Here is a 57,671-nt window from a genome sequence, read left to right as displayed (position 1 = left end):
TGCTTAGCCGTCTCTGATATGATAAAAAGTGCAGATATTCCGAATGAGCAAATTTTATTTTCTTCTTTTGATACACAAGCTTTAATTGTGATGAAGCGATATTCTCCTTTTATTCGAAGAGGACAATTGTGGGATGAGATCCCCGATAATGCATTAGAAACATTAAAAGTTATTGATGGTTTTAGTGTGCATTGTAATTACAAATATCTTACACAAGAACAAGCGCAATTGTTCAAACAAGCAGGCTATGAAATCTATTGTTATACCCCGAATGATCCTGATGAAGTGAAAGATTTTGAACAATGGGGAGTTGATATGCTAATTACCGATATGCCTGATGTTTATCAATCTGATATTGTTCAAATAGCAAAATGAAAAAGCCCTAACTATCCCATTTATTTGTATTAAATAAGGCGTTATCGATCTGTTTGATGACGCCTCTTGTTTCCTTTCTACCTCATTCTATTTACTAAAATTAAATAAGAGAAATGTTGAGTAATAGATGTTTTATTTACATTCTCTGTTATTATCCTGCGCAATTAATGAATAGATATTGTTCAATACGATAATGTTTATCTCATTAAATGATAAAAATGGGGTAAGTGGTTAGCGATATGGCGACCCTATTAACCCAACCTCTGAGAGTAGAGGTGAGTTATTTCTACTTTAATTGCCAATAATATAATTGAGAGTGAAACATGAAAGAACTCGTTGTTGTTGCCATTGGAGGCAACAGTATTATTAAAGACAATGCTAGCCAGTCTATCGCTCATCAAGAACAAGCAGTACAAGAGGTTGCAGCCCATATTAGTGATATGGTGGCTGAAGGGTATAATATTGTTCTTACTCATGGTAATGGACCACAAGTAGGGCTTGATTTACGCCGTGCAGAAGTTGCACATGTACAAGAAGGTTTACCATTAACGCCATTAGCCAATTGTGTTGCAGACACACAAGGTGGGATTGGTTATTTAATACAACAAGCGTTAACCAATAAGCTTCGTGTTCAACAAAATAAACAAGCGATCACCCTTATCACTCAAGTTGAAGTAGATAAAAACGATCCTAATTTTGTTTCTCCAACAAAACCTATTGGTGCATTTTTCTCTGAACAAGAGATGATGCAATTACAACAAGAAAACCCTCAATGGCATTTTATTGAAGACTCTGGTCGTGGTTATCGTCGTGTTGTTGCCTCTCCTATTCCACAACATGTAATTGAATCCAATGCAATTAAATCATTGTCAGAATGTGGCTATGTTGTGATTGCTGTAGGGGGCGGTGGTATTCCAGTTATTAAAAATGAGCAAGGAAATTACCAAAGTGTTGATGCCGTGATTGACAAAGATCTGTCCTCAACGCTACTGGCAAAAGAATTGCATGCAGATATTCTGATTATTACAACCGGTGTTGAAAAAGTCTGTATTCATTTCGGTAAACCAGAACAAAAAGCGTTAGGTGAAACCTCTGTGGCAGAAATGACTCAATATATGCATGAGGGGCATTTTCCTCCGGGCAGTATGCTTCCTAAAATAGAAGCGAGTTTGTCATTTTTAGCCGCAGGCGGAAAACGAGTGATTATCACAACACCGGAAAAATTGGCTTCTGCTTTAAAAGGTGAAACAGGAACACATATTGTTGCTTAATTATCGCCATAAGTAATATTCAATTATATTTTTAACAAGCGCCTTATCTGTAAAAAGTAAGGCGCTTATTTTATCCGTGTATTTTTTATAGATGATTAAATAGAGTGATTGGCGGGATAGGCTTTTGCGTAATGACGTGGGTTTAATTGTGAAAATAATCCTATCGTAATAATCACTAAAATGGCATGAAATGCCCATGCATAAGTAAAGCTTCCATCAGATTGGCGTAATAGGACAGCAACCAATGGTCCAAATGCAGCAATAATAAAGCCACCACCTTGCATTAGTGCTGATAGTGCGCCAGCTTGCGCGGGGTCAGGAATGTGATCAAGTGCGACGATCATCATCATGGAAAAACATCCCCCTAAGCCACAACCTAAGAAAATACTCCAAAGATAAGGCGCACTCATGGGGATCGTCATTATTGCGCCAAATCCGATAAATTGGCTTATTAATGTTAACATCAGCCAAAAACGCCGATCGTGATTTTTAGCCGCCAAAAATGGAATGATCAATGCTGCTGATGCTTGAAAAAGGGAAAGGATAGCGACTAGCGAGCCACTTTGAGCGCTTGGCATTCCTAACGATTGATAGAAAGGAGCTAGCCATGTTACCACAGAAGCATATCCTGCATTAACACAACCAAATCCTAAGATAAGTAACCCTGTTCTAGGGCGCCAGATCAAGGTATTGAGTGATATTTTGTTGGCGGAGGTGGCGCTATTTTTAATAGAGAAAAGAATAGCAACAAATGCAAAGCCAGCAGGAAGTGCAAACCATGCCAAAGCACTTTGCCAATGACCATTGGGGGCGGTGAGAATAGGGGAAAGTTGAGCACCTAGTGCGCCTCCCCCCATTAACATGGCGGAATATAATCCCATCATGATAGGTGTTCTATTTCCAAACCATCCTTTAATAATGCCGGGAAATACCGCTTGAATATAGGCGACACTTAAACCACAAAAGAGTGCTGTCAGTAATAGTTGATGACCATCAGAAACATAAGCACGAGAAAATGAGCCTATAAGTAGCATCAACATCGCCACTAACAGCCCTTTACGCACTTGAATATAAGACTGTAAAAAGGGAACGATTAATGCGCCTATTCCCATTAACAGCATAGGTAATAGCGTGAGTAATGAGACTTGGCTATAACTCATTCCTGTTGAGGCAATAATATTGTCAATAACAGGGCCTGGGCCAGTTAAGAAAGGGCGTAAATTTATCCCAACTAAAATAATAGTGAGGACAATCTGCCATGTTTTTTTTCGTGGTAAGGCAGTCATTATAATTCCCTGATAAACAATAAATATTATCTACTTTATGGACAATATTGATATAAACAGATGAGGGGTTTTATATCAACATAAATATCATTAGGTATTTTAACTAATCATCACGCTATTTAAGCGATATATTTTAATTTCCACTGTTTAATCTGACTCTTGGGATTAATTAATACAAACTCATAATGTTCAAAATGAGAAAGTACCTTTTTAAATTCCAGTGCTGCTTTATCTAAATCCCACGATTTAGGGAAATAAAAGCCATCAAAAGGGATGTTTTCAAGTTGTGCACTAAATTGATGAATAAATTCATCAAACCCAGCATAAAAGAGTGCGATTTTTCCAGACCAATTAATGTGATAAGTATTATCTTGTTGGCGCTGGAAGTGAATTTGATGATTTTTACATGCATCATGACCTAATAAGTAAATACTGAAAGCAGGGACTTCTGCTCTTTCTTCATATTTATCTGTATCACTATCGATTTGAGGGGCAATATCAACATTAAATTGATGAGTAATAAAGTTATCAAAATCGAACGGCGTATTTCCTGTGCTGAGCAAAATACCTTGGTCGTCAGACCAATAAGTTGAGGAGAGCGTACAACAGTGATAATTATCCCAAACAATGGGAGCTTGCCAGTGAGCTAGGCTGGTATATTCTTCTTCGTCATCTGATTCATCTTCGTTGATATCATCCAGATAATCCTCCCCTTCACTTAAATAGTAATCGGCACTTCTAAGATGAAGATCAAACCAAAGTTGTCCATTTTTATCTAATCGCCCAGACCAGACAAATTCTTTAATTTTATGGGGCTTAGGATAAGCGCTATCAATAAATGTAATGGTACGTACTGGTGTGGTCATGGTCTGTTTTCTTTTAAATATAGGTTTGTTTACTAGGGTAATAGAGTGATAACTATCAGCATTATTATGATAAAAGTGATGCTCACTCTAAAATATCATACATTACACGGTGTAATAGAACTCAAATAAGTGAGATAGTGATGTTAACGGCATTAAATCAGCAACTACCTATTCCTTCTGCAATACATGAAAATGGAAAAGAAGAGAGATGGCCATTAATTGATAACAAATATGCCTTTCCCAAAGATTATATTGCGTTTATCACCCAATATGGATCAGGTCAGGTAGCTGATTTTATAACGTTATTTAATCCCTTTAGCCAAAATGAGTACATTAATTTTTTCCAGCAAAAAGAGCAGATCCTTGAAGATTTCAGCTCATTAATCAATGATGATCCTAATTACTATCGTTTTGTTCTATATCCAAAATGTAATGGGCTTTTACCCATTGGTGTCACGGATAATGGAGATACGCTTTTTTGGGTTGTTTTATCAGAAAATAGTGAGCTTTGGACAATAGCAATTATTCCATCTAGAGGATCAGAGGTAGAATTTATTGCAGAGAGTCTGACAGGGTTTTTAGAGGGAGTTTTATCAAAACGAATACGTTGCCAATCATTCCCTGAGGGATTTCCATCAGAAAAAATGATATTTAGCCCAGAAGTTTGATGAGTTATTTTCCTATGGGGAGTTGAGTCACAAAATAGGAAGTAGCAAGTCCAATAAAGATAGAAATGCTAAAGCTAATCAGTGTACCTAACATAACATATTCTGTTAGCTTTTTATCTTGATCATCTTGTAATTCACCAAATCTAAATATTGATTTAGCTGCTAATAAAAAGCCAATTGCTGCAAATTGATTTAAAAGAATAAAAGTTAAGATTAGTGTTCTTTCTAAATAACCAATAGATTGACCCGCAGAAACGAGTGTTGAGCCTTCTACTGCAACAGGTGTCCATTTCTTTAGTAACATATAAATAAGGCTCAAATAGGCTTTAAAATAATGATGTAGGCAAGAACAACAATAAGATATTTGTAGTTAATATTTTTAAAACTAAGATCATGGAATATTTGAGTATTTTGATCAACAAGCACTATCCATAAAAAGGTAATCACGAATAAATGAAGAGCTTGATCAGTGATAAACCATTTTAACGAGTTATCCGTATAGGATTTAGCAAGATCAAAAATAAAATGACTAATTAATATTACTAAGCTATAAGCTAAAATAGAAATAAGGCTTATCTCGGACATTACTACAAGAATAATAAAACTTATCCCACCTTGTAGTAGTGAGTGTAAATAAAGTGCTTTAGATTTGTAATGTAGAGCGTTTCGCGCTTCTATCCATGTTCTCGGTTGCAAATAAAAATCAAAAATAATATGTGCAACATAGAGGGATATAAGAAGCGTGAAGTTATACATATCAATAAACCTTGTTAATCAAATAATTAAAGTATTGAATATATTCATCTATGAGTTGATAGTGGCTAGCATTTAGTAATCGAGTAATATTACTTCTCGATTTATTTAACTCATTGGCAATAGCGTAGTGAGATTTATCTTTATTGACCATGTATTTAAGTAAAACTTGTGCTTGTGCTCGAGTAATTTCTTTGAGTTGTAAATCTAAATACTTAGTCACTAAAGTAATATTGTGTTGGAAGTCGGTATCAGAAGTTGATATTGCCAATATTTCACCTTTCATTTTATCCAGCCCTTCACCTGATAAAATAAAAGCCTCACCTATAGACGTCCTAACATCATTGCGTAATGAATCTACTTTTCCAACACCAATGCTTTGTCGAGCGCTGATTTCAAGACTTGATGTTTTGAGTGCGAGCTGGATGACAATGGCGACTTTAATGGCATCATTAGCTTTTGAACAAACAAGTTGGAAGGAGTCGCCACGATATCGGTCATATTTAAGCGGAAGTTGCTCTGAGAGCAGTTGAACGGTTTGCTCTAAGGTGTAAAGCATAACATCATAGTTTTCAGGTGTAATATCTCTAGAGCCTATGATGTCACCGGTGATCACACTAATGATGTTGTTATTCATTAATTTGTACCTATAGCTTTATGAGAGAATGGCAATCAATATAAACGCGCTATATTCGGTTATTGGACGTAGCCATGACGATGAAGGTTACCAAATTTGGTAACATGTAATAATGTTACCAAATTTGGTAACCTATACCATGGATGTTATAGAGTAAGTCCGATAAAGAAGCAACAAAAAAGCCTTTTCTGGAAAACCAGAAAAGGCTTTTTATAAAAATAGACCTAACTGACTAGGATCAGTTCATGCCGTATTTTTTCAGTTTCTTACGCAGTGTGCCGCGGTTAATGCCCATCATTTGCGCTGCACGCGTTTGGTTGCCACGGGTGTACTGCATTACCATGTCCAACAATGGCTGTTCAACTTCAGCCAATACTAGCTCATATAAGTCATTAACATCTTGACCATTTAATTGAGCAAAATAGTTCTTCAGTGCTTGTTTAACTGAGTCACGTAAAGGTTTTTGGGTCACCTGATCTTGTGAATTTACGGTGGCAACTGTTAGTACGTCTGAATTTACGCGTTGTTCGAACATAGTTCTGTCAGCTCTTTTATTTATTTACGCAAAAAATTTTCGAAATATGCTTCCAACGCCTCCAGCTGTTCGCTGGCATCCTCTATGGCGTTGAAGGAGCGCCGAAACTGGTCATCAGGGGCATGTTCCTTGAGATACCAAGAGACATGCTTGCGTGCAATGCGAGTTCCTTTGCCTTGACCGTAAAAGTCGTGCAACTCACGCACATGCTTTTGCATTATTTGTTGTACCTCTACAATCGGTAGAGGGGGCAACAGTTCACCTGTGTCCAGATAGTGCTGGATTTCCCGAAAGATCCAGGGTCTTCCCTGAGCAGCGCGACCGATCATCAAAGCATCGGCTCCAGTGTAGTCTAATACTGCTCTGGCTTTTAGCGGGTCTGTTATGTCTCCATTCGCAATAATGGGAATAGAAACATTCTGCTTAACTGTCCGAATGCTGTCGTATTCGGCTTCCCCTTTGAACAAACACTCGCGTGTACGCCCATGAATAGTGAGAGCCTGAATACCACAACGTTCAGCCAATTTGGCAATCTCTACACAGTTACGTTCATCAGGTGACCAGCCAGTACGGATCTTGAGAGTAACAGGTACATCTACCGCGTTAACCACAGCAGAGAGGATCTCTGCGACAAGGTCGGGATGACGAAGTAGTGCTGAACCTGCTAGCTTTTTATTCACCTTTTTTGCAGGGCAACCCATGTTAATGTCGATAATTTGAGCACCACTATCTGCGTTTATCTTCGCAGCAGCCGCCATATCAACGGGATCACTTCCTGCAATTTGTACGGAGCGGATCCCCAATTCATCACTATGTACCATTCGTAACCGAGACTTGTCTGTCTGCCAAACCTGAGGATTGGAAGAGAGCATCTCAGAAACTGTCATACCCGCACCCATATCATAGCAAAGCGACCGAAAAGGTCGGTCTGTAACGCCAGCCATGGGAGCCGCGATAAGGCAATTTTTTAACTGATACTGTCCGATTCGCATAGATGAAAAGAGGGCCAAACTGTGACTGCAAGGGCGCGTATATTACGCATTTTTTGCCAGATATGAAAGGACAAAGTTTAACCAAATTGCGAAAAAAAGTTACTTTTTTACACTTGATTTTTTATGAATTGATTATTTAATCAATAAAAACATAATGTTATGTGTTTTTAAAAAATTAAAATTTGATGGTATAGAATTGATAAACAAGTGGAACTAAGTAGAGTTTATCAGGCAAAAATGTGATTAATGCCTGATAAACAATAATTAAGTGAAATTTTAACGTAATAAGATTATCTCACTTTGGTTAATATTTGTTCTGTGTTATTTTTTCACACCGGTAATACGACACCACTCTTCTTTCTCAGCAACGGGATCTAAGTTAAATAATCCTTCATAGGCAGCTGCCACACCTTCTGCTTGTGTCGCTAATACGCCAGAAAGACCTAGATATCCACCCTGACGAGGCAGTGTACTAATAACGGGTGCAAGTTCACGTAATGGGCCAGCTAAAATATTTGCCACGACAACATCAGCACTGAGGTTATCAGGCTGGTCTTTTGCAAGATACAGTGTGAGTGCGTCAGATACACCATTACGTTGTGCATTATCACGGCTTGCTTGGATGGCTTGCGGGTCGATATCAATACCAATTGCTTTAGCTGCACCTAATTTTAAAGCCGCAATTGCTAAAATCCCAGAACCACAACCGAAGTCGATAACCGTTTTACCTTTTAAATCTAAACCATCAAGCCACTGAAGGCATAATGAGGTAGTAGGGTGGGTACCTGTACCAAATGCAAGACCTGGGTCTAGCATGACGTTGACGGCATTAGGATCAGGTACTTCACGCCAACTTGGGCAAATCCATAAACGCTCACCAAAGCGCATTGGGTGGAAGTTATCCATCCATTCACGTTCCCAATCTTTATCTTCGAGTTGTTCAATTTTGTGCAGGAAGCCTTGACCTAGTAGTGGCGTGTTTTCTAACATCGCTACAATAATTTTCATGTCAGTTTCTGCATCATATAAACCGATAACGTCAGTATCACCCCACAGGCGAGTTTCACCCGGTAAAGGTTCAAAGATAGGGGTATCGTGACTATCTTGGAAAGTCACTGAAACGGCACCGCTTTCAACTAGCTCATCACCAATAGCTTCGGCATTGGCAGCAGTTGCATTAAGTCTTAATTGTATCCAAGGCATAATTAATCTCTTTAAAAACGAATTCACTGTAATGATGCTGATTGTGGCAGAGTATGCTCTCCAAATCGATTAGCAACAAGAAATGCTACTAAGCTTAATAACAGTGAGGGAACAATAGGGTGGAATCCAGCTATTTGGATATTAAATGTCGCAAGAGTGGCATAGAGAGTGGCACCTGTGATCATACCTGCAATAGCGCCATAACGATTCGCTTTTTCCCAATAAAGGCCAAGAACTAAAGGCCATAAGAAAACAGCTTGCAGGCCACCAAAAGCGAGTAAATTAAGCCAAATAATCATTGATGGTGGGTTCCATGCAGCAAACAGCAGTAGTACACCTAAAATCAAGGTTGAAAGGCTCGATAAACGGGATATACGTTTCTCATTAGTAATAGCATGAGGGGCGATATTGAGATAAAGATCTTTGACTAACGTTGCTGAAGATTGTAACAGTTGCGCATTAATCGTAGACATAATGGCAGCCATAGGCGCCGCAAGGAAAATACCTGCTGCAATAGGCGGTAAGACTTCAACCATTAATGTTGGGATAACCTGATCGGGAACTGTCAGGTCAGGAATGATCGCCCGGCCTAATGCACCAGCAAAATGCATACCAAACATTAATAATGACATCACAATAGTGCCAATAATGATCCCTTTATGCATGGCTTTGCTGTCTTTGTAAGAGATGCAACGTACCGCAGTATGTGGCAAGCCTATTACACCAAAACAGACCAGTACCCAGAATGAAGCCATAAAAGGCCCCGTTAGAATGCCATCCGCACCTTGAGGTGAGGTTAATGCGGGATCGATAGCATTGAGTTTTTGTATCGCAATATCTAAACCACCCGCTTTATAGATAATAGCAACCAGTAGGATAAAGGTACCGAGTAGCATCACAAGACCTTGTAATGCATCGTTTAATACGCTAGCTCTAAATCCACCAATTGCAGTGTACAGCGCAATCGAGACCCCAAAAATAAGCAAGCCAAACTCATAAGGGATGCCGGCAGCGGTTTCTAATAAACGTGCGCCACCAATAAATTGCACTGTCATGGCACCGATAAAGGCGACTAATAGACTTAAACTGGCAAACCAAACGAGAAAACGACTTTTGTAACGCGCATATAGCATGTCGTTTAAAGTAACGGCATTATAACGACGCGCTAAAATGGCGAATTTTTTTCCTAATACCCCAAGGGATAGCCAAATTGCGGGTAGTTGGATCATCGAAAGCAATACCCAACCAATACCATATTTATAGGCAGCACCTGGCCCACCGATAAAGGAACTTGCGCTAACATAAGTGGCAGTGATTGTCATCGCTAACACGAAGCCCCCCATGGAACGATTACCCAGAAAATATTCGTTAAGAAACTCACCTTTTTCGCGCTTACGATAAGCATAAGCCGATAGCAGAAAAACCAACAGAAGGTAGCCAATCAGTGGCACTATGACCTCAGTTTGCATCGTCATGCTCATCTCCTAACGGCATATCTTTGAAAAAGTAGCGCACCATCAGATAGCACAACAAAAAAAACAAAACAGGTAAGAATAAGCATGAAAGCTCAAACCAAACAGGTAAACCAGTAATGCCTAGTGTGTTATCAGGTAAATAGGCGGTAATTAACCAACCCAACAAATAAATAAAAGTTAAAATTAGGGCCCAAAGGGCTTCTTTGTGGGCCTGAACAAAACGTTTGTCCATCTGTTCTCCCAATCTTAATAGGGTTAAAAATGAATGGAAGGATTGTACGGGAAAGTGAGTGTTGATTCAGTGAAAATTAATCATAAACTCACGAGGTAATATTAAAAATTGACTATGTTGCTGTTTTAAAAGGATTGTTATTAAGTTTCTATTTAATGAGGTAATAAAATAGAGATGGGCTTTTATATTAATTGAGAAATTAAGTGTTGAAATAATCACCGTAAATAGAGCGTTTAAGATAATTGAAATAGGAAAAAAGAAGAGCAGACACTGAAATAGATTGATCAAATGTGGTGCTCTTCTTTGTTTTACTCATCTCAAAAATTAAAGGGCATTTTTTATTCTTTCTAAGCCTTCTTTGATAATGGAACGAGGGCAAGCAAGATTTATACGAATATAGTTATCACCATTACTTACAAACATATTTCCACCTTCTAATAAAATGCCTGTTTTATTGGCAAAATAGAGTGAAAGTTGTTGGTTATCGACATCTTCAGGTAAATATTCAGTCAAATTAATCCATGCTAAATAGGTTGAATCAGGTATTTTAAAGTTTGCTTTTGGGAAATGAGTCTGAGCAAATTCTTGTACTAATTTAAAGTTATCATCGAGATAGTTTCTTAGTGCTTTTAACCATTCATCACATTGAGAATAAGCAGCTTTTGTTGCAACTAAACTTAATGGTGAAATAAAGTCATCATAAAGGCGAAGCCACTCTTTTTTTACTTCTTCATTCTTAATAAAAATATGAGACATTAGATTACCTGCAAGATTAAATGTCTTGCTTGGTGCCATACAGGTAACAATTTTCTCATAATAAGGGAAAAGTTTAGCAATAGGTGTGTGTGACACACCGTTACGCAATAAATCACAATGTATTTCATCTGATATCATCCAAATATCATTTTCAACACAGAGTTTTCCCATCTTAATTAGTTCTTCTTCCGTCCACACTTTACCCGTTGGATTTTGAGGATTACATAAAATAAAGAGCTTAATATTAAGTGATTTATCTTTAATTTTGCGTTCCATATCTACAAAATCAATAGAGTACTCACCATCTTTTTCTAATAAATCAGAGTAGATCACTTGGCGAGAATTATAGTCTCCCGCTTGTTTAAATGGTGTATAAGAAGGTGTTTGAATAAGGATGCTTTCATCTTCTTTTATTAATAAAGGGACTAAGCGGTTTAATGCAGGAATAATACCCGGTGATAATACAATTTCACGTGGATCGATTTCCCAATCGTAATGTCTTTGGCACCAATCTTTAAATATTTGGTAATACTCTTCATCATACACTTTGGTATAACCTAATATTTTTCTATCTAGGCGTGTTTTAATGGCTTCAAGAACTTCAGGCGGAGTAGAAAAGTCCATATCCGCAACCCACATTCTAATAAATTCATTATCAGTAAAGGCGAACTGTGCGTCTTTATCTGCTTTAAAAATATACTGGCGCCAACCATCATAATTTAAAGCATCGGTATCTTTTCTATCTATAATTTCATCAAAGTTATATTTCATGGTAAGCCTTTAATACGTCTAATTAAATAAATTTCAAGAAAGGGGAAATACAAAGCAGAATGCCCGTAAAGATAATCAAATACAGTGATCCACCTTTATAACGATGCAATGAAGGTACTTTGTAAACTAAATAAGCAGGAATAAGACAACCTACAATCCCGAAAATAGGACTACAGATTGAAGTGAACATTAATACTGGCAAATTAAGAACAATTGCACCCCATGCAATAACTACAGTAAAAATTACAATACATAATGTGAGGATTTTCTGATTAATTTTTTCTGCGGGAATAATACGAGTAAGAGCATTCATGACTAAGCCTTGTACTGCTTCTTTAAAGCCTAGATAAACGCCAAAGAATGCTGTCATTAAAGCAAAAATATTGAGTGCAACGCCGACAGGCGTGACATATTTAGCCGCATCGCCTTCAATAAATTGCGCTGCGATGGCTAAGGCCGAAATATTCTGCTCATAGGCCTTAACCGCTTCATCATGGCCGATAGCAAAGGTAAAAGAAACGGCATAAAAGAAGACAACACAAAATAGTGTACCGAAAGAAATATTCATGGCTCTTAAGGCTTTATAACGAGCGACTTCAATCGATTTGTTTTTAGCTCGATAAGAGATAACCATCGGACTAAGAGATTGAATAAAGAGAATAGAAGTCAGTGTAAAAGGTAGCGTAATAATGGCATTCTTAATTAATAAGCTAAAAGGCGGGAAGGCATCGATATTTTTCGATAGATCCCACATGCTTATCATCATGACACCTAGCGCAAATACAACGAGTAATTTAGATAACACCATAAAGCTTGAGATTTTAAATAATAACTCTTCACTTCGTGATGCAATTAAGACGAGAAACGAGATAAGAATTAATCCATAAAAAGGGTTTTCTGATAGTAATCCTTCAGTTACGCCAAAGGTATGTAGGTAAGATGCTGTATCATTAGTCAGCGCTGTTGGATAAGCAAAAATCCAAATCACTAACATTAAAAAGTAAAGTAACCCTAAAAACATTCCCCAGTTTTTACCAAGATAACCTTCGATAACACTTGGGTAGTCTTTACATTCTTTAGAATCGGCAAGAGTATTAATAAATAAGCGTTGAAAGAGGTACATGGCAGGGTAGCCAATAATAGAAGAGAGTAAAAACACCCATAATCCAATTAAGCCAACTTGCACAGGTAAGAACACAATACCTGCGCCAATTGCCATGCCGATACTGATAATAATCCATCCCATATCAGTATTATCGAATCGTGTTAGTTTTTTCCATTCTTCTTTTGAGAAAGAGGCCCTATCAACTTTTTGTTCTAATAAGGTCATACATGTGATCCCATGTGAAAGTAAAATTTATAGTATTTGTTTTGTTAAGTTTATTTATGGAACATGATTTTTAATCATTTTGTATTAGCTGAATAACGATACTTCGAGAATAATTTTAGCAATTAGTGTGATTAATTATTTCTCCATATTGGAAGCTAGACGGACTTATTTATTAATAAAATTCGCTAAAATTGAGTTATAAATTAATTATCTTTGATAAAAACGTTATTTTGATTAATGTCACAGAGGTGTGAATAGAATGGATCTTGACAAAACGGATATGGGGATCCTGAAACTGTTACAAGAAGAAGGACGACTGAATAATGCTGAAATAGCTAAACGTGTGTTTTTGTCTCCGCCCGCTTGTTGGAAACGATTAAAGGCATTAGAAAAAGGAGTGATCAAGAATTATCGCGCCATCATTGATCCTAAGCACTTAGGGTTTAATTTTTATGCCTTTATGAATATTACGTTAGATTTGCATTCTGAAGATAATATGGCGCACTTTGAACAAGAGATAATGAAGATTGATAATGTGATTTCTTGCCATAATATTTCAGGGCGATATGACTATATGTTGCAATTGGTCGTTAAAGATATGGAAGATTTTCATAACGTTTCCATGATGAAAGTACGAGCAATTGGTAATATCAAAGAAATGAACACCAGTTTTAGCATTCGAGAAATAAAACCTTTTAAAGGGTTTCCTATTAAATAGATTCTTATCAGAAAATTAGTAATAAAAAAGGCATAGTGATTAAACTATGCCTTTTCTTGTTAAGTGAAAAAGATTATTTCTCAGCTAAACCTAAACGTTTTTCAAGGTAGTGAATATTAGTACCACCTTTTTGGAATTGCCCATCATTCATAATGAACTGATGCAGTTCAATATTGGTTTTAATACCGTCAATGATAAGTTCTGCCAATGCATTTTTCATGCGAGAGATCGCGATTTCGCGTGTTTCACCGTAAGTGATCAATTTACCAATCATTGAATCATAGTGAGGTGGAACAGTATAACCTGCGTAAATATGCGATTCCCAACGTACGCCAAATCCACCTGGTGAGTGGAAACGAGTAATAGTCCCCGGGCTTGGCATGAACGTTTTTGGATCTTCTGCGTTAATACGGCATTCAATTGCATGACCATGAACATTAACTTGATCTTGTGTTACTGATAAAGGTAAGCCAGATGCAATGCGTAACTGCTCTTTAATTAAGTCGATGCCAGTGATCATTTCTGTTACTGGATGTTCCACCTGAATACGGGTGTTCATCTCAATAAAGTAGAATTCACCATTCTCATACAGGAATTCGAAGGTACCCGCACCACGATAACCGATTTCAATACATGCGTTCGCACAGCGTTCGCCGATATTTTTACGGATTTCAGGGGTAATACCCGGTGCTGGTGCTTCTTCAACTACTTTTTGGTGACGACGTTGCATTGAACAATCACGTTCAGCCAAATAGATAGCATTACCTTGACCATCAGCCATGACTTGAATTTCAATGTGGCGTGGGTTTTCAAGGTATTTTTCCATGTATACCATGTCATTGCTAAATGCCGCTTTTGCTTCCGCACGCGTCATGGTAATGGATTGTTCGAGATCTTTTTCAGAACGAACAACTCGCATACCGCGTCCACCACCGCCGCCAGAAGCTTTGATGATAACTGGGTAGCCAATACGTTTAGCAATTTCAATATTTTTTGCAGTGTCGTTACCTAAAGGACCGTCTGATCCTGGTACACACGGAACACCTGCTTTTTTCATCGCTTCAATGGCTGAAACCTTGTCACCCATTAGGCGGATGGTTTCAGCTTTTGGGCCGATAAAAATAAAGCCAGAGCGCTCAACTTGCTCTGCAAAATCAGCATTTTCAGATAGGAAACCGTATCCTGGATGAATGGCTTGTGCGCCACTGATCTCAGCCGCTGCAATGATTGCAGGGATATTTAGGTAACTTTTTGCTGAAGCAGCGGGACCAATACAGATAGTCTCGTCTGCCAGCAGAACGTGTTTTAAATCACGGTCTGCTGTGGAGTGAACGGCAACTGCTTTGATCCCAAGCTCTTTACATGCTCTTAAGATACGCAGTGCTATCTCACCACGGTTGGCAATGAGGATTTTTTCTAGCATGGACCTGCCTCGTTATTCGATAACAAAGAGTGGAGCGTCAAACTCAACATTGTCGCCGTCTTGGCAAAGGATAGTTTTAACAACACCCGCTTTATCAGATTCAATCTGATTCATCATTTTCATTGCTTCAACGATGCACAGAGTATCGCCGACATTGACTTGCTGACCGACTTCAACAAATTTCTTAGCTTCAGGGCTTGGTGAGCGATAGAACGTTCCGACCATTGGTGAACGAACAACGTGACCACTGATTTCTTGCGTTGGAGTTGCTGCTGGAGTTTCTGGTGCTACTGACGCAACAGCATTTGCTAACGCAGGTTGAGGAGCCGCTGGTGCCGCAAAATATTGCTGAGGAGCCATTTGACCCTGAAGACCAGTATTACGACTGATACGTACTGACTCTTCACCTTCAGAAATTTCTAGTTCAGAAATGCCAGACTCTTCGACTAGCTCGATCAGTTTTTTAATTTTACGAATATCCATGAGTTGATTCCGTACTCTTTTTTGATGTTTTTTATTAAGACAAACGGCTGACCGCTGCCTGTAAAGCAAATCGATAACCTTCTGCACCTAATCCACAGATTACGCCTGTTGCGATATCAGAGAGATATGAGTGGTGACGGAAAGGCTCCCGACTGTAGACATTGGATAGGTGAATTTCAATAAATGGAATATTCACCCCTAATAATGCATCACGCAGTGCAACACTGGTATGCGTGAAAGCCGCAGGGTTGATTAATATGTAATCGGTATTTCCCCGCGCTGCATGAATTTTATTTATCAGCTCAAATTCAGCATTAGACTGAAAATGGCTAAGTTTCACATTTAATGCCTGAGCATCTGCTGACAAACTTTGAACGATATCATCCAGAGTTAAGTGTCCGTAGGTTTCCGGCTCTCTTGTTCCAAGCAGGTTTAGATTCGGACCATTCAGGAGCAAAATATGAAAATTTTCCGACATTATGCTTCTATCTCCGTCAATTCGTCAACGAAATGACAAAATAACCTGTGCTTTTCGTTTTGTCATCTTTTATTGTATTCAATGTTACGATACATATCACAAAGTCCGACATTATAGACATTTCACAGAAGATAACAGCAAAATACTGGTCTAATCAGGGAAGGAATGGGTTATTTTGATGAAAAGTTAAATATTTTTACAAGATTGTAAACGTAAGAAAGCAAAATAAACAGGTGATGAAAAAATAATCATAACATCACGTTATTTATTGATGTCACTGGAAATCTGAACTTTTTTGAGATGAATCGTTAATATATGTTTAAAGTGTGATCTGCATCACAATTATTTCACTAGTTTATATAGAAAGATGCTTATTCTGGCACTAAAAGAAGTGAATTAATGCCAGAAATAAGCAGGTAAAACCTACAAATTAGAGTTTTACTAACGTTCTACCAGTCACTTGGTTATCCATAATCATTTGAGCATAACGTGGAACTTCATCAAGCGTAATTTCTGTCATTGCTTGTTGATAGAATGTTTCTGGCAGTAATTTTAGTAAACGTTGCCAAACTTGGGCGCGTTTTTCCGCTGGAAAATAAACAGAATCGACACCTTGTAAGCGAACATTTCGTAAAATAAAAGGCATTACGGTCGTTGGTAAAGAAAAACCACCCGCCAATCCACAAGCTGCGACTGTTCCGTTATAGTTTGTTTGCGACAAAATATTAGCGAGAATTTGTCCACCTACAGTATCAATTGCACCCGCCCAGCGTTGTTTATCTAACGCTCTGCCCGCAGGTTCAAATTCTTCGCGAGTGATAATATTTTTGGCACCAAGTTTGCGTAAATAGTCATGATTACTGGCTCTGCCACTTAATGCAGTAACTTGATAGCCAAGGGCGGTTAATAGACTAATGGCTGTACTTCCCACACCTCCACTGGCGCCTGTAACTAAAATATCACCACTTTGTGGCGTTACACCCCCTTGTTCTAATGCCATAACACAAAGCATTGCAGTAAAGCCTGCTGTACCAATTATCATGGCATTTTTTAAGGATAGCCCTTCAGGTACGGCAGTGAGCCAATCACCTTTTACACCTGCTTTTTGAGCAAGGCCACCCCAATGATTTTCTCCTACACCCCAACCTGTTAATAAAACATGTTGGCCAATATGAAAACGAGGGTCTTCACTGTGATGAACGACACCTGAAAAATCGATTCCTGGAACCATTGGAAGTTGGCGTAGTATTTTTCCTTTCCCAGTGATCGCTAACCCATCTTTATAATTCAGTGTAGAGTAATGAATGTCGACAATAACTTCATGAATAGGCAATGTTTTTTCATCGATATCTTGCACGTTGGCATTGAGTTTATCGTCGTGCTGTTCAACTAATAATGCTTTCATCTTGACCCCTTATCGATTTCTATTTGTTTCATGATAAGTGATTTTTTAGATCTCGTCGTGATTGTGCACAATATCTATTGTAATAATGAGACAAATAATCCTTTTTTAGTGTATAAACGGGGGTTCTATGTTTATTGGTACAGAGATTATTCTGAGTTTTATATCTTGGTTATTAGATAACACCGTTAATGTTTGATGATAGGATAAAATAAGCATTTCCCTTAGTGGTTCGAAATAAAGATAATGCATTGTTTATGAAGTATTCTAGATGGATATTTTTATTATTTTTTCAGTCAAATTTTGTCGGTGAAACACTATTTAATATCAATAGAGTAATTGTGCTTATTCAAATGAATAAATTTTATTTGAACTTGCAGTGATGCTTTTGAGTCACAGTTTGGCAACGAAGTCAGATTTTTCTTTATTGATAGAAGCGTTGTTTGTATTGTTACATAAGTTAAATATGAACAGCGTAGGATTGAAATTATGCGTTAATCGTTCTAATTAGCCCATTTTTATGCAGTTTTTTTCTGCTCCAATTGGGAAAAGTAACGTAGAATATTGTGCCTTTATGATTATTTACGTGTCCACTTTAATCTAAGTAGTGAATCGCGCCTTGTCGCTACTTATTGTGGTTGATAGAGTAGACGGATTTTTCCGTCCCGGCTTGCAGGATTATCCTTTCGTATGTTTAAAAAATTTCGTGGCATGTTTTCCAACGATTTGTCTATTGACTTGGGTACCGCCAATACCCTCATTTATGTCAAAGGACAGGGTATTGTTCTCGATGAACCCTCCGTTGTCGCTATTCGTCAAGATCGCGCTGGCACATCAAAAAGTGTTGCAGCTGTAGGGCATGAAGCCAAACAGATGTTAGGGCGTACACCTGGGAATATCGCTGCTATCCGTCCAATGAAAGACGGTGTGATTGCTGATTTTTATGTAACCGAAAAAATGCTTCAGCACTTCATAAAACAGGTTCATAACAATAGCTTTATGCGTCCAAGTCCTCGTGTTTTGGTGTGTGTGCCTGTTGGTGCAACTCAAGTAGAACGCAGAGCTATTCGTGAATCAGCATTAAGTGCAGGTGCACGAGAAGTCTTCTTAATTGAAGAACCAATGTCTGCGGCAATCGGTGCCGGCTTACCTGTTTCTGAAGCAACTGGCTCAATGGTAGTGGATATTGGTGGTGGTACAACAGAAGTCGCCGTTATTTCATTAAATGGTGTGGTTTATTCATCTTCTGTCCGTATCGGTGGTGACCGTTTTGATGAGGCTATCATTAATTATGTACGTCGTAACTACGGCTCATTAATTGGTGAAGCAACCGCAGAACGTATTAAACACGATATCGGATCAGCTTATCCTTCTGATGAAGTCAATGAAATCGAAGTTCGTGGTCGTAACCTTGCAGAAGGTGTACCTCGTAGCTTTACATTAAACTCTAATGAAATCCTTGAAGCATTACAGGAACCATTAACTGGTATCGTTAGTGCCGTTATGGTTGCGTTAGAGCAATGCCCACCAGAATTAGCGTCTGATATTTCAGAGCGTGGTATGGTGTTAACAGGCGGTGGTGCGTTATTACGTAACCTTGATCGTTTATTGATGGAAGAAACGGGTATTCCTGTAATTGTTGCTGAAGATCCACTGACCTGTGTTGCGCGTGGTGGTGGCAAAGCATTAGAAATGATCGATATGCACGGTGGCGATCTGTTTAGCGAAGATTGAGATTAATTCTAACAAGGGAGAATGGATTCCCCCTTGGTGAGAATGCTAACACCTGTTTTTTTAATTTCTCCGTGTGAGTGATCTTAGAGTTTATGAAGCCAATTTTTAGTCGGGGCCCTTCCCTGCAACTAAGATTAATAATCGCCGTGGTCGTCGCTATCTCCTTATTGATTGCTGATAACCGTATTGGTGCATTTTCTAAAGTCCGCCAGTATCTTGATACTGCTGTTAGTCCCTTCTATTTTCTTGCAAATGGTCCACGTCGTTTCCTCGATCAAATTTCTGAAACGTTTGCAACGCGTGAGCGTTTACAATTTGAAAACCAAGCTTTAAGAAAAGAGTTGTTAGTTCGCAGTGGAGAAAGCCAACTATTAGAGCAATTTAAGCAAGAGAATGCCCGTTTACGAGAATTACTTGGTTCACCTCTTCGCCAAAATGAACAAATGACAGTCACACAAGTTCTGTCTGGCAATAGTACGCCTTATCGAGATCAAGTGGTTATTGATAAAGGAACTAATGATGGCGTCTATGAAGGGCAGCCCGTCATTAGTGATAAAGGTGTTGTAGGTCAAGTCATTGCCGTAAGTGAGCTTACGAGCCGAGTACTCTTAATTTGTGATACTTCTCATGCGTTACCGGTACAAGTTTTACGTAATGATATTCGTGTGATTGCCTCAGGCGCAGGTTGTGCGGATGATTTATTGCTTGAAGCTTTACCCGCTAATATTGATATTCGTGTGGGGGATGTTTTAGTGACGTCAGGACTCGGCGGGCGTTTTCCTGAGGGTTACCCAGTGGGTGTTGTTGCTTCAGTTAAGGTTGATAATCAACGAGCTTATTCGGTGATTAATGTTCGTCCTTCTGCTGAATTACAGCGTTTACGTTATTTACTTTTATTATGGAATGCATCAGATAAAACAGGGGAGCCTCCGTTACCTTCAGAGGTGTATCACGCCGCGAATGAGCGTCTAATGCAATTGATGCCACAAGTTTTACCTAATTATGAGCAAGCAGGGCCTCCACTTCCTCGTTCTATGTCTCAAGAGCCATTAGACAATACGCCAGAGGCAGATAATGGAACAACTCCACCAGCCACAACACCTGCTACACCTAGCACAACAAGAAGTAGGTAACCTCGATGAATCCTTATCAAAGTCGTGGGCGTTGGATTGTTTGGCTCTCTTTTCTTATTGCACTTGTTTTGCAGATTATGCCGTGGCCAGAACAGTTGGAAGTGTATCGACCTATTTGGCCAATGTTGTTTCTGATTTATTGGATAACTGCGATCCCTCATCGTGTCAGTGTAGGAACTGCATTTGTATTGGGTATGGTTATGGACTTAGTCCAAGGAACAACCTTAGGTGTGAATGCTCTGGCTTATACGTTAGTGAGTTATGTTATTGCTTTTAAATACCAACTTTTTTGTAATTTAGCGTTATGGCAACAAGCCTTAGTGATAATGTTTAGTGTGGTTGTTGTCGATCTTACTGTATTTTGGGCAGAATTTTTACTTTCACCAGTGACTTTTCACCCTCAAGTATTCTGGAATAGCCCAGTCAGTGGTATTCTTTGGCCATGGCTTTATTTTTTACTTCGCAAAGTCCGTCACCAGTTTTCTGTTCACTAAGTTAATTGGCTCATGGCGGTCTCTTTTGCGTTACCGTCATGAGGACATTATCTGTGACCACGCTTTATCTTGCATCCAGCTCACCAAGAAGACGTGAACTTCTCGCGTTATTAGATGTTGAGTTTAGTATTATCACTCCGGCTATTGATGAAATTTGGCAACAAGGTGAAACACCAGAAGATTATGTCCTTCGTTTAGCAAAAGAAAAGTCACAAGAAGGTGTGCGACAAGCACCCTATGATTATCCTGTTTTAGGTTCTGATACCATTGTGGTTCATGATGGTCATATTCTTGAAAAACCGCGTGATAAAGCCCATGCAGCACAAATTTTACGTTCACTCTCAGGTGCAACTCATCAAGTAATGACGGCAATTGCTATCTCTAATAAAACTCGTACATTGAGTCAATTAGTTGTCACACAAGTCACTTTTCGAGAGATGACAGCGAGTGAGATTAGCGCGTATATTGAGTCAGGAGAGCCAATGGATAAAGCTGGCGCTTATGGTATTCAAGGAAAAGGAGGCCGTTTTGTTCAACGGATTGAGGGGAGTTATCATGCTGTTGTTGGATTACCTCTTGTTGAAACTGAAGCATTGATAGCTCAATTTTCGTCTCTAGCCAATGAGAAGGAGATTTCATGACAGCAGAGTTATTAGTGAATGTGACGCCATCTGAAACTCGGGTTGCTTATATTCGTGGAGGCATACTTCAAGAAATTCATGTCGAAAGAGAAGCGAAACGAGGTATCGTCGGAAACATCTACAAAGGTCGGGTAAGTCGCGTATTACCTGGGATGCAAGCTGCATTTATTGACATCGGGCTAGATAAAGCCGCTTTTCTACATGCTTCTGATATTATGCCTCACACTGAATGTATTGCAGGTGAAGAGCAGAAAAAGTTTAATGTTCGTGATATTGCGCAATTAGTCCACCAAGGCCAAGATTTAATTGTACAAGTGGTTAAAGATCCTTTAGGAACAAAAGGCGCCCGCCTGACTACGGATATTACATTGCCTTCCCGTTATTTAGTGTTTATGCCTGGTGCGTCTCATGTGGGTGTTTCTCAGCGAATTGATAGTGAAGAAGAGCGCGAGCGTTTAAAGCAACTCGTTGAAGAGTATTGCGATGAAAATGGAGGCTTTATTATTCGTACCGCCGCCGAAGGTGTTGGCGAGCATGAAATTAAGCAAGATGCCGCTTTTCTTAAGCGCTTGTGGAATAAAATTATTGAGCGTAAGAAAAGAAATAAAACCCGCATTCAAATTTATGGCGAATTAGCTTTAGCACAGCGCATTTTACGTGACTTTGCAGGCTCTGAATTAGATAGCATACGTGTTGATTCTAAATTAACTTATAATCAACTACAGGAATTTATTGGTGAATACATTCCTGAATTAACCGCTAAACTTGAATTGCACCAAGGAAATCAACCTATTTTCGATCTCTATGGTGTTGAAAATGAAATTCAACGGGCTTTAGAGCGTAAAGTTGAATTAAAGTCAGGTGGTTACCTCATTATCGATCAAACTGAAGCAATGACGACGATTGATATTAATACAGGGGCTTTTGTTGGTCATCGAAATTTAGAAGAAACCATTTTTAATACTAATATTGAGGCAAGCCAAGCCATTGCTCGTCAATTACGGTTACGTAACTTAGGCGGTATCATTATTATTGATTTTATTGATATGAATAATGATGAACATAAACGTAGAGTATTGGCATCACTTGAACAAGCTTTAAGTAAAGATAGAGTGAAAACGACCATTAATGGTTTTTCTCAACTCGGCTTAGTGGAAATGACACGTAAAAGAACACGAGAAAGTCTTGAGCATGTGCTTTGTGATGACTGCCCAACTTGCCAAGGGCGAGGTACGGTAAAATCAGTTGAAACAGTCTGCTATGAAATTTTACGTGAGATAGTGCGTGTACATAAAACGATTGATGCAGATCGCTTCTTAGTTTATGCCTCTACGGCGGTTGCTGATGCGTTAAAAGGTGATGAATCTCATGCATTAGCAGAGGTTGAAATTTTCGTGGGTAAGCAAGTAAAAGTGCAAACTGAGCTACTCTATAGTCAGGAGCAATTTGATGTGGTGATGATGTAATGGAGTCGCCTTCCTAATGAATATGATGGCAGAAAGGAGACAAAAATGAAGCGGCTACCTAAATACCTGTTAGTGATAACAGTTTTTTGCCTCATCGTTTTTGCCTTGGTGTTAAGCGGGTTTCGTTATTTTCTGCCTCGTTTAGATAATTATCGCCCTGAAATAGAAACGTATTTAACAAAACAACTTAATAGCCCTGTTTCAATAACGAAAATTAATGGGGAATGGCAGAATTTTGGCCCAGATATTCATATTAAAGGGCTTAATATTAAGAATAAAGATGTCAACATTAACGCAGAAAAAGTGACTTTTTCTTTTGATGTGTGGCGTTCATTATTGACTTTTCGTCCTCATTTTCGTGAACTGACCTTTGAGCAATTAGATGTCAATTACCAACGCCCTATTTTTACTGGGCAAAGTGGCGATATTACGCTAACTGCACCTGATGATATTTCTTCGCTTTTTCTTGAACAGTTCGATCGCTTTAAGCTAGTCAAAAGCCGTTTTATTTTTCTAACCCCTTCAGGTGATACCAGTACATTATATGTTCCTGAATTGATGTGGCTAAATCAAAAACAACGCCACCGTGCTCAAGGTGAAGTCACCCTTGACACACCAGTTAATCACTATGGTGGTTTAAAAGTTCGCCTCGACCTCTATACCACGAATGAAGGTTTAATTGATAATGGTAAGGTATTTCTTACTGCCGATGATATTGATATTTCTCCTTGGCTTAGCCAGTGGGTAAAAAATAATAGTGGTTTAGGTGAAGCTAAAGCAAGCTTATCAAATTGGATTGAAATCACTAAAGGCCGTATTACGGGAAGCCAATTACAAATTCATCAAGGTGAAATGGATTGGCGTAGTGAAGGCACTTCACATGTATTAAATGTTGAAGACTTAATTTTACGCATGAGAAGACAAGAAAATGGTTGGCTTGCTGATATTCCTTATACTCGAAAAATTACCATGGATGGTGAAGAGTGGCCTGATGGCTATTTAGCCGTTCTTTATCAACCGAAAGAAAAACAACATGATGAAGCATGGCGTATTAGAGCTAAAAATATCGAGTTAGATAGGCTGTATGCATTGTTGCCATTATTTTCGTTTTTAACGCCTGATTTTGTACGTCAGTGGCAGTATCGCCAATTTTCTGGTGTGGTTAATGATTTTGCCTTAGATCTTACACCTGAACACTTCGAGCAAAGTGCGATTAATCTCTCTTGGGAAAATGTAGGTTGGAAGCGCTGGCAAGAGATCCCATCAGTGCAACATTTCAGCGGGCAATTAAAAGGGAGTATGCAAAGTGGTGAGTTTAACTTTGCCCTAGCGGACAGTGAAATAGATACTGGCGAATTATTTAAAGCACCACTAAATATCGAAAAAGGAAAAGGAACACTTTATTGGCAACATTCTGGGGATAATTTGTCACTTTGGGGCCAAGGACTCGATATTCAAGCAACATCAGCATGGGTTGCGGGAGATTTTCGTTATGAAAAGCAAGGTGAAGATCAGCGACTTTCTATTTTATCAGGCGTAAGAGTGACCAATGCTGGCGATACATGGCGCTATCTGCCAGAAAAGTATGTTGGTAAAGAACTTACTCGATATCTTTCAGATGCGATTATTGCGGGTAATATCGACAATGGAACATTTATCTTCCATGGTGATCCGGCAGATTTTCCTTTTGATAACCACAAAGGGTGGTTTCAAGTTTATGCCCCTGTTAAACATGCTACGTTTAAATTTGATAGTGAATGGCCCGCATTATTCGATCTCGATATTAATCTAGATTTTAAAAATGATGGATTATGGATGTCATCGTCAGAAGCGAAAGTAGGTAACGCAACAGCGACAAATTTAAGTGCGGTGATTGAAAGCTATCGACAAGAAAAGATCTTAATTAATGCGAATATTCAAGCAACAGGGGATGAACTAAAAGAGTATTTCTTAGATTCTCAAATGGCGAGCATTGGTCATACGCTTGAAGAACTTAAAGTGGCAGGAAAAATTAATGGCACATTGAAGCTTGATATTCCTTTTGATGGTGATGATGTTGTTGCATCTGGCGAGATAAATTTAAAAAATAATGATGTCACATTGAATTTTATGGATACCACGTTAAAGGGTGTTAGCGGGCAATTTCGTTACCATAATGACAAACTTGAAAGTGATACCTTAACAGCCAATTGGTTTGGCCAGCCACTCGCATTTTCATTTACAAGCCATAATACTACGGATAATTATCAAGTAGATGTAGGCTTAAAAGGCCAATGGGATATTCAAAAAATTCAGGGATTGCCTAGCGATATTCAGCAGAAATTTAGTGGTGTATTCCCATGGAGTGGCAACGTTAATGTTAAGATCCCCGAAAAAGGTGATGTCGATTATCAAGTTGATTTAACAGGGAATATCAATACATTAAAAAGTAAATTAACAGTACCTGAAACTCAAGACTTAAAAAACTCTTCCCCTATTGTGATTTCAGCAAATGGTAATAGTGAAACCTTGACGGTGAATGCTAACGCTGAAAAACAGTGGAAACTTAATAGCCAATGGGGATTAGGCAAACAACTTCGTTTATTACAAGGCAACCTTGTTTCTTCTACTCTCAAATTACCTGAGTTAAGCTCACAACAGCGTTTAACCATTGCTCTTAAGGAACTAGAAGGAGATAAGTGGTTACCGACATTAATCGCGTTTTCATCATTAACACCTTCTGAAAATGCAGTGAGTTTCCCTGATAATGTGCATGTCAGTTTACCCGATTTAAATTTTGCTGGGCAAAAATGGAATAACCCACAAACTGAAATTATGCGAGTTAGTGATGGTGTAAAATTAGCATTTTCGGGAAGCGAATTACGAGGCGATGTATTTATTCCTGAAACATCGGCACCTTGGCAAGTAAATATTAATTATCTCTATTTTAATGGTGCTTCCACTTCTCAAGAAGAAAAACCATTAAAAATGGCAAACACTTCTGATGTGAATGCATTGAAGTTTTCAGTTAAAAACATTCCTTCTATTGATTTTGAGTGCCGAGAATGTTGGGTAAATGGCTTGCTTTTAGGGAGAATTGAAGGCTCGTTAAAACAAAATCAGGGTGCTTTATTTCTAACTGACGGTAAGTTGGAAAATAGCAGCGGTGAATTGTCTGTTAATGGTGTGTGGTCTGAAGATAATGCAGGTAATAATACGACGAAGTTAATAGGTAAATTAAAAGCGGAAGAAATTGATGAAATGGCCGCTTATTTCGGTTTTATTATTCCTATTATCCAGTCCCCACTTTCTGCTGATTTTTCATTACAATGGCGTGATACGCCGTGGAATTTTACTATTGCGAACTTAAATGGTGATATTAAATCTGTTTTAGGCAAAGGACGCATAGAGAAAGTCGATGTAGGACAAGCGGGTAAATTACTACGACTAGTAAGTTTTGACGCGCTTTTACGTAAATTGCAGTTTGATTTTAGAGATACTTTCAGTGAGCATTTTGAATATGATTCGATTAAAAGTGAAATTACGATTAATCAAGGTATTATGAATGCAGAAAGTGTTCGTGTTGATGGTGTTATTGCTGATATTGCGATAAGTGGGAAAGTGGATTTACTTGAACGTAAAATGGATCTACAAGTTGTAGTTACCCCTGAGATTTCAGCTACAGTCGGTGTTGCTACGGCTTTCGCAATAAACCCTATTGCAGGCGCCGCAGTTTTTGCGGCATCAAAAGTTCTGGGACCACTTTGGAGTAAGATTTCAGTTATCCGTTATCATGTGACCGGAACTATGGAACAACCCAAAATTGACGAAGTACTGCGTCAGCTTAAGGAGAATCAGGCGTTATGAAAAAAGTTAATGTCGCACTTTTGCAACTTTGTAGCGGAAAAAATACAAAAAATAATCTGGCGCAAATCGAGCAACAGATTAAGCAATTACCCGATTCAGTGAAGCTGGTATTAACACCTGAAAATGCGTTACTTTTTTCGAACTCTAAAGATTATCATAAACACGCTGAAATTCAGGGTGATGGGCCATTGCAAAATGCAATCGCTAAAATGGCTCAGCGTTACAAAGTGTGGATCTTAGTGGGTTCTATGCCTTTGATTAGTCGAGACTCTTCAGATCAAATTACCAGCAGTAGTTTGGTCTTTGATGATGAAGGCGTTATTCGTGCTCGTTATGATAAAATTCATATGTTTGATGTGAGTATTGACGATGAACAGGGCGAATATAATGAGTCTTCTATTTATCAACGTGGTGAACGCCTAACCGTAGTTGATACCCCTGTCGGAAAATTAGGTTTAACTATCTGTTATGACCTCCGTTTCCCAGGTATTTTCCAAGCATTAAGAGAGAAAGGTGCAGAGATTATTTCTGTACCAGCGGCCTTTACTCGTTTAACGGGAAAAGCACACTGGGAGCCTTTATTACGTGCTCGCGCGATTGAGAATCAGTGTATTATCTTAGCGCCTGCACAAGTGGGTACACATGATACGCGCCGGACTTGGGGTCATACCATGGCGATTGATGGTTGGGGTAAAGTCTTGAAAAAGAACCCTGATGCTGTCAGTGCGCTAACACTCAATGTTGGTGTCGAGAGTTTACACGGTATGCGTGAACAGATCCGGGTCGTGAAACATAACCGCTTTCGCCCGAAACTGACCCACTTAATCAAAAAAGTTAAGGACAAAGAATAATTATGAGTTTAGCTGTTGTCAGCGAAAGTCTGTTGGAAGCAAACAAACTTAGTTTAGATGATTTAGCATCAACACTAGAGCAGCTTGCACAGCGTCAAATTGATTATGGTGATCTTTATTTTCAATCAAGTTACCACGAAGCTTGGATACTTGATGATCAGATTATTAAAGATGGCTCTTATAATATTGATCAAGGGGTTGGTGTCAGAGCAATTTATGGTGAAAAAACCGGTTTTGCTTATGCTGACCAATTAACGCTTAACGCACTGAATCAAAGTGCGCACGCCGCGCGAAGCATTGTTCAGGCTAAGGGTAATGGTCGTATCCATACTTTAGGTGCTATTCAACATTCTCCGCTGTACAGCTTAAATGATCCGTTACAAAGCCTTTCTCGTGAAGAAAAAATTGCACTATTGCATGAAGTAGATAAAGTTGCGCGTGCTGAAGATAAGCGTGTTAAACAGGTTAATGCATCATTAACAGGTGTTTATGAACATGTGCTTGTTGCTGCAACCGATGGCACATTAGCAGCCGATGTGCGTCCTTTAGTTCGTCTTTCTGTCAGCGTGCTGGTGGAAGAAGATGGCAAACGTGAACGTGGTGCAAGTGGTGGTGGTGGTCGCTTTGGTTATGACTACTTTTTAATGAAAGTTGACGGTGAAAGCCACGCTGTGACTTATGCGCGTGAAGCGGTGCGGATGGCATTAGTGAATTTATCTGCAATTGCAGCACCAGCTGGAACAATGCCTGTAGTACTAGGTGCAGGATGGCCAGGCGTGTTATTACATGAAGCTGTTGGGCATGGTTTAGAAGGTGACTTCAACCGTCGTGAAACCTCTGTATTTTCAGGCCGCCTTGGTGAAAAAGTCACTTCTGAGCTTTGTACTATTGTCGATGATGGCACAATTGAAGGACGTCGTGGCTCTGTTGCTATTGATGATGAAGGTGTTCCGGGGCAATACAATGTGTTAATCGAAAACGGTATCTTAAAAGGTTATATGCAAGATAAGATGAACGCTCGTTTAATGGGGGTTGCACCGACAGGAAATGGTCGGCGTGAGTCTTATGCACATCTTCCTATGCCTCGTATGACTAATACTTACATGCTGGCGGGTAAATCGTCACCAGAAGAGATTATTGCAAGTGTTGATCGTGGTATTTATGCACCTAATTTTGGTGGTGGTCAGGTTGATATTACATCGGGTAAATTTGTTTTCTCAACATCTGAAGCTTATTTAATTGAAAACGGAAAGATAACAAAACCGATTAAAGGGGCAACGTTGATTGGTTCAGGTATTGAAGCCATGCAACAAGTCTCAATGGTGGGTAATGATCTTGCGTTAGACAAGGGGGTCGGAGTTTGTGGTAAAGAAGGACAAAGCCTACCTGTTGGCGTTGGTCAACCAACCTTGAAGCTGGATAAAATCACGGTAGGTGGTACGGCTTAATTATTGCTATCGTTATTTAGGCGTATTTATTAAACTCCATCAATTGATGGAGTTTTTTATCATGAAGGTGTTAATTTATGGGTAAACGTTTATTACCAGTTATTATTGTTATTGCTGTTTTATTTGGTGTTCTTTATAAGGGCTTGCTTCCCGAAAGTGAAACATCAGTATCTTCATCGTCAATTTCTATTCCACCATCATCTAGCAATAGCACCAATAAACCGGCACAAATTCCACTGTCTATCGATGAAAAAACGCAAGCTAGTGCAGTGGCTAATTATTTACAACGTCATCAACAACTACCTGATTTTTATCTCACTAAAAAACAAGCAAGAGAAAAGGGCTGGAATGCAAAAGCAGGTAATTTGTGTGAAGTATTACCAGGAAGGGCTATTGGTGGCGATCGCTTTATGAACCGTGAAAAACAGTTACCCGAAGAAGCGGGACGTCAGTGGTATGAAGCCGATGTAAATTATCAATGTGGTCATCGAGGTAGTGATAGATTGCTCTATTCGAATGACGGGCTAATTTATGTCACCACGGATCATTATCGTACAATGACAAAAGTGGCTCCTTAATGAAACAGGTTATTTTTGATTTTAAGATGCTGGCAGATAGAGATGCCTTTTATCGGGATTTTGCATTGCAATTTCAGTTAGATGAACATTTTGGTAATAACTTAGATGCATTATGGGATGTGTTAATGGGAGAAATTGAATTACCAGTAAAAATCATTTTTAAGCATTTACCTCATCATTCTAGTGATTTTCAGCCTTTAGTTGAGTTAATGCAAGATGCACAAAACGAACTAGGTAAAGCATTATTGAGCTTTAGTTGTGAGCATAAAAATCAAAAATAGCAAAGTATAGAAACAGACACCTGAAAATCGCAGTCGTAATATCGTTTTACACTGCGTTTTCAGGAGGATCAGGTTTTATGCTGATTCTGATAAATCTTTTAGATATTGAAATAATAAGCGAAATGATTTTGGTGGTTTATTTGCTTCTTTCTCTTTTTTAGCATTACGAATAAGTGTACGTAATTGCTGGCGATCAGCCATTGGGTAAAGAGCGACGACTTCTTCAATCACCTCATTGCCACCTTCGACAAGGCGAATTCGCAGATCTTCTAATTTATGGAGCACTAAGATCTGTTGGTTGTGGCGGTTTTTTAGTTTATCAAGCGCTTGGCGGATCGGATCTTCATCCACATTGCGCAGTAATTTTCCGATATATTGAATTTGGCGACGGCGCGCTTCACGCTGTACTTTTTGTGCTAATTGAATAGAGGCTAATAATTTCTCATCTAATGGCACACGCTCTAATTCTTGCGCACTTAATTCCACTAATTCAGTGCCTAGTTTTTTGAGCGCTTCAGCATCACGTTTAATTTCGCTTTTGCTGACCCAGATAATTTCTTCCTCCTCTTCCTCTTCTGACGAAGTATCGTCAAATTCAGGATTGAGGTAATGCCACTCTTCAGGCTGCTTTGCCATAATAAAAATTCCTGTTGCAGAGTAAGCCGGGAGTGTGATTTGGTGAATGACCAAAAGCCCGACGGGTGATAACATTCATATATCTTCTATTGTAACTGGGAAAATCGCTTGTTGACCACCTGTCAATTGATTTACTTTGCTAAAAATAAGTAAAAAGTGGAGTTCTCCTTAGGAAAAATGGTTCTCAATGAATAATTCAGATCAGGTAAAACAGCTTGAAGACGCCGTCTCGCTTGCATTGGAGCTGGCGGAAAAACTGTGTGACAGTGCAGAAGTTGCTATTAATAAATCCACAGGTATTAGTGTTAGTACACGTTATGGTGAAGTTGAAAATGTTGAATTTAACAGTGATGGCGCATTAGGCATTACTGTTTATCAACAACAACGCAAAGGCAGTGCTTCTTCTACCGATTTAAGTCCTGATGCGATTAAACGTGCAGTACAAGCTGCGGTGGATATTGCGCGCTATACTTCAGTTGATCCTTATGCAGGCCCAGCTGATAAAGAGTTATTAGCGTTTGATGCACCTTTCCTTGATCTATACCATCCAACTGATGTGACTGCAGATAAGGCAATAGAGCTGGCTTCAAGAGCAGAAAAAGCAGCATTAGACAGTGATAGCCGAATTATTAATACCGAAGGGGGCAGTTTTAATAGCCACAGTGGAACTCGTGTATTTGGAAATAGTCTTGGCTTATTAAAAAGCTATTCATCTTCGCGTTATTCGATGTCGAGTTGTGTGATTGCTCGTGATGGTGAAGATATGGAGCGCGATTACGCTTATACCATTAGCCGTCGTTTTGATGATCTAGCATCTCCTGAATGGGTAGGGCAGGAATGTGCCCGTCGTACTTTATCACGTCTCGCCCCTCGTAAACTCCCAACCATGAAAGCCCCTGTTATTTTTGCGGCTGATGTTGCGACAGGTATTTTTGGTCATTTAGTTGCGGCAATTAGCGGTAGTATGATTTACCGTGAATCTTCTTGCCTACTAGATAGTTTGGGCAAACAAATTTTCCCTCAATGGCTCAATATTCAAGAGCGTCCTCACTTAATGAGAGGTTTGGCATCAACACCATTTGATAGCGAAGGTGTGCGCACAACCGATGCCGACATTATTAAAGATGGTATTTTACAAGAGTGGCTATTAACTACTTATTCAGCAAGAAAGTTAGGTTTAAAAAGTAATGGCCATGCTGGTGGTATTCATAACTGGTATATACCAGGACAAGGTCTATCATTTGATGCACTGTTAAAAGAGATGGGAACAGGGTTAGTTGTTACGGAATTGATGGGGCAAGGTGTCAGTACCGTGACGGGTGATTATTCTCGTGGTGCAAGCGGTTTTTGGGTTGAGAATGGTGAAATTCAATATCCTGTTAGTGAGGTGACTATTGCCGGCAATTTAAAAGATATGTGGGCAAATATTGCTACTATAGGTGATGATATTGAGATGCGTAGTAATGTTCAGTGTGGATCGTTGTTATTACCAGAAATGAGTATTGCAGGTGAGTAAATTTTAGATACTCCTCACAACCTTTAATCTCAGCCCGCAATGGGCTGAGATACCGCGTTTATCTGTGTGCTTTTCAATTTGAGAAGATAAAAATAAGACGCGAACCATCAGCTCTGTTTAACGGTGTAATTCACCAGCAGCTTCAGGTTGGTATAAAATTTCTAATACTTTAACCTTAGTTTCAAGGCCATTAGGCAGCTTCCAACTGATCTCGTCACCAATTGCTAAACCCAGTAGCGCAGCACCCATTGGTGCCATGACTGAAAGTTCAGTGGTGCTGTCTTTTAATGAAGCGGGATACACTAAAGTACGAGTACGCTCTTCATTGTTTTTTAAGTCCATAAAGCGGACTTTGCTGTTCATTGTGACAATGTTAGCAGGGATATCAGCTGGTGTAACAATGTCAGCACGATCTAATTCTTCATTCAAGGCTTCAGCAATAGGGCTATCTGCAAAGGCAGGTTGCTCTAGCAATGAATCTAAACGTTCAGCATCAAGTTCGTTGATGATAATTGTTGGCTTTGTCATACCACACTCCAATTTATTCCAATGCAAAACAACACCCCCACGGGGAAGGTGGGGGTGTTGTTAAACTCATATAAGTGATAATAGGCGGTTCTGTATAAAAAAGAAAGAGACCATGATCACAGTCTCTTTCGGGTTATTTAGTTAAGAAATGCTAATCTATTGTTTTCTATTACGATTATTCTTCATCAAACCCAGATTCAAATAATGCAATAATAGCATCAATAGCTTCATTTTCGTCACAACCTGTCACTTCTATATCAATTTGACTGCCTTGCTCTGAATCTAACATCAGCATAGCAATCACACTATCAGCTTGCGCTTCAACCCCTTCGCTATTGCGTAAAATTACTGTTGATTGAAATGTTTTCACTAAATCAAACAACTTCATCGCCGGCCTTGCATGCATGCCGAGTCGATTTTTTATCGCAACTTGTCGGTATTGGGTCATTTACGTTTTTCTAGTGTTCTGTGTCGTGATTGTACGTTTTTCCCTCTGGAACGGAAATAGTCGGCAAGTTGTTCTGCAACATAAACAGAACGGTGTTTACCACCCGTACAACCAATCGCAACCGTCAAGTAGCTACGGTTATTGGTTTCTAACATCGGTAACCAGAGTTCAAGATAGCTTCTGGTTTGATAAATAAAATTATGAACTTCGGTGTGCCTATCTAAAAATGCCGCAACAGGGCGATCGAGGCCTGTCATCGGACGCAGCTTTGGATCCCAATGTGGGTTTGGTAAGAAACGCACATCAAAAACATAATCTGCATCAATAGGGATACCATGCTTAAATCCAAAGGATTCAAAGACCATAGTCAATTCACGCTCACGCTTACCTAGTAAGCGAGTACGTAACATTTCTGCTAGCTCATGAACTGACATTTCTGACGTATCAATGATGAGATCTGCGCGTGATCGTAATGGCTCAAGCAGATCACTTTCGGTATCAATTGCCACTTCTAATGAAAGGTTTTTGGTCGAAAGTGGGTGCAAGCGTCGTGTATCACTATAACGACGAATTAAAGTATTTCTATCTGCGTCTAAAAATAAGAGTTGTGGAGAATATTCAGCGGGTAAACTTTCCAGCGCTTTTTCGAAGATCTCCGGCGACTCTGGCATATTTCGGACATCAATACTGACTGCGGCAGCAGAAGCATCACGTTCAGCCAGTGTTTTTGCGAGCTCAGGTAAAAGATCAACAGGCAAGTTATCAACACAATAAAATCCCATGTCTTCAAGCGCACGCAAAGCGACTGACTTACCTGAACCAGAGCGTCCGCTGACTATCATCAGCACCATGAGGTAGCTCCCCTATAATTTCCCAGTGATGAATATCATTCCACTGTATGCTATTCGCGTCCCAACAAACCCGTAGGGGTTATTCTGTGATAATCTGATAAAGCTCTTCATCACTTTGTGCGGAGCGTAGTCGGCGGCATAAGTTTTTGTCTGCCAACTGTTTTGCAATCAAAGACAGTGTGTGTAAATGTTCCTTGCACTGTGTTGCAGGAACGAGTAATGCGAACAACAAATCGACAGGTTGATTATCAATAGCGTCGAAGGCAATAGGTTCGCTTAGGTGAAGAAACACACCAACTACTTTTTCTGTTTCATCACTTTCAATACGTCCATGAGGGATAGCTAAACCACCCCCAATCCCTGTTGTACCGACTTTTTCACGCGTCAGTAAGGCTTCAAATATCAGTGTTTCGGGTAAATTAAGTGCTTTTGCCGCATTTTCACTGATAATTTCTAACGCGCGCTTTTTACTCGTGCAATGTACATCATTATGTGTACATGCCAGAGAAAGTACGTCGCTAATATTCATCTTTGTATCGTTGTTCATTGTCTTATTCACTTAGACCAGCAAACCAGATGCCACAAAGTGACACCTGGTTTTTTGTTACTGATATTGATTAGGCGTTGGCTTGAACCGAGTCATAAACAACGCAGTAACTTCGCCGATTGTATCCCCATTTCGTAATGGGAAATGAATTAATGTTGTCTCAGTTTATCTTTGTGTTTGGTTAATTGACGAGCCAGTTTATCCATTAATCCATCAATTGCTGCGTACATATCTTCTGCTTCAGCAGAGGCATGTAATTCACCGCCATTAACTTGAATGGTCGCTTCAGCGATTTTATTCACTTTCTCGACTTTCAGGATAACCTGAACGTTATTAATTTTGTCAAAGAACTGAGGTAATTTCGCGCTTTTTGCTTTGACGGTATCACGCAGAGCATCAGTTAATTCAATGTTATGACCAGTGATTTGAAGTTCCATAGTGTCTTCCTTCTCAATTATGCTCAAACCAACTCTTTGCGTTGATTTGAAGGCGGGATGGATAATGACTCTCTATATTTCGCAACAGTGCGTCGAGCAACTTGTATACCAAGTTCTGCGAGCATATCAGCCAGTTTACTATCACTAAGTGGTTTCGCTGGATTTTCTGCTGCGATTAGTTTCTTCACTAAAGCCCTGATTGCTGTTGAAGAGGCCTCGCCTCCGCTATCAGTATTCACATGGCTAGAGAAAAAATACTTCAATTCGAAAATTCCTCTTGGGCAATGCAAAAATTTTTGCGTTGTCACTCGAGAAATGGTGGATTCGTGCATTTCAACCTGTTCAGCGATATCCGCTAACACAAGGGGTTTCATATGCTCTTCACCCAATTCGAAAAATGCCTGCTGTGTGTCAACAATGCAATGAGCGACTTTTAATAATGTCTCATTACGGCTTTCTAAACTTTTTATCAGCCATTTGGCTTCTTGTAAATTGTCACGAATAAATTTTCCGTCGCTCTCATTTTGAGTCGATTGACCCAATGCAGCATAGGTTTCATTTATGCGTAGGCGAGGAATGCTATCTGTATTTAACTCAACTTGCCAGCGTTCACCTGATTTTTTTACCAGTATATCTGGGATAACATACTCTGACTCGCCTGTATCAATACTTAATCCAGGTTTAGGGTCAAGTGATTGAATTATTTCAATAACCGATTTTAATGTCTCTTCACGTAATTTCGTTTGACGCATCAATTGGCGAAAGTCGCGATTACCTAATAATTCTAAATGTTGGCTAATGACCAACTGTGTTTCTTTTAGATAAGGGGTATCTGTTGAAAAAGCAGAAAGCTGAATCAAAAGACACTCTTTTAAATCACGCGCAGCAACGCCAATAGGATCAAAGCGTTGAATACGTTTTAATACGGCTTCAACTTCATCAAGCTCTATCTCATCATCGCCCATTCCAAGCAGGATGTCATCTGTTGTAACAGTTAAATATCCTGTTTCATCAACTGCATCTATAATACTTATGGCAATGGCTCTGTCTGTTTCTGTAAACGGAGTGAGTTCAGCTTGCCATGTCAGATAATCTTGTAATGAAGCTGTTGTTTCACCTTGATACAGTGGGAGTTCATCATCCATATAGTCATTACTGGTACCAGAAGGTGTGCCCGCGGTGTAGATCTCTTCCCATTGGGTATCTAATGGGAGATCGTCAGGCATCTCTTTTTGTTCTAAAGCATCCAGTGTATCGAGCTCTTCAACTTCGTTTTCAGTTGTTGTTTCTGTTGTAGAGTCAGATTGATTTTCTGTATGAGAGGCATCATCTGAAACGGGATCTTGTTGATCGTCGTCTTGTTCGAGAAGAGGGTTGGATTCAAGCGCTTGCTGAATTTCTTGTTGTAATTCAAGCGTCGAAAGTTGCAACAAACGAATAGCCTGTTGTAGCTGTGGCGTCATTGCCAATTGCTGACTGAGACGAAGTTGCAGACTTTGTTTCATAATGATGCGATGAGTCCTTGGCTGTTGTCATCCATGACAGAGTAAAAGTGAATCTAAGATTACAGGCGGAAGCCTTCACCTAAGTAAACACGTTTAACTTGCTCATTTTCAAGAATTTCTTCTGGTGAACCATGAGCAATAAGATGACCTTGGCTGACAATATAGGCTCGTTCGCACACATCTAATGTTTCACGAACATTATGGTCAGTAATCAGTACACCTAATCCATAATCACGTAGATGTTGGATGATCTTTTTAATGTCCAATACTGAGATTGGGTCAACACCAGCAAAAGGTTCATCTAATAAAATGAATTTAGGGTTTGCGGCTAACGCGCGTGCAATTTCAACTCGACGGCGTTCACCCCCTGATAATGATTGCCCTAAGCTGTTACGCAAATGGCTCACATTGAACTCTTCTAATAGCTCTTCTGCTCGATCTTTTCGTTGTTCTGGTGTTAAATCATGGCGAATTTCTAAAATTCCCATAATGTTGTCATAAACGCTTAACCGTCTAAAAATAGAGGCTTCTTGAGGTAGATAGCCTATTCCTTTACGCGCACGTTCATGTAACGGTAACAGAGTGATGTCTTCATCATCAATAGTAATACTACCTGCATCACGAGCGACAATGCCGACAACCATATAGAATGTTGTTGTTTTACCGGCACCATTAGGGCCAAGTAAGCCTACAATTTCACCTGAATTAACGTTCAGGCTAACATCACCGACAACGGTGCGTCCTTTGTATGCTTTTGCTAAATTTTCAGCTTTTAACAGCGCCATAAAGTGTTACTTACCTTTGTTGTTAGCACCAGTACCTTTCTCTTGCAACTGGGAAGGCAGTAAAACAGTGGTAACTTGTTTACCTTTACCGCTAAATGCTTCCATTTGCTGAGTTGGGACGAGATAAGTGATCTTATCACCAGTGATATTACTGTCTAATTGTTCAAGATAGGCTTTACCCGTTAAGGTCATTAATTCTTTATCCATTTCATAGGTCATTTTATCGCCACGACCTTTGATTGGTTTGCCATCATCTTGTAACTGATAAAAAGTTACGGGATTACCGAATGCTTCAATGATGATTTTTTTAGAGTCGCCACCTGGGCGTGTAACAACGACTTTATCAGCACGAATATCGATAGATCCTTGTTTAATCACAACATTTTGTGTAAATGTTGTGATGTTTTTCTCTAGATCAAGCGACTGTTTTTCTGAATTGACAACAATAGGCTGTTGCGTGTCATCTTTAAGCGCCATCGCAGGTACACTTATTGCTAATAATGTACCGATAATCAGTGTATTACGGATTTTTTGATTCATTAGGGATCTCATAATAGGTGTTTACCTTTTCAATCAGCTCTGCGTGTTTCTCGCGCAGATTGCCTCGCATTTTTAAGCCGACTGATTTCAGTCCGACGCCGATAATAGTCACTTCATCATCAGAGGAAACATCCTGTGTATCCAAATTTGCGATAGCATTATCTGTGCTTATTCTCTGTAATTGAGAATCATCATTTAAGCTATCAATCTGAACATCGCCATAAAGATAGAGCATTTTACTGTTGGTTAGCTTGGCTTTATTGGCGCGTACGGTCCATGTTGCATCCCCTGCCGGCGAATAAGTGGTTAAGACAGGGTTAGTAAACCATGTAAACTTTTGCTGAGCATAGTTTTTGACATCATCAGCAACGAGTTTATATCCAAGTATACCTGTTGGCTCATAAACAAAAGATATCGATGATTTAGATTGATAAGTTGGTTGACCATCATCAACAACTTCACCATCACCGAATTCAGTGTTGTTAGTATAGTTCCAGCCAATTAGCCCAAGGGCGATAATTGCAAGAATTAAGGTAAACCAGGATTTTAATTTATTCATTCTGTGTCGTTATACGTTAAATCGAAAGACCTTTAGCTTCATCAAGCCGGCCTTGAGCTAAAAGGATTAAATCACATAATTCTCGTACTGCACCACGTCCACCCATAATGCGAGTAACATAGTCCGCCCGAGGTGTGAGTAATGGATGCGCATCGGCAACCGCGACGGAGAGTCCGACTTTTTCCATTACAGGTAAATCTATTAGGTCGTCACCAATATAGGCCGTTTGTTCATGTTTAAGGTTTAGTGTATCTAACAGTTGTTGATACGCCAAAAGCTTATTATGCTGACCTTGGTAAAGATATGTAATGCCAAGGGTTTTAGCACGATCTTCTAACAGTTTAGATTGACGACCTGTAATGATAGCAACCTCAATACCTGATGTAAGCAAACAACGAATACCATATCCATCACGGACATTAAAAGCTTTTAACTCTTCGCCATTATTGCCCATGTAAATGAGTCCGTCCGACATCACACCATCAACGTCACAAATCAGCAATTGGATTTTTTCTGCTTTTTTGATGACTTGCTCGCTTACTTCACCATAACAAGTTTCTATCATTGTATTCATTTTTATCCTTCGAACGTTATGACTAGCTTATACAACACCGGCTTGTAGTAAATCATGCATATGTAAAACACCTAACAGAATATCACTATCTTGTTCTGTTACTAACAGCGAGGTGATATGTTTTGCTTGCATTAAATTTAGCGCTTCAACGGCTAAACAATCAGGGCGAATACGAATGCCTCCTCTTGTCATCACATCAGAGATTTTGGCATTGTTAAGATCAATTCCTAAATCAAATATGCGTCGTAAGTCACCGTCAGTAAAGATACCGTTAATTAACATACTATCATCGCAGATTACCGTCATACCTAATTTTTTACGGGTAATCTCAACAAGTGCTTCGCGTAACGTCGCGTCTTTAGTAACACGAGGGATATCAGCATCTTTATTCATTAAGTCACTCACATGAAGGAGTAATTTACGACCTAACGCACCACCTGGATGAGAAAGGGCAAAATCTTCAGCAGTAAAGCCTCGAGCACGTAAAAGTGCGATAGCCAGTGCATCGCCCATCACTAATGTTGCTGTTGTACTTGTTGTGGGAGCAAGCCCTAAAGGACAGGCTTCTTTAGGAACTTTGATACAAAGATGAATATCAGACGCTTTCCCCATTGTACTTTGAGGAGTGCGTGTCATACAAATCAGTGTTATTTGTTTGCGTTTCAGAACCGGAATAAGGGCAAGGATCTCACTGGCTTCACCAGAATTTGAAATCGCTAGAACAATATCTTTTTCTGTGACCATACCTAAATCGCCATGACTTGCTTCACCGGGATGAACAAAAAAAGAAGGTGTTCCTGTACTGGCAAATGTTGCAGCAATTTTATGCCCAATATGGCCAGATTTACCCATACCCATCACAATCACTCGACCTTGGCAGTGAAAAATTTTTTCACAGGCAAGCGTAAAATCATCGTTGATATATTGTTCTAGTTCAGCTAACCCATCACGTTCAATATGAAGGACTTTTTTGCCCGCTTGCTGAAAATCAAACTCGGTCATTTTTTTGTACCATTTATTTTAGGTTAAGAGAGAATGTGCAACGCACAACACCGTAATATAAACAATAAAGCAAACTAATAAGAATATCCCTTTTCCTCGATTTAGGCGTCGTTTTCGCCCTAAGGAAAAGATAGAAAACAATAAACTAGCCACCCCAAGTACAGCAAAACTAAAATAAAATGTGTTGATATTAAATGTACTTGGTGAAAGTAATGCTGGCATTCCTAACACAAATGTTAGGTTAAAAATATTAGCACCTATAATATTTCCTAAAGCTAATTCATTTTCACGTCTTAGCGCTGCAACAATGGTTGTTGCTAATTCAGGTAGGCTTGTTCCAATAGATAGCAAGGTTAAACCAACAAAAAAACCACTAAGATGATACTGTTGCATTAGAATAAAGACATTATCTAATATCATTTGAGTCGCAACTGGGATAATCAGTAAGGCAATAACGACCCAGAAAAGAGCAACTGAATTACGAGGATTTGTCTGTAATTCAAAACGGGTTAAGGTTTCTAATGGTAATACATGGCGCTCTTGTGTGAGTGTTTTATGCATCGTTTTTATCATGAGAAAGATAGATGCAAAGCCAATAAAAAAGAGCAAAGTACCTTCTCTAAGCCCTAGGTTCCCACTAGATAAAATAATCCCCACAAGCATGATGACGATAATCATCAATGGAAGCTCTTTTTTCAGTACCGCAGACTGTATGTTCATGGGGTAGATCATCGCCCCAATGCCCGCAATAAGAAGAAGATTAGTGAGTGTAGAACCAATCGCAGTACCAATAGCAATGTCAGGTAAATTATGAACCGAGGCATCGGTAGAAACAAAAAGCTCAGGTAATGATGTGCCAGTGCCTACAATCAAAATACCGATAACGGCGGGTGGAATTTTTAACGATTGCGCAAAAACGCTCGCACCATAGACTAATCGGTCTGATGCATAAACAAGTAGCATCAATCCAAAAATTAAAAGAGACAAAGTAATCAACATGCCATCAGTTTTCCGACAATGAGCAAGTAAAGAAAGAAAAAACCAATAAGACAGGGCTGATAAAAAAACATATTGTCAAAAGGTTTTGCTAATTCACCATATTTTGACTAGCCAAGCACGAAAAGTAAAATTAACCGTGCACTATTTTGCTAAATAGTGGTGATTTCTTTGTAACATAACGAATGACCTGCCAAAATAGCGTAAAAATTTGTTTATGCAGACAGGCTTGAGGATGTTTTATTCATGAACGCACAATCTGACAATCTAATTGAAGTGCGCAATATGAACTTCACTCGAGGTAGTAGGAAGATCTTTTCTGAGATTAACCTTGTTGTACCTAGAGGGAAAGTGACTGCAATTATGGGCCCTTCAGGGATTGGTAAAACAACTTTATTACGCCTTATGGGAGGGCAAATTCTTCCTGATAGCGGTGAAATTTGGTTTGATGGCGATAATATTCCGGCGCTATCACGTTCTGCGTTGTATCACGCAAGAAAGAAAATGAGTATGCTTTTTCAGTCTGGTGCCCTTTTTACCGACATGAATGTATTTGAAAATGTAGCCTTTCCGCTAAGAGAGCATACAAATTTACCTGAAGCGCTTATACGTACAACGGTGATGATGAAGCTTGAAGCTGTGGGTTTACGTGGAGCTGCAAGTTTAATGCCTTCTGAATTATCAGGCGGTATGGCTCGAAGAGCAGCATTAGCCAGAGCTATTGCGCTTGATCCTGAATTAATTATGTTTGATGAACCTTTTGTTGGGCAAGATCCTATCACTATGGGCGTACTTGTTAAGCTGATTGATGAGTTAAATCATGCACTCGGAGTGACGTGTGTTGTGGTTTCTCATGATGTGCCTGAAGTGTTGAGCATTGCCGATTACGCTTATATTGTAGCGGAGCAAAAAGTTATTGCTCAAGGTAGTGCAAAAGAATTACAAGACAACCCAGATAGGCAAGTCAGACAGTTTTTAGATGGAATTGCTGATGGCCCTGTACCTTTCCGTTTTCCTGCGGGAGATTATCAGGACGACCTATTAGGACGAGGAAATTAGTACGTGGTAAATTTATTAGCTCGTATTGGCGCTAGAGCGTTAGCGATTTTTGCAACATTCGGTAGAGCTGGCATTATGCTCTTTCGTGCATTAGTCGGTAAACCAGAATTCCGTAAACAGTGGCCTCTTTTAATGAAGCAACTGTATAACGTCGGCGTTCAATCCTTATTAATTATCATGGTGTCTGGTCTATTTATTGGCATGGTGCTGGGATTACAAGGTTATCTTGTACTGACAACATTTAGTGCTGAAGCCAGTCTTGGCATGATGGTGGCTCTCTCATTGTTACGAGAATTGGGTCCTGTGGTAACCGCATTATTATTTGCAGGCCGAGCAGGTTCCGCATTAACAGCGGAAATCGGTTTAATGAAAGCCACAGAACAAATTTCCAGTTTAGAAATGATGGCAGTCGATCCTTTACGGCGAGTCGTTGCTCCCCGTTTTTGGGCCGGTTTAATTAGCATGCCATTGCTTTCACTTATTTTTGTTGCCATCGGTATTTGGGGTGGTGCCATTGTTGGTGTGGATTGGAAAGGGATCGATGAAGGCTTTTTCTGGGCATCTATGCAAGGTGCCGTTGAATGGCGATTAGATTTAGTGAATTGCTTTATTAAGAGTGTCGTTTTTGCCATTACCGTCACTTGGATAGCGCTCTTTAACGGGTATGACGCAATCCCAACATCAGAAGGGATTAGCAGAGCAACAACACGTACTGTTGTTCATTCATCGTTAGCCGTATTGGGTTTAGATTTTGTGCTAACAGCACTGATGTTTGGGAACTAAGTCATGCAAAGTAAAAAAATTGAAGTTTGGGTTGGTCTATTTGTTCTGATTGCGCTAGCCGCTGTGATTTTCTTATGCCTAAAAGTGGCTGATATTAAAGAAATGGGTAATCAACCGACTTATCGTGTTTATGCCAGCTTCGGTAATATTGGCGGGCTAAAAGAACGTTCCCCAGTTAAGATTGGTGGTGTGGTGATTGGCCGTGTTTCTTCTATCACCTTAAAAGAAGAAGATGAAGGGAACTATCGCCCTGAAGTCGCGCTCGATATTTTGAGTCTTTATGACCACATTCCAGAAAGTAGCTCATTGTCTATTCGTACATCTGGTTTATTAGGTGAGCAGTTCCTTGCATTGAATTTAGGTTTTTATGATGAAGCATTAGATTCTACTCTGCTCAAAGACGGAGGACGGATCACCAATACCAATTCAGCAATGGTACTAGAGGATCTTATCGGTCAGTTCCTTTATAAAACAGGGGATGGTGATGGTTCAGCAAAATCTGAATCTGACTCGACGGAAGAACATCCAGCATTACCTTAATCATTAATTCTTATAGGATGTATTTATACATTTTATTAGGTAAAGCATCCTATTATTAAAACCTTTTTAGGAGAGCGAAAGTATGTTTAAACGCTTATTGATGGTCGCACTGTTAGTCATTACACCTTTTGCGATGGCTGTAGATAAAACCAATCCATACACATTGATGGAAGATGCCGCACAAAAGACGTTTACTAAATTAAAAAATGAACAGCCTGAAATTCGTAAAAACCCTGAAGTTTTACGCCAAATTGTTCAACAAGAATTATTGCCATATGTACAAATTAAATATGCAGGTGCATTAGTATTAGGGCCTCATTATCGTACTGCAACACCTGCTCAACGCGATGCATATTTTACTGCATTTGAAGCGTATCTTGCTCAAGTATATGGTCAAGCATTAGCGATGTATGAAGGACAAGAATACCGTATTGAGCCTGCAAAACCGTTCGCAGATAAAACAAACCTCACTATTCGCGTTACCATTATTGATAAAAATGGTCGCCCACCTGTTCGTCTTGATTTTCAATGGCGCAAAAATAGTAAAACAGGTGAATGGCAGGCTTATGACATGATTGCGGAAGGTGTCAGCATGATCACCACAAAACAGAATGAGTGGTCAGATATTTTAAATTCTAAAGGTGTCGATGGTTTAACAAAACAGTTAGAAATTAGTGCCAAAACGCCAATCACACTGGATGAGAAAAAATAAGATGTCATCCTCGTTAAATTGGGAAAAAAAGGGCGATATCCTTTTTTTTCAAGGAACGTTAGATCGCGAAACGTTATTACCTGCTTGGCAACAACGTAAAGCATTATTAGCAGATATCAATATTATTGATATTTCGGCATTGAGTCATATTGATTCAACAGGATTGGCGCTTTTTGTTCACCTAAAAGCAGAGATGGAAGCACAACATCGCCAATTTATTATTCAAGGTGTGAGTGAGCGTTTTCAGACTCTCATTACTCTCTATGATCTTGATGAAATTATGAATATTGCCTAATACGGGTTTTAAGTAAAAGCGATTAAAACGCCCCCTTCATGATACTTTTATCATTAAGGGGGTTTTTGATGGTTTAAGAGTAGGGCGGATTCCATTAGGATAGACGACTGATTATTATTTTAACGTTGAGATTGAGCAATTATGGATACAAATGAAATCAAACAAGTATTAATGGGCAGCCTGTCTTTAGATGAAGTCATCGTTAACGGTGATGGTAGTCATTTTCAAGTTGTCGTTGTTGGCGCTATGTTTGAGGGAATGAGCAGAGTAAAACAGCAACAAACCATTTATGCCCCTTTGATGGAATATATCGCAGATAACCGTATTCACGCTTTGTCTATTAAAGCCTACACACCTGAAGAGTGGAAGAGGGATCGTAAGCTTAACGGGCTTTGATTCAGTAGGTATACAGCGTACAGCAAAATAAAAAAGAGAGTTCTACAGATGGATAAATTTAGAGTACAAGGACCAACCTGTTTATCAGGTGAGGTCACTATTTCAGGCGCGAAAAACGCCGCATTGCCAATCCTGTTCGCTGCGATCCTTGCCGAAGAGCCAGTAGAATTAACCAATGTTCCTAAGTTAAAAGATATTGATACAACGATTAAATTACTTAATCGCTTAGGAACCAATGTTGAACGTAACGGCTCTGTTTTCGTTGATGCTCGTAACATTAATGAATTTTGCGCTCCTTACGAATTAGTAAAAACCATGCGTGCTTCTATTTGGGCTTTAGGTCCGCTGGTGGCGCGTTTTGGTCAAGGTCAGGTTTCTTTACCCGGTGGTTGTGCCATTGGTGCTCGTCCTGTTGATCTTCATATTACTGGTTTAGAGCAATTAGGCGCTGAAATCACTCTTGATGAAGGTTATGTAAAAGCTCGTGTTGATGGGCGTTTAAAAGGCGCACATATCGTCATGGATAAAGTGAGCGTGGGCGCCACTATCACTATTATGACTGCAGCAGTGTTAGCCGAAGGCAAAACCATCATTGAGAATGCGGCAAGAGAGCCTGAAATTGAAGATACTGCCAACTTCCTTAATACATTAGGCGCCAAAATCAGCGGTGCAGGTACAGACAGTATTACTATCGAAGGTGTAGAACGCCTTGGTGGTGGTACTTATCAAATTCTACCTGATCGTATTGAAACAGGTACTTTTTTAGTTGCTGCTGCTGTTTCTCGTGGTCGCGTTGTTTGTCGTAATGCAAAGCCAGATACATTAGATGCTGTGTTGGCAAAATTACGTGAAGCGGGTGCAGATATAGAAGTGGGTGAAGATTGGATAAGCCTTGATATGCATGGTAAACGCCCTAAAGCAGTAACCTTACGTACAGCGCCACATCCAGGTTTCCCAACTGATATGCAAGCACAATTTAGCCTTTTAAACTTAGTTGCTGAAGGCGCAGGAATGATCACAGAAACCATTTTTGAAAATCGCTTTATGCACATTCCTGAGTTAATTCGCATGGGGGCTCACGCTGAAATAGAAAGTAATACTGTGTTATGCCATGGTGTTGAAAAACTTTCAGGCGCACAAGTGATGGCTACGGATTTACGTGCTTCTGCAAGTTTAGTCCTTGCGGGCTGTATCGCTGAAGGCACCACTATTGTTGATCGTATTTATCATATCGATCGTGGGTATGAAAATATTGAAGCTAAATTACAAGGATTAGGGGCGAAAATAGAACGTTTACGCGCTAATGACTAATCTATTTTAGTTATCTTTCTTAACCATTTAAAACCATAGTGCATTGTTGTGCTATGGTTTTTTTTTGCGCATTATTTCAATAGAACTCTCAATAGAATAGGATAATTCATAAGGTATTTCTTTCGTGGCAAGATACAGTAAGAAAAATAGGCCCGTTTTAGAAAAAACGCTATGAGCTGAATGAAAGGAACAAATATGCAGGTAACAAGGAAACAAGAATATCTTATTCGCCAAGCGCTTGATAAATGGCGGCAATCTGGTGAGATTTCAGAGCAAGAACATCAGCAACTAGGAAGTACATTGCAACGCATCCCTTTTGATTGGAAAAGGTTGAGTCGTTACGCGTTTTGGATAGCGATTGTGTGCTTGATTATTGCTGTTGGCAGTATCTTTAGTGACAGCGCATTAGTTTATTATCTAATTGGAATTTTTAGTGTTTCTGAAATTATGCGCGTGATATCTCCAGCACTTATTGCCTGCATACTTTATCTTTGGGGATTTAAACGTCAGCGAAAAGAAACACAATGGCACTATAGTACCGAATTTATTCTTTTTTTAGGTGTAATGTTTACCGCTATTTTTCTTTGGCAACTCGGTGAGTTACTGGATACAGGAAGTGGCCATATTGCACCTCTCTTTTTAATTGGTTGTGTGATTTATGGTGTGATTGGTTTTATCAGTCGTTCATCATTGGTGTGGTTATTTTTCTTATTGATGTTAGGGAATTGGTTTGGCGCTGAGACAGGTTATATGTCAGGTTGGGGCGCTTATTGGTTAGGGATGAACTATCCTATCCGATTTGTTCTCTTTGGCGCAGTGTTATTAGCAGGCTGTTATTTCTTACAGAATGTGTTGTTACACCGTCGTTTATTTACTATGACAAAAATAATGGGACTTACTTATCTTTTTATTGTGTTATGGATAATGTCTATTTTCGGCAATTACGATCCTGATACTTGGTATCGTACTTCAAGTGCGAATTTGTTACCTTGGGCACTGTTATTTGGTGTTGTTTCCGTTATTTGTATCTATATCAGTCTTAAAACCGATGATGGCATGTTAAGAGGCTTTGGCCTGACATTCCTAGGTATTAATCTTTACACTCGTTTTTTTGAATATTTCTGGGATAGCTTACATAGTGCTATTTTCTTCTTTATTCTAGCTATTTCATTGATTCTAATTGGACGAAAAGCGGAAAAAATTTGGCATGCTGTTGAACATAATTCACTAGCGAGTAAACCGAATAAAAATGAATAAAATTTCACTTTATTCGTTATTGTAATAGGAGATTACTTTGATAGAGAAACGCAGTTGTCACCTTCCTCTTGAAGTGAGTTGTGTCGCTTGTCATTATTTTGTCTTTAAAGATAAAAATGAGGCATTTTTTGAGATCTGCCCAGTTTGTGGTTGGCAAAATGATGGCACTAAAGAAGGGGAATATAGCGGTTGTAATCACAGCACGTTAGAGAATTATCGTAATACAGAAAACTTTCAAGAAAATTGCTTACAAAGTGCGACGTTTTATATGAAATCTCCCTATTAGTTGGTAATAGGAAGATTTCATGTGAGTTACGATTCTGGTTGGTATTCAGAAATAGTCACATCAACATTGAGCTCATTACCCTCACGTAATAACGTAACGGGTAATACTGTGCCGGGGCGAGTCTCTGCAATATAGTCCATCATTTCCATGGCAGAAGTGGCAGGAGCATGGTTGATGCTAAGTATAATATCACCTGTTTTTATGCCTGCTTTATCTGCTGGACTGTTTGGTGAGATCCGGAAAATACGTAGCCCTTGGATTTGTTTAATATCAGTATTTGACGAGCGAATTCTTGGTAGTTCTTTGGCTGTGATACCGATAAAACCGCGAATGACACGACCATCACGAATAAGTTTATTCATGATTTTTACAGCCAGTTCAGTTGGAATAGCAAAGCCTAGACCTTCAGCACTTGGGCGATACCCATTGTAGGTTCCTGAGTCAAACGTCATGGTATTAATACCCACCAGTTCACCCTCTGTATTAATAAGTGCTCCACCTGAGTTGCCTTCATTAATTGAGGCATCTGTTTGTAGAAAGTTTTGGTAACGTGTTGGACTTAATCCCACGCGGCCTGTTGCACTAATTATCCCTTGAGTAATGGTTTGCCCAATATTAAAAGGGTTACCAATAGCAAGTACAACATCCCCTACATGTGAGATCCGTTTGCTATTAATGGGGATCGTCGGAAGCTTATCAGCATCAATTTTTAAAACGGCTAAATCAGTCAAAGGATCAGAACCAACAAGTAAGCCTTCATAAAGATCACCATTTTGTAATGCAACAATAATCTGATCAGCATTATTAATAACATGTTGATTTGTTAGAATATAACCTCGCCCATCCATAATAACGCCCGCACCTAAAGAGGTCAGCTCGCGACCTTCTTGAGAAAAGCTTCCCATGGTACTGCTATAAACATTGACGACAGCAGGTGCTGCACGTCGTACTGCCGTGTTGTAGCTAAAAGGAGCATTAAGAAAATCACCATTAATTAGGTGTTCAATAAAAATAGGACGGATCGAAGGGACTGCAATCAAAAGAATTGCTGCTGTTAAAAGGCCAATCAGTGTCGATCGCAGTAACTTAGTTAACATAAAAATCCCGTATTTATGTCTGACCGTGAGATTATTTGCGTAGAAGTGATGAGAATAGCATAGTTTAACTTATGAAAGCATAGATCAGTGCATAATATCCTCTTTTAAGCTAATGAGTCTTATCAAAAATTAACATAAAAAAAAGCCCTATAATCAATATTACAGGGCTAAGGAAATCAATAAATTAGATAGGTTAAAGCTTACTTCTTAGCGCGGTGTATTACGTAACAGTAGGTAAATTTCATCATTACCACGCTGTATGTTTAATGCAAGAACAGGTGGTTTAGCATCAATGGCTTTACGTAAATCGCCTAATGATGCTATTGGTGTATTATTGATACCGATAATCAGGTCGCCTTTCTGTAAACCAGATGCAGCGGCTGCTGAATCTTTCTCTACAGAATCCACAGCAACAGCTTTGACTTGTTTATTTAAGTAGTTGCTTAATGTGGCACCTTGTAGTGCAGGAGAGAAGTTATCTGCGCGTGTTGCATCTGCCGATTGTTTCTCTAATGTCACTTTAACATCCATTGGTTTACCTTGACGGATTAAGCCAATCAGAATTTCTTTACCTGGAGGTGTTGTACCGACCTTAGCTCGTAACTCTGCAAAACTATTGATACGTTTTCCATCAACAGAAATTAAAACGTCACCCGGTTTAATACCTGCTTTTGCTGCAGATGAATCAGGTAAAACTTCGCTGACAAAAGCACCACGTTGTGCATCAATATTAAAGGATTTCGCCAGATCAGAATTCATTTCTGTACCACGAATACCTAAGATGCCTCGTTTAACTTCGCCATGAGAAATCAGTTGTTGGCTAAGATCTCGTGCCATATTACTTGGGATAGCAAAGCCGATACCGATATTGCCGCCCCCCGGTGCTAAAATAGCGGTGTTAATTCCGATTAACTCACCATTTAAGTTAACTAATGCGCCACCAGAGTTACCACGATTAATAGAAGCATCTGTTTGAATAAAGTTCTCTAAACCTTCAAGGTTTAAGCCACTACGGCCTAATGCAGAAATAATACCGGATGTTGCGGTTTGACCTAAACCAAATGGGTTACCCACTGCAACAGCAAAGTCACCAACGCGTAGTTGGTCTGAGTCTGCCATTTTTATTGCTGTTAAATTTGTTGGTTTTTCAATTTGCAGTAAGGCAATATCTGTTTGTGGATCACTACCAATTAATTTGGCGCTAAATTCACGACCATCATTAATTTGCAGTTGAATTTTATCTGCACCATCAACAACATGATTATTGGTTAATACATAGCCTTTTTGTGCATCAATAATGACGCCTGAGCCTAAGCCTTCAAAAGGGCGAATACTCTGTTGTTGTGATGGAAAATTAGGACCAAAGAAAAATTTAAACTCTTCAGGCACTTGTTGGCTTTGTACTCGTGTTCCTGAAACATGCACACTGACAACGGCTGGTAGCACTTTTTCTAACATAGGTGCAAGGCTTGGGAGTTGTTCTCCCGATGGCATAACCGCAGGTAATGCAGCCATGCTGGTTGCTGGGATAGTTGAGAGTGAAAGCCCGACACTCATTGCTAATGCACTAAGTAATAATTTTCTTTTTTTAGTCAACATGAATTAGAGTCTCTTGATACAGTTATCAAAATAAAATTTATTGCTCAAAATGAGCACGATGTCATTAAGACCTGTACTAACAAAGGAAAGTTCATTAAGACATGATGCACTTTGCTTCCTTTTACACGGATTTACAAGACAAAAGCTATCTTTAAAACCATAGCAAATAATTACCATTTTATGGTATTTAATAGAAAGAAAAACGCCACAATAAATGTGGCGTTTTAATATTAATTGTCTTTTTTCTCGGTCGGTCTGAACAACCCAGATGCTCCTTCGGAGTAATCACGAGGTGGCATTTTTATTGGAGATTGATCATTTGCCGCTTCAGATTCACTTAATCGGTAATTAAATGGATTATCTTGAGCAGGCATGTCTGGCATGAGCTCATTAGAGCTTTTTGCCATATGTTGGTAAAGCTGACGGTAATCTCTCGCCATGTTATCTAATAGTTCAGCGCTTCTAGCAAAGTGGCTGACAAGCTCATTGCGATAAGTGTCCAGTTCTTCTTTTTTTGTATCTAACTCTGCTTTTATAGCATCTTGTTGGCGAAGGGTGCTGTTACCGTAACGCATTGCAAGTGCGCCGATAATAAGACCTACAACTAATCCAATCAGTGCATAAACCCAAACCATGGCAACTCCTTTTCATCTAATAGTGAGGACGATGGATTCTTATAACATCATAACCGCTAAAAGGCATGGGTGGAATAATATCCTTAAGCTTAATATGAAATTCCTGTGTTACGTTGATGTTAAAACAATTCTTAATGCTTATAATAGGGGCATTCGACAGACACAACCTAGTATGTCAGAAAATTAAGGATAAGAGGGCATTCATGACTGTTAGTACGCCATTATCACTTTATGAAGCCGCATTGACGCAAGGTGATTATCAACCTGATGATGTTCAGCGAAAAACTGTTCTCCATCTTCAACAGATATACCATGCATTATTAAAAGAGACTCCACCAGAAAAAAATTCGTTAACACAACGATTATTCGGGCGAATTCGCACAAAAAAACAGCTTGTTGCACCAGAACGTGGTTTGTATATGTGGGGTGGAGTGGGACGAGGTAAAACATGGCTTATGGATATGTTTTATCAAAGTTTACCAACAGAGCGAAAGTTGCGACTCCACTTTCATCGTTTTATGTTACGTGTTCAAGAAGAGCTAAAAAGCTTACAAGGACAAGAGGATCCATTAGAAATTATTGCTGATGGCTTTAAAGCACAAACAGATGTGCTTTGTTTTGATGAGTTTTTTGTTTCTGATATTACGGATGCCATGATTTTAGGTACGTTACTAGAAGCATTATTTGCTAGAGGGATCACTCTGGTCGCAACATCGAATATTCCTCCTGACGAGCTTTATCGCAACGGATTACAGCGCTCTCGTTTTTTACCCGCAATAGAACAAATCAAACATCATTGCGACATTTTAAATGTCGATGCAGGTATTGATTATCGTTTAAGAGCGTTAACACAAGCACATCTTTTTTTATCACCATTAAGTGATAAAAACCGTCAAGAAATGGAGAGAGTTTTTTCTCACTTAGTAACCACTGAACCACAAGCCGATGTTACTTTAACCATTAACCACCGGCCGATGAAAGTCAGAAAAGTCGCTAATGGTGTGCTGGCAGTTAATTTTACAACTTTATGTGTAGAAGCACGTAGCCAGCTTGATTACATCGAACTTTCTAAGCATTATCACACTGTTTTATTATATGAAATGACGCAAATGAACGCGTTAAATGAAGATGTTGCTCGTCGGTTTTTAGCATTAGTTGATGAGTTTTATGAACGTAGAGTGAAACTGATTATTAATGCCGATGTTGAAATGAATGCGATTTACCAAGGTGATTTTTTACAGTTTGAATATCAACGTTGTCTTTCTCGTCTACAAGAGATGCAAAGTGAAGAATATTTGGTGCAACCTCATCTCGCTTAATGTTTAATTCTTGAAGAAAGTCATCTTTCATTATGGTAGGATGGCGCAGGTTAAGTTGCTTGATGTTTTTTTATATGAAAATAGAAAGCATTAGGCAGCTTACAAACGCTCTGGAAAGGAACAATTCTTCTCTTCAGGTAGCAAGAATTTATCAGTCAAATCAGAAAAAAGTGCTAAATTCGTTTTTTTCGCTGAAATATTGAAAAAGAATTCAATTGTTTTTCAATTATGACTCGATTTTTTTTTCTGACTTCTCTATAATCTTGCGACCCCACGTTGCAGCAAGTTTTTTATTTCCCAAAAAACTCGCATTTTAGAGTCAGCAGTGCTACTCGAAGGGGTAGGTTTGCTGGACACAAGAGTCGTGTGAACCTCAATAGTATTTGAACCGAGCGTTCACCAACGTGTAACTAAACATTGGGTAATTTTCAATAATGAAAACTTTTACAGCTAAACCAGAAACCGTAAAACGCGACTGGTATGTTGTTGATGCAGACGGCAAAACTTTAGGCCGTTTAGCAACTGAAATTGCTAGCCGTTTACGCGGTAAGCACAAAGCGGAATACACTCCGCACGTTGATACTGGTGACTACATCATCGTTTTAAACGCTGAGAAAGTAGCCGTAACTGGTCACAAACGTACTGACAAAGTTTATTACCGTCATACGGGTCACGTAGGTGGTATCAAACAAGCGACTTTCGAAGAGATGATCGCCCGTAGTCCTGAGCGTGTAATCGAAATCGCGGTAAAAGGCATGCTGCCAAAAGGGCCACTGGGTCGTGCGATGTATCGTAAACTGAAAGTTTACGCAGGATCTGAGCACAACCATGCGGCACAACAACCGCAAGTTCTGGACATTTAATCGGGATAATAGGCAATGGCTGATAATCAATACTACGGCACAGGTCGCCGCAAAAGTTCTTCCGCACGTGTCTTCATTAAGCCAGGTAGCGGTAATATCGTAATCAACAAACGTAGCCTAGAAGTTTACTTCGGCCGCGAAACAGCACGTATGGTTGTTCGTCAACCGCTGGAATTAGTTGATATGCTGGGTAAATTAGATTTATACATCACTGTTAAAGGTGGTGGTATCTCTGGTCAAGCTGGCGCGATCCGTCACGGTATCACTCGTGCACTGATGGAATATGATGAGACTCTACGTTCTGATCTGCGTAAAGCTGGTTTCGTTACCCGTGATGCGCGTTCTGTTGAACGTAAGAAAGTGGGTCTGCGTAAAGCACGTCGTCGTCCACAGTTCTCTAAACGTTAATTTGTTATCTTTTAGATATCAATTTGATGTTGAAAACCCGTCTTCACAGGCGGGTTTTTTATTTTGATTAATTTGTGTTTATTGATAATAAAAACATAATCTTGTTAATGTATTGAGTCAATGGCCACGAAAATAGGCTTTATGTAAGATAACTGAACGATTAAAAAACCTATTTTTCGGATGTTTAATCTATATATATTCGTTTTTTGATATTATAATCTTACTTTTAAAGTAATCTGGCACATTATATTGAATTATTTGCATAAGCCCCCCTAAGTAACATGAATTCTGGTAGAATAACGGGCTTCGGTGTCTTTCTTACTCTAATTTCACAATGTTGCCGATGGTGTATCAACGATAGTGTCTGTTATTCATTTTAAAGCAATACCAAAATTATTATGACAATAATGATTGTTGAATGATTATTTTTGTATTACTTGATAATGATATGTGCCGCAAAGACAGGTGAGTTTTTAACCCTGTAGAATAAGATTATCCCGCGATAACACTTTTTATACAGGTAGTTACCCAATGTAGTTAATAACTTAGATATTTATTTAAGTTAACTGCGTTTGTGTGCTTGTCTTTTAGGAATGGGGAAATGGAAAAGGTATCGTGCCAATTCATTTCTTTAATTGATTAACTTGGAGGTTTTCATGGCTGTCGCTGCCAACAAACGTTCGGTAATGACTTTGTTTTCCGGTCCGACTGATATTTTCAGCCATCAGGTCAGAATTGTCCTAGCGGAGAAAGGTGTCAGTGTTGAAATTGAACAGGTTGAAGCTGGTAATCTTCCACAGGATCTTATCGATCTGAACCCTTACCAAAGTGTACCGACTTTGGTCGATCGTGAGCTGACTCTGTATGATTCACGTATCATCATGGAATACCTTGATGAGCGCTTCCCTCATCCTCCTTTAATGCCGGTTTATCCAGTTGCTCGTGGTAGCAGCCGTTTAATGATGCATCGCATCGAGCATGATTGGTATTCTTTAATGAACACCATTGAGAAAGGAACAGAACAACAAGCCAATGCAGCTCGTAAACAGTTAGCTGAAGAGCTACTGGCTGTATCGCCTGTGTTTAAAGAATATCCTTACTTTATGAGTGAAGAATTCAGCTTAGTAGATTGCTACTTAGCTCCGCTTCTATGGCGTTTACCAGTATTAGGCGTGGATTTAAGCGGTGCTGGTGCTAAAGATGTACAAATTTATATGCAACGTGTTTTTGAGCGTGATTCTTTCCTCGCCTCATTAACCGAAGCAGAGCGTGAAATGCGCTTACCTTCAAGAGGGTAATGAAGTATGGAGATCATGGATATGTCTCCGCGTCGTCCGCATTTATTACGTGCGTATTATGACTGGATCGTCGAAAACGAGTTAACACCACATTTAGTTGTTGATGTGAATATCGTCGGTGTTCAAGTTCCTATGGAATACGCACATGATGGTCAAATTGTACTAAATATTGCCTCTCGTGCTGTTGATGACCTTGAGTTAACGCTGTATCAGGTTTTATTTAGTGCAAGTTTTGGTGGCATACCTCGTAAAGTGCGAGTGCCTATGGCTGCTGTTATGGCTATTTATGCGAGAGAAAACGGCGCGGGAATGATGTTTGAGCCAGAACCTGCCTATGAATCTGGTGCATCATTACAGTTTGCTGAAGATGAAAGTGAAGAAAATACTTTAACGCCTGTTAATGAAGGCTTATCGCTTGTTACTGATGGTACGGCAGAAACCGATGCATCTTCACCGGATGATGATCCTGAGCCACCTCGCCCAACAGGCCGCCCGTCATTACGTGTTGTGAAGTAAGAGATCATCTTATTTGTATAATGGAAAGCCCAGTTTAAATAAACTGGGCTTTTTTTTGTGGTGAGCCGAGATGGCACATAGTGCTTTGATTGTCGCACCAAAAAAAAGCGCTCTATAGTAATATAGAGCGCTTTATTAAATTGTATCACTAAACTATTTCAGCAGTTCTTCTAAACAGCCAGTGTAAAGATTAACCGCGGTCATTAATTGTTTTTCATCGAAATCAAAGCCTGCTTGGTGGTGACCCGCAGTTCTATCGGCACCAACAACGAAATACAGTGATTTACCACCACAACGTTGTACGCGTTTTGCTAATACAGTCGCATCTTCACTACCCCCAAATGGGCGAGTGGCAACTGCGGTTAACTCTGCATGTTTACCAACGACTTTGGTCATGACATCAATGAGTTCTTGGTCATTTGTGAGGTCAACGGCTTCACCCATAATTTCGCTTTCCATTTCTAACTGGAAGCTATGCGCTGCACCTTCAGCCATACGTACTGCATTGGCAGCCATAAAACTGTTGATCTCTTCATTTTCACCGCGAACTTCAATTTGCATTTCAGCATTAGCTGGGGTGACATTACGGCCTTCACCGGCTTTTAATACACCGATGTTGATACGTGACATCCCTTTACCATGGCGAGAAATACCCAGCATTTGTGTTGCTGCGTGGCAAGCACCAGCTAACGCATTACGACCCAATTCTGGTTCTGCACCTGCGTGAGATGGCGCACCTTTAAAACGGAAGTCATATTTAGTAGTACATAAGAAATGTGTTGGGTTAATAACAATTTCACCACTATTTGCGATAAAGCCTAAGTGCGCACCTAAGAAGTAATCGGCATCATCTGCGATACCACTTTCAGCCATCGCACGAGCACCACGAACACCTTCTTCAGCTGGTTGGAATAAGATTTTAACTTTACCAACAACTTTATCTTTATTTTCAACTAACCAGTGAGCAACACCTAAACCGATAGAAATGTGTCCATCGTGACCACAAGCGTGCATTTCGCCAGCATGGCAAGAAGCAAAGTTCTCAGCGTGAGGACGATGTTTAGCTTCTGTTGCTTCGTTAACACCCACACAGTCGATATCAAAACGCAGAGCTACGGTTGGGCCGGCTTTACCGCTATCAAAGATAGCCACACAACCTGTTAGTTCTTTCATTTCATCAAGCAGGGCTTCATCAACTTTATGCTCTCTTGCAACCGCTAGGCCTTTTTCAACAACTTGACGACGGCGGCCAAAAGCAAACTCTTGATTGATAACGTCTGGGCCAACTTTAACTTCTAAACCTAAGCTACGTAATTCTTTGACGATTTTCGCTGTGGTTAAAAATTCTGACCAACCAATTTCTGGGTATTGGTGAAACTCACGACGCCATTTTATTAATTTTTCTAGTGTAATTGCTGACATATTCATTTCTCCACTTATAACATGAATAACGCAACAGCGATGACGCCGATAATCATACCTGGTGCAGTACGTTTTGCGATTTCCATAGGGTTAACATTTGCAAGACCAGCACAAACAATTGCTGCTCCTGCCAGTGGTGACATTGTACGACCTAATGCGCCAGATAACGCTGCGGCCATACCCATGTCTGGGATTTCATAACCAAATTGTGCAGCATGAGGTGTTACTGTTTCGTTGAATGCGAATGCTGCTGCGTCACCAGAACCTGTGATAATACCCATTAAGAATGGCCCTAAAGTACCACCCCAACGAGCAAATTCAGGAGAGTGAGTTAAGAAGTTGATGAACGCGTCGATTAAACCAGATGCTTTCAGACCTGCTGCGAATACGGCTGCTGCAATGATGATACCTAATACATCACCATAAGCATTACCCATACCTTTAAAGAACTCTTTAGTAATTTGAGCAGGGTTAGTTAATGTGATGAATAGGGCATAGATAGAACCAATTAACATTGCTGCTGGTACTGACAGTTTAAATGTACTGAAAGTCTCAAAGAATGGCAGGATCAACAGGATTAATGGAATGAAAGGTGCTGTTGCGTATAAATAGTTCGGGCGAATAGCTTCTGGTGTTGCCTGCGCTGATGAAGAAGATGCATCACCAGTAACAGAAGCCATTTTGAACTCTTTTTTCACTAAAGCGACAACAGCAAGCGAAACCGCAGCAATACCGCCAGCCATTAAGCTGTATGGGCTATGGCGAGCAATTAAGTCAACCACTTCCATATTAGCCATGTTAGCAACGAAGGCATTATGCGACATA

The 57,671-nt window shown here is 39.5% G+C and carries 63 protein-coding genes (2 of these 63 only partly in view); 29 read left to right on the top strand and 34 right to left on the bottom strand.

The genetic code is table 11. The features are described 5' to 3' along the window. Together ABN256_RS06195 and ABN256_RS06190 are read left to right on the top strand one after the other, a co-directional pair. On the top strand, positions 1-375 hold the 3' portion of the coding sequence (locus ABN256_RS06195) for a glycerophosphoryl diester phosphodiesterase (RefSeq protein WP_196554803.1). The gene continues 360 nt to the left of window position 1, outside the view; the window shows 375 of its 735 coding nt (coding positions 361-735); its start codon lies beyond the left edge, outside the window; its stop codon occupies positions 373-375. Positions 376-698: 323 nt separating this feature from the next. Next, positions 699-1,646 carry a carbamate kinase family protein gene (locus ABN256_RS06190; protein ID WP_115350551.1) on the top strand — a complete coding sequence of 316 codons (948 nt, stop codon included), beginning with the start codon at positions 699-701 and terminating at the stop codon, positions 1,644-1,646. A 95-nt stretch (positions 1,647-1,741) separates the two neighbouring features. Here ABN256_RS06190 and ABN256_RS06185 read toward each other — a convergent pair whose 3' ends face one another. After that, positions 1,742-2,932, bottom strand: a complete 1,191-nt coding sequence (locus ABN256_RS06185) for a cyanate transporter (RefSeq protein ID WP_340894972.1) — start codon at positions 2,930-2,932, stop codon at positions 1,742-1,744. Positions 2,933-3,051: 119 nt separating this feature from the next. After that, positions 3,052-3,798, bottom strand: a complete 747-nt coding sequence (locus tag ABN256_RS06180; protein WP_340894974.1) for a hypothetical protein — start codon at positions 3,796-3,798, stop codon at positions 3,052-3,054. Between the two features lie 140 nt (positions 3,799-3,938). On the opposite strand from ABN256_RS06180, the gene ABN256_RS06175 reads away from it, so the two are divergent. Further along, positions 3,939-4,466 carry an SMI1/KNR4 family protein gene (locus tag ABN256_RS06175; protein ID WP_231619334.1) on the top strand — a complete coding sequence of 176 codons (528 nt, stop codon included), beginning with the start codon at positions 3,939-3,941 and terminating at the stop codon, positions 4,464-4,466. A 4-nt stretch (positions 4,467-4,470) separates the two neighbouring features. Here ABN256_RS06175 and ABN256_RS06170 read toward each other — a convergent pair whose 3' ends face one another. The 10 genes from ABN256_RS06170 to ABN256_RS06125 all read right to left on the bottom strand — a co-directional run bounded on the left by ABN256_RS06170 (position 4,471) and on the right by ABN256_RS06125 (position 13,066). Beyond that, positions 4,471-4,770 (bottom strand): hypothetical protein, encoded by a 300-nt coding sequence (locus ABN256_RS06170; protein WP_349439263.1) that lies wholly within the window; start codon positions 4,768-4,770, stop codon positions 4,471-4,473. Between the two features lie 11 nt (positions 4,771-4,781). After that, positions 4,782-5,222 (bottom strand): DUF3307 domain-containing protein, encoded by a 441-nt coding sequence (locus ABN256_RS06165; RefSeq protein WP_349439262.1) that lies wholly within the window; start codon positions 5,220-5,222, stop codon positions 4,782-4,784. A 1-nt stretch (position 5,223) separates the two neighbouring features. Beyond that, positions 5,224-5,856, bottom strand: a complete 633-nt coding sequence (locus ABN256_RS06160) for a hypothetical protein (protein ID WP_196554798.1) — start codon at positions 5,854-5,856, stop codon at positions 5,224-5,226. 238 nt (positions 5,857-6,094) lie between these two features. Next, on the bottom strand, positions 6,095-6,391 hold the full coding sequence (gene fis, locus ABN256_RS06155; RefSeq protein WP_004245342.1) for a DNA-binding transcriptional regulator Fis: 297 nt from the start codon (positions 6,389-6,391) through the stop codon (positions 6,095-6,097). A gap of 20 nt (positions 6,392-6,411) precedes the next feature. Continuing rightward, positions 6,412-7,383, bottom strand: a complete 972-nt coding sequence (gene dusB / locus ABN256_RS06150; protein WP_036938696.1) for a tRNA dihydrouridine synthase DusB — start codon at positions 7,381-7,383, stop codon at positions 6,412-6,414. 321 nt (positions 7,384-7,704) lie between these two features. Then, the gene (gene prmA, locus ABN256_RS06145; RefSeq protein ID WP_340894982.1) at positions 7,705-8,586 is read right to left on the bottom strand and encodes a 50S ribosomal protein L11 methyltransferase; all 882 of its coding nucleotides are present in this window, start codon (positions 8,584-8,586) and stop codon (positions 7,705-7,707) included. Between the two features lie 23 nt (positions 8,587-8,609). After that, positions 8,610-10,055, bottom strand: coding sequence for a sodium/pantothenate symporter (gene panF, locus ABN256_RS06140; protein ID WP_349439278.1), 1,446 nt, complete (start codon positions 10,053-10,055; stop codon positions 8,610-8,612). Beyond that, positions 10,045-10,293 (bottom strand): YhdT family protein, encoded by a 249-nt coding sequence (locus ABN256_RS06135; protein ID WP_115350545.1) that lies wholly within the window; start codon positions 10,291-10,293, stop codon positions 10,045-10,047. The genes panF and ABN256_RS06135 overlap by 11 nt, the downstream gene beginning before the upstream one ends. 324 nt (positions 10,294-10,617) lie before the next feature. Further along, positions 10,618-11,820, bottom strand: a complete 1,203-nt coding sequence (locus ABN256_RS06130) for a MalY/PatB family protein (RefSeq protein WP_349439261.1) — start codon at positions 11,818-11,820, stop codon at positions 10,618-10,620. A gap of 22 nt (positions 11,821-11,842) precedes the next feature. Further along, positions 11,843-13,066, bottom strand: coding sequence for an aromatic amino acid transport family protein (locus ABN256_RS06125; protein ID WP_371032673.1), 1,224 nt, complete (start codon positions 13,064-13,066; stop codon positions 11,843-11,845). A gap of 343 nt (positions 13,067-13,409) precedes the next feature. Here ABN256_RS06125 and ABN256_RS06120 point away from each other — a divergent pair, with 343 nt between their 5' ends. After that, on the top strand, positions 13,410-13,868 hold the full coding sequence (locus tag ABN256_RS06120) for an Lrp/AsnC family transcriptional regulator (RefSeq protein WP_072069791.1): 459 nt from the start codon (positions 13,410-13,412) through the stop codon (positions 13,866-13,868). 73 nt (positions 13,869-13,941) lie between these two features. On the opposite strand, the gene accC is transcribed toward ABN256_RS06120, so the two are convergent. The 4 genes from accC to acuI all read right to left on the bottom strand — a co-directional run bounded on the left by accC (position 13,942) and on the right by acuI (position 17,657). After that, positions 13,942-15,291 carry an acetyl-CoA carboxylase biotin carboxylase subunit gene (gene accC, locus ABN256_RS06115; RefSeq protein WP_072069790.1) on the bottom strand — a complete coding sequence of 450 codons (1,350 nt, stop codon included), beginning with the start codon at positions 15,289-15,291 and terminating at the stop codon, positions 13,942-13,944. A gap of 12 nt (positions 15,292-15,303) precedes the next feature. Next, positions 15,304-15,774 (bottom strand): acetyl-CoA carboxylase biotin carboxyl carrier protein, encoded by a 471-nt coding sequence (gene accB / locus ABN256_RS06110; RefSeq protein WP_196554796.1) that lies wholly within the window; start codon positions 15,772-15,774, stop codon positions 15,304-15,306. Between the two features lie 34 nt (positions 15,775-15,808). Beyond that, positions 15,809-16,252: a type II 3-dehydroquinate dehydratase gene (gene aroQ / locus ABN256_RS06105; protein WP_072069788.1), complete on the bottom strand. Its 444-nt coding sequence runs from the start codon at positions 16,250-16,252 to the stop codon at positions 15,809-15,811. Between the two features lie 430 nt (positions 16,253-16,682). Further along, the gene (acuI, locus tag ABN256_RS06100; protein ID WP_196554795.1) at positions 16,683-17,657 is read right to left on the bottom strand and encodes an acrylyl-CoA reductase (NADPH); all 975 of its coding nucleotides are present in this window, start codon (positions 17,655-17,657) and stop codon (positions 16,683-16,685) included. A 687-nt stretch (positions 17,658-18,344) separates the two neighbouring features. On the opposite strand from acuI, the gene mreB reads away from it, so the two are divergent. The 10 genes from mreB (at position 18,345) to ABN256_RS06050 (ending at position 30,126) form a co-directional block, all read left to right on the top strand. Beyond that, positions 18,345-19,388, top strand: coding sequence for a rod shape-determining protein MreB (gene mreB / locus ABN256_RS06095; RefSeq protein WP_023582893.1), 1,044 nt, complete (start codon positions 18,345-18,347; stop codon positions 19,386-19,388). Between the two features lie 92 nt (positions 19,389-19,480). After that, the gene (gene mreC, locus ABN256_RS06090; protein ID WP_197269576.1) at positions 19,481-20,521 is read left to right on the top strand and encodes a rod shape-determining protein MreC; all 1,041 of its coding nucleotides are present in this window, start codon (positions 19,481-19,483) and stop codon (positions 20,519-20,521) included. Positions 20,522-20,526: 5 nt separating this feature from the next. Then, entirely contained in the window at positions 20,527-21,015 is a 489-nt protein-coding gene (gene mreD / locus ABN256_RS06085) for a rod shape-determining protein MreD (protein WP_109409251.1), read from the top strand. 53 nt (positions 21,016-21,068) lie between these two features. Beyond that, positions 21,069-21,656: a Maf family protein gene (locus ABN256_RS06080; RefSeq protein WP_340894991.1), complete on the top strand. Its 588-nt coding sequence runs from the start codon at positions 21,069-21,071 to the stop codon at positions 21,654-21,656. Continuing rightward, entirely contained in the window at positions 21,653-23,122 is a 1,470-nt protein-coding gene (rng, locus tag ABN256_RS06075) for a ribonuclease G (RefSeq protein WP_072069784.1), read from the top strand. The genes ABN256_RS06080 and rng overlap by 4 nt, the downstream gene beginning before the upstream one ends. Positions 23,123-23,167: 45 nt before the next feature. Beyond that, positions 23,168-26,968 carry an AsmA2 domain-containing protein YhdP gene (gene yhdP, locus ABN256_RS06070; RefSeq protein ID WP_196554794.1) on the top strand — a complete coding sequence of 1,267 codons (3,801 nt, stop codon included), beginning with the start codon at positions 23,168-23,170 and terminating at the stop codon, positions 26,966-26,968. Next, on the top strand, positions 26,965-27,819 hold the full coding sequence (gene nit1, locus ABN256_RS06065; RefSeq protein ID WP_072069783.1) for a deaminated glutathione amidase: 855 nt from the start codon (positions 26,965-26,967) through the stop codon (positions 27,817-27,819). The genes yhdP and nit1 overlap by 4 nt, the downstream gene beginning before the upstream one ends. A gap of 2 nt (positions 27,820-27,821) precedes the next feature. Beyond that, a complete protein-coding gene (gene tldD, locus ABN256_RS06060) occupies positions 27,822-29,267 on the top strand; it encodes a metalloprotease TldD (RefSeq protein WP_072069782.1) in 1,446 nt (481 codons plus the stop codon). A gap of 77 nt (positions 29,268-29,344) precedes the next feature. Then, positions 29,345-29,845 (top strand): ribonuclease, encoded by a 501-nt coding sequence (locus ABN256_RS06055; protein ID WP_072069781.1) that lies wholly within the window; start codon positions 29,345-29,347, stop codon positions 29,843-29,845. Then, on the top strand, positions 29,845-30,126 hold the full coding sequence (locus tag ABN256_RS06050; protein ID WP_072069780.1) for a barstar family protein: 282 nt from the start codon (positions 29,845-29,847) through the stop codon (positions 30,124-30,126). The genes ABN256_RS06055 and ABN256_RS06050 overlap by 1 nt, the downstream gene beginning before the upstream one ends. Before the next feature lie 75 nt (positions 30,127-30,201). Here the strand turns inward: ABN256_RS06050 and yjgA are convergent, their stop codons facing one another. Then, positions 30,202-30,762 carry a ribosome biogenesis factor YjgA gene (yjgA, locus tag ABN256_RS06045; RefSeq protein ID WP_072069864.1) on the bottom strand — a complete coding sequence of 187 codons (561 nt, stop codon included), beginning with the start codon at positions 30,760-30,762 and terminating at the stop codon, positions 30,202-30,204. A gap of 187 nt (positions 30,763-30,949) precedes the next feature. Here yjgA and pmbA point away from each other — a divergent pair, with 187 nt between their 5' ends. Continuing rightward, positions 30,950-32,278, top strand: coding sequence for a metalloprotease PmbA (gene pmbA, locus ABN256_RS06040; protein WP_197269575.1), 1,329 nt, complete (start codon positions 30,950-30,952; stop codon positions 32,276-32,278). 117 nt (positions 32,279-32,395) lie between these two features. Here the strand turns inward: pmbA and rnk are convergent, their stop codons facing one another. The 12 genes from rnk to ABN256_RS05980 form a co-directional block, all read right to left on the bottom strand. After that, on the bottom strand, positions 32,396-32,806 hold the full coding sequence (gene rnk / locus ABN256_RS06035) for a nucleoside diphosphate kinase regulator (protein WP_072069778.1): 411 nt from the start codon (positions 32,804-32,806) through the stop codon (positions 32,396-32,398). 175 nt (positions 32,807-32,981) lie between these two features. Next, positions 32,982-33,254 carry a PTS phosphocarrier protein NPr gene (npr, locus tag ABN256_RS06030; protein WP_072069777.1) on the bottom strand — a complete coding sequence of 91 codons (273 nt, stop codon included), beginning with the start codon at positions 33,252-33,254 and terminating at the stop codon, positions 32,982-32,984. Next, entirely contained in the window at positions 33,251-34,105 is an 855-nt protein-coding gene (gene rapZ, locus ABN256_RS06025) for an RNase adapter RapZ (RefSeq protein ID WP_064718868.1), read from the bottom strand. The genes npr and rapZ overlap by 4 nt, the downstream gene beginning before the upstream one ends. Before the next feature lie 79 nt (positions 34,106-34,184). Further along, positions 34,185-34,652, bottom strand: coding sequence for a PTS IIA-like nitrogen regulatory protein PtsN (gene ptsN / locus ABN256_RS06020; RefSeq protein ID WP_023582879.1), 468 nt, complete (start codon positions 34,650-34,652; stop codon positions 34,185-34,187). A gap of 149 nt (positions 34,653-34,801) precedes the next feature. After that, positions 34,802-35,089, bottom strand: a complete 288-nt coding sequence (gene hpf / locus ABN256_RS06015; RefSeq protein ID WP_036913954.1) for a ribosome hibernation promoting factor — start codon at positions 35,087-35,089, stop codon at positions 34,802-34,804. 23 nt (positions 35,090-35,112) lie between these two features. After that, entirely contained in the window at positions 35,113-36,594 is a 1,482-nt protein-coding gene (gene rpoN, locus ABN256_RS06010; protein WP_196554791.1) for an RNA polymerase factor sigma-54, read from the bottom strand. Between the two features lie 59 nt (positions 36,595-36,653). After that, positions 36,654-37,379: an LPS export ABC transporter ATP-binding protein gene (gene lptB, locus ABN256_RS06005; protein ID WP_072069775.1), complete on the bottom strand. Its 726-nt coding sequence runs from the start codon at positions 37,377-37,379 to the stop codon at positions 36,654-36,656. Positions 37,380-37,385: 6 nt separating this feature from the next. Further along, positions 37,386-37,919 carry a lipopolysaccharide ABC transporter substrate-binding protein LptA gene (gene lptA, locus ABN256_RS06000; protein WP_349439259.1) on the bottom strand — a complete coding sequence of 178 codons (534 nt, stop codon included), beginning with the start codon at positions 37,917-37,919 and terminating at the stop codon, positions 37,386-37,388. After that, on the bottom strand, positions 37,900-38,478 hold the full coding sequence (lptC, locus tag ABN256_RS05995; RefSeq protein ID WP_072069773.1) for an LPS export ABC transporter periplasmic protein LptC: 579 nt from the start codon (positions 38,476-38,478) through the stop codon (positions 37,900-37,902). Before lptC ends, lptA begins: the two co-directional genes overlap by 20 nt. 16 nt (positions 38,479-38,494) lie before the next feature. Next, entirely contained in the window at positions 38,495-39,052 is a 558-nt protein-coding gene (gene kdsC, locus ABN256_RS05990) for a 3-deoxy-manno-octulosonate-8-phosphatase KdsC (RefSeq protein WP_072069772.1), read from the bottom strand. A 27-nt stretch (positions 39,053-39,079) separates the two neighbouring features. Next, a complete protein-coding gene (kdsD, locus tag ABN256_RS05985; protein ID WP_109409260.1) occupies positions 39,080-40,054 on the bottom strand; it encodes an arabinose-5-phosphate isomerase KdsD in 975 nt (324 codons plus the stop codon). A gap of 18 nt (positions 40,055-40,072) precedes the next feature. After that, positions 40,073-41,053 (bottom strand): calcium/sodium antiporter, encoded by a 981-nt coding sequence (locus ABN256_RS05980; protein ID WP_072069770.1) that lies wholly within the window; start codon positions 41,051-41,053, stop codon positions 40,073-40,075. Positions 41,054-41,296: 243 nt separating this feature from the next. Here ABN256_RS05980 and mlaF point away from each other — a divergent pair, with 243 nt between their 5' ends. From mlaF to ABN256_RS05935, 9 genes are all read left to right on the top strand, one after another. Then, positions 41,297-42,109, top strand: a complete 813-nt coding sequence (gene mlaF, locus ABN256_RS05975; protein ID WP_072069769.1) for a phospholipid ABC transporter ATP-binding protein MlaF — start codon at positions 41,297-41,299, stop codon at positions 42,107-42,109. A 3-nt stretch (positions 42,110-42,112) separates the two neighbouring features. Further along, positions 42,113-42,892 carry a lipid asymmetry maintenance ABC transporter permease subunit MlaE gene (gene mlaE / locus ABN256_RS05970; protein ID WP_072069768.1) on the top strand — a complete coding sequence of 260 codons (780 nt, stop codon included), beginning with the start codon at positions 42,113-42,115 and terminating at the stop codon, positions 42,890-42,892. Between the two features lie 3 nt (positions 42,893-42,895). Continuing rightward, positions 42,896-43,432, top strand: a complete 537-nt coding sequence (gene mlaD, locus ABN256_RS05965; RefSeq protein ID WP_072069767.1) for an outer membrane lipid asymmetry maintenance protein MlaD — start codon at positions 42,896-42,898, stop codon at positions 43,430-43,432. Between the two features lie 82 nt (positions 43,433-43,514). Continuing rightward, positions 43,515-44,144, top strand: coding sequence for a phospholipid-binding protein MlaC (gene mlaC, locus ABN256_RS05960; RefSeq protein WP_036933065.1), 630 nt, complete (start codon positions 43,515-43,517; stop codon positions 44,142-44,144). Position 44,145: 1 nt separating this feature from the next. Further along, complete coding sequence (gene mlaB / locus ABN256_RS05955) at positions 44,146-44,439, top strand: lipid asymmetry maintenance protein MlaB (protein WP_072069766.1); 294 nt, start codon at positions 44,146-44,148, stop codon at positions 44,437-44,439. 141 nt (positions 44,440-44,580) lie between these two features. Beyond that, positions 44,581-44,835, top strand: a complete 255-nt coding sequence (gene ibaG / locus ABN256_RS05950) for a BolA family iron metabolism protein IbaG (RefSeq protein WP_072069765.1) — start codon at positions 44,581-44,583, stop codon at positions 44,833-44,835. A gap of 48 nt (positions 44,836-44,883) precedes the next feature. After that, positions 44,884-46,146, top strand: a complete 1,263-nt coding sequence (murA, locus tag ABN256_RS05945; RefSeq protein WP_109409265.1) for a UDP-N-acetylglucosamine 1-carboxyvinyltransferase — start codon at positions 44,884-44,886, stop codon at positions 46,144-46,146. Positions 46,147-46,341: 195 nt separating this feature from the next. Beyond that, positions 46,342-47,403 carry a DUF2157 domain-containing protein gene (locus tag ABN256_RS05940; RefSeq protein ID WP_349439258.1) on the top strand — a complete coding sequence of 354 codons (1,062 nt, stop codon included), beginning with the start codon at positions 46,342-46,344 and terminating at the stop codon, positions 47,401-47,403. 37 nt (positions 47,404-47,440) lie between these two features. Next, positions 47,441-47,689: a CPCC family cysteine-rich protein gene (locus ABN256_RS05935; RefSeq protein WP_349439257.1), complete on the top strand. Its 249-nt coding sequence runs from the start codon at positions 47,441-47,443 to the stop codon at positions 47,687-47,689. A gap of 26 nt (positions 47,690-47,715) precedes the next feature. Here ABN256_RS05935 and degS read toward each other — a convergent pair whose 3' ends face one another. The 3 genes from degS to zapG all read right to left on the bottom strand — a co-directional run bounded on the left by degS (position 47,716) and on the right by zapG (position 51,020). Next, positions 47,716-48,786, bottom strand: a complete 1,071-nt coding sequence (gene degS / locus ABN256_RS05930) for an outer membrane-stress sensor serine endopeptidase DegS (protein WP_072069761.1) — start codon at positions 48,784-48,786, stop codon at positions 47,716-47,718. 207 nt (positions 48,787-48,993) lie between these two features. Further along, complete coding sequence (gene degQ, locus ABN256_RS05925) at positions 48,994-50,385, bottom strand: serine endoprotease DegQ (protein WP_166539197.1); 1,392 nt, start codon at positions 50,383-50,385, stop codon at positions 48,994-48,996. A 230-nt stretch (positions 50,386-50,615) separates the two neighbouring features. Continuing rightward, positions 50,616-51,020: a Z-ring associated protein ZapG gene (gene zapG, locus ABN256_RS05920; protein ID WP_109409272.1), complete on the bottom strand. Its 405-nt coding sequence runs from the start codon at positions 51,018-51,020 to the stop codon at positions 50,616-50,618. 203 nt (positions 51,021-51,223) lie between these two features. On the opposite strand from zapG, the gene zapE reads away from it, so the two are divergent. The 5 genes from zapE (at position 51,224) to sspB (ending at position 55,424) form a co-directional block, all read left to right on the top strand. After that, the gene (zapE, locus tag ABN256_RS05915) at positions 51,224-52,339 is read left to right on the top strand and encodes a cell division protein ZapE (protein WP_349439256.1); all 1,116 of its coding nucleotides are present in this window, start codon (positions 51,224-51,226) and stop codon (positions 52,337-52,339) included. 434 nt (positions 52,340-52,773) lie between these two features. Further along, on the top strand, positions 52,774-53,202 hold the full coding sequence (gene rplM, locus ABN256_RS05910) for a 50S ribosomal protein L13 (RefSeq protein ID WP_006535327.1): 429 nt from the start codon (positions 52,774-52,776) through the stop codon (positions 53,200-53,202). Positions 53,203-53,217: 15 nt separating this feature from the next. Then, a complete protein-coding gene (gene rpsI / locus ABN256_RS05905; RefSeq protein ID WP_004245284.1) occupies positions 53,218-53,610 on the top strand; it encodes a 30S ribosomal protein S9 in 393 nt (130 codons plus the stop codon). A 656-nt stretch (positions 53,611-54,266) separates the two neighbouring features. Next, positions 54,267-54,908, top strand: coding sequence for a stringent starvation protein SspA (gene sspA, locus ABN256_RS05900; protein ID WP_023582862.1), 642 nt, complete (start codon positions 54,267-54,269; stop codon positions 54,906-54,908). A gap of 6 nt (positions 54,909-54,914) precedes the next feature. Beyond that, on the top strand, positions 54,915-55,424 hold the full coding sequence (gene sspB / locus ABN256_RS05895) for a ClpXP protease specificity-enhancing factor (protein WP_196554786.1): 510 nt from the start codon (positions 54,915-54,917) through the stop codon (positions 55,422-55,424). 153 nt (positions 55,425-55,577) lie between these two features. Here the strand turns inward: sspB and ABN256_RS05890 are convergent, their stop codons facing one another. Both ABN256_RS05890 and dcuC read right to left on the bottom strand, forming a co-directional pair. Continuing rightward, a complete protein-coding gene (locus ABN256_RS05890; protein WP_072069755.1) occupies positions 55,578-56,846 on the bottom strand; it encodes an amidohydrolase in 1,269 nt (422 codons plus the stop codon). Positions 56,847-56,860: 14 nt separating this feature from the next. Then, on the bottom strand, positions 56,861-57,671 hold the 3' portion of the coding sequence (dcuC, locus tag ABN256_RS05885; RefSeq protein WP_072069754.1) for a C4-dicarboxylate transporter DcuC. It continues 464 nt past the right edge of the window; 811 of the gene's 1,275 nt are visible here — the last part of the coding sequence; the start codon falls outside the window, past its right edge; the stop codon is at positions 56,861-56,863.

The organism is Proteus sp. fly-1008 (genome assembly GCF_040140305.1).
GTDB lineage: Bacteria > Pseudomonadota > Gammaproteobacteria > Enterobacterales > Enterobacteriaceae > Proteus > Proteus vulgaris_B.
This window is presented reverse-complemented; position numbering and strand designations above follow the sequence as displayed.

Coding starts and splice junctions, on each gene's coding strand:
- ABN256_RS06190 (WP_115350551.1), top strand. CDS start 699: ATGAAAGAACTCGTTGTTGTTGCCATTGGAGGCAACAGTATTATTAAA.
- ABN256_RS06185 (WP_340894972.1), bottom strand. CDS start 2,932: ATGACTGCCTTACCACGAAAAAAAACATGGCAGATTGTCCTCACTATT.
- ABN256_RS06180 (WP_340894974.1), bottom strand. CDS start 3,798: ATGACCACACCAGTACGTACCATTACATTTATTGATAGCGCTTATCCT.
- ABN256_RS06175 (WP_231619334.1), top strand. CDS start 3,939: ATGTTAACGGCATTAAATCAGCAACTACCTATTCCTTCTGCAATACAT.
- ABN256_RS06170 (WP_349439263.1), bottom strand. CDS start 4,770: ATGTTACTAAAGAAATGGACACCTGTTGCAGTAGAAGGCTCAACACTC.
- ABN256_RS06165 (WP_349439262.1), bottom strand. CDS start 5,222: ATGTATAACTTCACGCTTCTTATATCCCTCTATGTTGCACATATTATT.
- ABN256_RS06160 (WP_196554798.1), bottom strand. CDS start 5,856: ATGAATAACAACATCATTAGTGTGATCACCGGTGACATCATAGGCTCT.
- fis (WP_004245342.1), bottom strand. CDS start 6,391: ATGTTCGAACAACGCGTAAATTCAGACGTACTAACAGTTGCCACCGTA.
- dusB (WP_036938696.1), bottom strand. CDS start 7,383: ATGCGAATCGGACAGTATCAGTTAAAAAATTGCCTTATCGCGGCTCCC.
- prmA (WP_340894982.1), bottom strand. CDS start 8,586: ATGCCTTGGATACAATTAAGACTTAATGCAACTGCTGCCAATGCCGAA.
- panF (WP_349439278.1), bottom strand. CDS start 10,055: ATGCAAACTGAGGTCATAGTGCCACTGATTGGCTACCTTCTGTTGGTT.
- ABN256_RS06135 (WP_115350545.1), bottom strand. CDS start 10,293: ATGGACAAACGTTTTGTTCAGGCCCACAAAGAAGCCCTTTGGGCCCTA.
- ABN256_RS06130 (WP_349439261.1), bottom strand. CDS start 11,820: ATGAAATATAACTTTGATGAAATTATAGATAGAAAAGATACCGATGCT.
- ABN256_RS06125 (WP_371032673.1), bottom strand. CDS start 13,066: ATGGGATGGATTATTATCAGTATCGGCATGGCAATTGGCGCAGGTATT.
- ABN256_RS06120 (WP_072069791.1), top strand. CDS start 13,410: ATGGATCTTGACAAAACGGATATGGGGATCCTGAAACTGTTACAAGAA.
- accC (WP_072069790.1), bottom strand. CDS start 15,291: ATGCTAGAAAAAATCCTCATTGCCAACCGTGGTGAGATAGCACTGCGT.
- accB (WP_196554796.1), bottom strand. CDS start 15,774: ATGGATATTCGTAAAATTAAAAAACTGATCGAGCTAGTCGAAGAGTCT.
- aroQ (WP_072069788.1), bottom strand. CDS start 16,252: ATGTCGGAAAATTTTCATATTTTGCTCCTGAATGGTCCGAATCTAAAC.
- acuI (WP_196554795.1), bottom strand. CDS start 17,657: ATGAAAGCATTATTAGTTGAACAGCACGACGATAAACTCAATGCCAAC.
- mreB (WP_023582893.1), top strand. CDS start 18,345: ATGTTTAAAAAATTTCGTGGCATGTTTTCCAACGATTTGTCTATTGAC.
- mreC (WP_197269576.1), top strand. CDS start 19,481: ATGAAGCCAATTTTTAGTCGGGGCCCTTCCCTGCAACTAAGATTAATA.
- mreD (WP_109409251.1), top strand. CDS start 20,527: ATGAATCCTTATCAAAGTCGTGGGCGTTGGATTGTTTGGCTCTCTTTT.
- rng (WP_072069784.1), top strand. CDS start 21,653: ATGACAGCAGAGTTATTAGTGAATGTGACGCCATCTGAAACTCGGGTT.
- yhdP (WP_196554794.1), top strand. CDS start 23,168: ATGAAGCGGCTACCTAAATACCTGTTAGTGATAACAGTTTTTTGCCTC.
- nit1 (WP_072069783.1), top strand. CDS start 26,965: ATGAAAAAAGTTAATGTCGCACTTTTGCAACTTTGTAGCGGAAAAAAT.
- tldD (WP_072069782.1), top strand. CDS start 27,822: ATGAGTTTAGCTGTTGTCAGCGAAAGTCTGTTGGAAGCAAACAAACTT.
- ABN256_RS06055 (WP_072069781.1), top strand. CDS start 29,345: ATGGGTAAACGTTTATTACCAGTTATTATTGTTATTGCTGTTTTATTT.
- ABN256_RS06050 (WP_072069780.1), top strand. CDS start 29,845: ATGAAACAGGTTATTTTTGATTTTAAGATGCTGGCAGATAGAGATGCC.
- yjgA (WP_072069864.1), bottom strand. CDS start 30,762: ATGGCAAAGCAGCCTGAAGAGTGGCATTACCTCAATCCTGAATTTGAC.
- pmbA (WP_197269575.1), top strand. CDS start 30,950: ATGAATAATTCAGATCAGGTAAAACAGCTTGAAGACGCCGTCTCGCTT.
- rnk (WP_072069778.1), bottom strand. CDS start 32,806: ATGACAAAGCCAACAATTATCATCAACGAACTTGATGCTGAACGTTTA.
- npr (WP_072069777.1), bottom strand. CDS start 33,254: ATGACCCAATACCGACAAGTTGCGATAAAAAATCGACTCGGCATGCAT.
- rapZ (WP_064718868.1), bottom strand. CDS start 34,105: ATGGTGCTGATGATAGTCAGCGGACGCTCTGGTTCAGGTAAGTCAGTC.
- ptsN (WP_023582879.1), bottom strand. CDS start 34,652: ATGAACAACGATACAAAGATGAATATTAGCGACGTACTTTCTCTGGCA.
- hpf (WP_036913954.1), bottom strand. CDS start 35,089: ATGGAACTTCAAATCACTGGTCATAACATTGAATTAACTGATGCTCTG.
- rpoN (WP_196554791.1), bottom strand. CDS start 36,594: ATGAAACAAAGTCTGCAACTTCGTCTCAGTCAGCAATTGGCAATGACG.
- lptB (WP_072069775.1), bottom strand. CDS start 37,379: ATGGCGCTGTTAAAAGCTGAAAATTTAGCAAAAGCATACAAAGGACGC.
- lptA (WP_349439259.1), bottom strand. CDS start 37,919: ATGAATCAAAAAATCCGTAATACACTGATTATCGGTACATTATTAGCA.
- lptC (WP_072069773.1), bottom strand. CDS start 38,478: ATGAATAAATTAAAATCCTGGTTTACCTTAATTCTTGCAATTATCGCC.
- kdsC (WP_072069772.1), bottom strand. CDS start 39,052: ATGAATACAATGATAGAAACTTGTTATGGTGAAGTAAGCGAGCAAGTC.
- kdsD (WP_109409260.1), bottom strand. CDS start 40,054: ATGACCGAGTTTGATTTTCAGCAAGCGGGCAAAAAAGTCCTTCATATT.
- ABN256_RS05980 (WP_072069770.1), bottom strand. CDS start 41,053: ATGTTGATTACTTTGTCTCTTTTAATTTTTGGATTGATGCTACTTGTT.
- mlaF (WP_072069769.1), top strand. CDS start 41,297: ATGAACGCACAATCTGACAATCTAATTGAAGTGCGCAATATGAACTTC.
- mlaD (WP_072069767.1), top strand. CDS start 42,896: ATGCAAAGTAAAAAAATTGAAGTTTGGGTTGGTCTATTTGTTCTGATT.
- mlaC (WP_036933065.1), top strand. CDS start 43,515: ATGTTTAAACGCTTATTGATGGTCGCACTGTTAGTCATTACACCTTTT.
- mlaB (WP_072069766.1), top strand. CDS start 44,146: ATGTCATCCTCGTTAAATTGGGAAAAAAAGGGCGATATCCTTTTTTTT.
- ibaG (WP_072069765.1), top strand. CDS start 44,581: ATGGATACAAATGAAATCAAACAAGTATTAATGGGCAGCCTGTCTTTA.
- murA (WP_109409265.1), top strand. CDS start 44,884: ATGGATAAATTTAGAGTACAAGGACCAACCTGTTTATCAGGTGAGGTC.
- ABN256_RS05940 (WP_349439258.1), top strand. CDS start 46,342: ATGCAGGTAACAAGGAAACAAGAATATCTTATTCGCCAAGCGCTTGAT.
- degS (WP_072069761.1), bottom strand. CDS start 48,786: ATGTTAACTAAGTTACTGCGATCGACACTGATTGGCCTTTTAACAGCA.
- degQ (WP_166539197.1), bottom strand. CDS start 50,385: ATGTTGACTAAAAAAAGAAAATTATTACTTAGTGCATTAGCAATGAGT.
- zapG (WP_109409272.1), bottom strand. CDS start 51,020: ATGGTTTGGGTTTATGCACTGATTGGATTAGTTGTAGGTCTTATTATC.
- zapE (WP_349439256.1), top strand. CDS start 51,224: ATGACTGTTAGTACGCCATTATCACTTTATGAAGCCGCATTGACGCAA.
- rplM (WP_006535327.1), top strand. CDS start 52,774: ATGAAAACTTTTACAGCTAAACCAGAAACCGTAAAACGCGACTGGTAT.
- rpsI (WP_004245284.1), top strand. CDS start 53,218: ATGGCTGATAATCAATACTACGGCACAGGTCGCCGCAAAAGTTCTTCC.
- sspA (WP_023582862.1), top strand. CDS start 54,267: ATGGCTGTCGCTGCCAACAAACGTTCGGTAATGACTTTGTTTTCCGGT.
- sspB (WP_196554786.1), top strand. CDS start 54,915: ATGGAGATCATGGATATGTCTCCGCGTCGTCCGCATTTATTACGTGCG.
- ABN256_RS05890 (WP_072069755.1), bottom strand. CDS start 56,846: ATGTCAGCAATTACACTAGAAAAATTAATAAAATGGCGTCGTGAGTTT.